Source organism: uncultured Tateyamaria sp. (assembly GCF_947504105.1).
Classification (GTDB): Bacteria; Pseudomonadota; Alphaproteobacteria; order Rhodobacterales; family Rhodobacteraceae; genus Tateyamaria.
The window spans coordinates 1-55,210 of the sequence record NZ_CANNGP010000021.1 but is presented as its reverse complement, the minus strand read 5'-3'; the positions used below and the strand labels follow the sequence as shown (position 1 = coordinate 55,210).

The 55,210-nt window shown below is 59.8% G+C and carries 58 protein-coding genes and 1 pseudogene (1 of these 59 cut by a window edge); 22 read left to right on the top strand and 37 right to left on the bottom strand.

Features of this window, described 5'->3' with window-relative positions; translation table 11 throughout:
• The 4 genes in view from Q1A75_RS13690 to Q1A75_RS13680 are tightly spaced (at most 24 nt apart) and all read left to right on the top strand, a layout consistent with a single transcriptional unit that may run on beyond the window.
• A protein-coding gene (locus Q1A75_RS13690; RefSeq protein ID WP_299556046.1) for a carbohydrate ABC transporter permease crosses the window boundary here: on the top strand, positions 1 to 699 show its 3' portion. Its footprint begins 516 nt before the window's first position; the window shows 699 of its 1,215 coding nt (coding positions 517-1,215); its start codon lies off the left edge, out of view; it ends in the stop codon at positions 697 to 699.
• 8 nt (positions 700 to 707) lie between these two features.
• Positions 708 to 1,613 carry a hypothetical protein gene (locus Q1A75_RS13685; RefSeq protein WP_366142206.1) on the top strand — a complete coding sequence of 302 codons (906 nt, stop codon included), beginning with the start codon at positions 708 to 710 and terminating at the stop codon, positions 1,611 to 1,613.
• 24 nt (positions 1,614 to 1,637) lie between these two features.
• Positions 1,638 to 1,961: a hypothetical protein gene (locus Q1A75_RS24275; protein WP_366142205.1), complete on the top strand. Its 324-nt coding sequence runs from the start codon at positions 1,638 to 1,640 to the stop codon at positions 1,959 to 1,961.
• Positions 1,962 to 1,963: 2 nt separating this feature from the next.
• The gene (locus tag Q1A75_RS13680) at positions 1,964 to 3,016 is read left to right on the top strand and encodes an ABC transporter ATP-binding protein (protein WP_299556044.1); all 1,053 of its coding nucleotides are present in this window, start codon (positions 1,964 to 1,966) and stop codon (positions 3,014 to 3,016) included.
• A 19-nt stretch (positions 3,017 to 3,035) separates the two neighbouring features.
• Here the strand turns inward: Q1A75_RS13680 and Q1A75_RS13675 are convergent, their stop codons facing one another.
• Positions 3,036 to 3,686, bottom strand: coding sequence for an aldolase (locus Q1A75_RS13675; protein ID WP_299556042.1), 651 nt, complete (start codon positions 3,684 to 3,686; stop codon positions 3,036 to 3,038).
• Entirely contained in the window at positions 3,683 to 4,915 is a 1,233-nt protein-coding gene (otnK, locus tag Q1A75_RS13670; protein ID WP_299556040.1) for a 3-oxo-tetronate kinase, read from the bottom strand. The genes Q1A75_RS13675 and otnK overlap by 4 nt, the downstream gene beginning before the upstream one ends.
• Before the next feature lie 173 nt (positions 4,916 to 5,088).
• On the opposite strand from otnK, the gene Q1A75_RS13665 reads away from it, so the two are divergent.
• On the top strand, positions 5,089 to 6,216 hold the full coding sequence (locus tag Q1A75_RS13665; RefSeq protein ID WP_299556038.1) for a beta-ketoacyl-ACP synthase III: 1,128 nt from the start codon (positions 5,089 to 5,091) through the stop codon (positions 6,214 to 6,216).
• Between the two features lie 157 nt (positions 6,217 to 6,373).
• On the opposite strand, the gene arsH is transcribed toward Q1A75_RS13665, so the two are convergent.
• Both arsH and Q1A75_RS13655 read right to left on the bottom strand, forming a co-directional pair.
• Positions 6,374 to 7,093 (bottom strand): arsenical resistance protein ArsH, encoded by a 720-nt coding sequence (gene arsH / locus Q1A75_RS13660; RefSeq protein ID WP_299556036.1) that lies wholly within the window; start codon positions 7,091 to 7,093, stop codon positions 6,374 to 6,376.
• Positions 7,080 to 7,535, bottom strand: coding sequence for a hypothetical protein (locus tag Q1A75_RS13655; protein WP_299556034.1), 456 nt, complete (start codon positions 7,533 to 7,535; stop codon positions 7,080 to 7,082). Before Q1A75_RS13655 ends, arsH begins: the two co-directional genes overlap by 14 nt.
• Positions 7,536 to 7,966: 431 nt before the next feature.
• On the opposite strand from Q1A75_RS13655, the gene Q1A75_RS13650 reads away from it, so the two are divergent.
• Positions 7,967 to 8,548: a thymidine kinase gene (locus tag Q1A75_RS13650; RefSeq protein WP_299556032.1), complete on the top strand. Its 582-nt coding sequence runs from the start codon at positions 7,967 to 7,969 to the stop codon at positions 8,546 to 8,548.
• A gap of 258 nt (positions 8,549 to 8,806) precedes the next feature.
• On the opposite strand, the gene Q1A75_RS13645 is transcribed toward Q1A75_RS13650, so the two are convergent.
• From Q1A75_RS13645 to Q1A75_RS13620, 6 genes are all read right to left on the bottom strand, one after another.
• On the bottom strand, positions 8,807 to 10,609 hold the full coding sequence (locus Q1A75_RS13645; RefSeq protein WP_299556030.1) for an NAD(P)/FAD-dependent oxidoreductase: 1,803 nt from the start codon (positions 10,607 to 10,609) through the stop codon (positions 8,807 to 8,809).
• Positions 10,610 to 10,751: 142 nt separating this feature from the next.
• Positions 10,752 to 12,578, bottom strand: coding sequence for a sigma-54-dependent Fis family transcriptional regulator (locus Q1A75_RS13640; RefSeq protein WP_299592364.1), 1,827 nt, complete (start codon positions 12,576 to 12,578; stop codon positions 10,752 to 10,754).
• Between the two features lie 710 nt (positions 12,579 to 13,288).
• Positions 13,289 to 14,239, bottom strand: a complete 951-nt coding sequence (locus tag Q1A75_RS13635; protein ID WP_299556027.1) for a D-glycerate dehydrogenase — start codon at positions 14,237 to 14,239, stop codon at positions 13,289 to 13,291.
• Positions 14,239 to 14,577 (bottom strand): tRNA-binding protein, encoded by a 339-nt coding sequence (locus tag Q1A75_RS13630; RefSeq protein WP_299556026.1) that lies wholly within the window; start codon positions 14,575 to 14,577, stop codon positions 14,239 to 14,241. Before Q1A75_RS13630 ends, Q1A75_RS13635 begins: the two co-directional genes overlap by 1 nt.
• A complete protein-coding gene (proC, locus tag Q1A75_RS13625; protein WP_299556024.1) occupies positions 14,570 to 15,382 on the bottom strand; it encodes a pyrroline-5-carboxylate reductase in 813 nt (270 codons plus the stop codon). The genes Q1A75_RS13630 and proC overlap by 8 nt, the downstream gene beginning before the upstream one ends.
• A gap of 30 nt (positions 15,383 to 15,412) precedes the next feature.
• On the bottom strand, positions 15,413 to 15,913 hold the full coding sequence (locus tag Q1A75_RS13620) for a YbjN domain-containing protein (protein ID WP_299556022.1): 501 nt from the start codon (positions 15,911 to 15,913) through the stop codon (positions 15,413 to 15,415).
• 429 nt (positions 15,914 to 16,342) lie between these two features.
• On the opposite strand from Q1A75_RS13620, the gene Q1A75_RS13615 reads away from it, so the two are divergent.
• Positions 16,343 to 17,239: a hypothetical protein gene (locus Q1A75_RS13615; RefSeq protein ID WP_299556020.1), complete on the top strand. Its 897-nt coding sequence runs from the start codon at positions 16,343 to 16,345 to the stop codon at positions 17,237 to 17,239.
• A gap of 88 nt (positions 17,240 to 17,327) precedes the next feature.
• On the opposite strand, the gene Q1A75_RS13610 is transcribed toward Q1A75_RS13615, so the two are convergent.
• A complete protein-coding gene (locus tag Q1A75_RS13610; protein WP_189369483.1) occupies positions 17,328 to 17,567 on the bottom strand; it encodes an accessory factor UbiK family protein in 240 nt (79 codons plus the stop codon).
• Positions 17,568 to 17,663: 96 nt separating this feature from the next.
• On the opposite strand from Q1A75_RS13610, the gene lgt reads away from it, so the two are divergent.
• The 5 genes from lgt to Q1A75_RS13585 all read left to right on the top strand — a co-directional run bounded on the left by lgt (position 17,664) and on the right by Q1A75_RS13585 (position 21,720).
• On the top strand, positions 17,664 to 18,560 hold the full coding sequence (gene lgt / locus Q1A75_RS13605) for a prolipoprotein diacylglyceryl transferase (RefSeq protein WP_299556019.1): 897 nt from the start codon (positions 17,664 to 17,666) through the stop codon (positions 18,558 to 18,560).
• Complete coding sequence (locus Q1A75_RS13600) at positions 18,557 to 19,618, top strand: SAM-dependent methyltransferase (protein WP_299556018.1); 1,062 nt, start codon at positions 18,557 to 18,559, stop codon at positions 19,616 to 19,618. Before lgt ends, Q1A75_RS13600 begins: the two co-directional genes overlap by 4 nt.
• A complete protein-coding gene (gene pgeF, locus Q1A75_RS13595; protein WP_299556016.1) occupies positions 19,615 to 20,370 on the top strand; it encodes a peptidoglycan editing factor PgeF in 756 nt (251 codons plus the stop codon). Before Q1A75_RS13600 ends, pgeF begins: the two co-directional genes overlap by 4 nt.
• Before the next feature lie 235 nt (positions 20,371 to 20,605).
• Positions 20,606 to 20,746, top strand: coding sequence for a hypothetical protein (locus tag Q1A75_RS13590; RefSeq protein WP_299556014.1), 141 nt, complete (start codon positions 20,606 to 20,608; stop codon positions 20,744 to 20,746).
• Positions 20,747 to 21,030: 284 nt separating this feature from the next.
• Entirely contained in the window at positions 21,031 to 21,720 is a 690-nt protein-coding gene (locus Q1A75_RS13585; RefSeq protein WP_299556012.1) for a Hint domain-containing protein, read from the top strand.
• A gap of 18 nt (positions 21,721 to 21,738) precedes the next feature.
• Here the strand turns inward: Q1A75_RS13585 and Q1A75_RS13580 are convergent, their stop codons facing one another.
• Positions 21,739 to 22,239, bottom strand: coding sequence for an Lrp/AsnC family transcriptional regulator (locus Q1A75_RS13580; protein ID WP_299556010.1), 501 nt, complete (start codon positions 22,237 to 22,239; stop codon positions 21,739 to 21,741).
• Positions 22,240 to 22,427: 188 nt separating this feature from the next.
• Between Q1A75_RS13580 and trxB the strand changes: the two genes are divergently transcribed.
• The 3 genes from trxB to Q1A75_RS13565 all read left to right on the top strand — a co-directional run bounded on the left by trxB (position 22,428) and on the right by Q1A75_RS13565 (position 27,452).
• Entirely contained in the window at positions 22,428 to 23,396 is a 969-nt protein-coding gene (gene trxB, locus Q1A75_RS13575; protein WP_299556008.1) for a thioredoxin-disulfide reductase, read from the top strand.
• A 156-nt stretch (positions 23,397 to 23,552) separates the two neighbouring features.
• Positions 23,553 to 25,241, top strand: a complete 1,689-nt coding sequence (locus Q1A75_RS13570) for an adenylate/guanylate cyclase domain-containing protein (RefSeq protein ID WP_299556006.1) — start codon at positions 23,553 to 23,555, stop codon at positions 25,239 to 25,241.
• A gap of 135 nt (positions 25,242 to 25,376) precedes the next feature.
• A complete protein-coding gene (locus Q1A75_RS13565) occupies positions 25,377 to 27,452 on the top strand; it encodes a bifunctional sulfate adenylyltransferase/adenylylsulfate kinase (RefSeq protein WP_299556004.1) in 2,076 nt (691 codons plus the stop codon).
• Between the two features lie 246 nt (positions 27,453 to 27,698).
• Here Q1A75_RS13565 and Q1A75_RS13560 read toward each other — a convergent pair whose 3' ends face one another.
• The 14 genes from Q1A75_RS13560 to Q1A75_RS13495 form a co-directional block, all read right to left on the bottom strand.
• Positions 27,699 to 28,568, bottom strand: coding sequence for a PhzF family phenazine biosynthesis protein (locus Q1A75_RS13560; protein WP_299556002.1), 870 nt, complete (start codon positions 28,566 to 28,568; stop codon positions 27,699 to 27,701).
• Positions 28,569 to 28,761: 193 nt separating this feature from the next.
• Positions 28,762 to 30,063, bottom strand: coding sequence for a xylose isomerase (gene xylA, locus Q1A75_RS13555; RefSeq protein ID WP_299556000.1), 1,302 nt, complete (start codon positions 30,061 to 30,063; stop codon positions 28,762 to 28,764).
• A gap of 31 nt (positions 30,064 to 30,094) precedes the next feature.
• Positions 30,095 to 31,303 (bottom strand): FAD-dependent oxidoreductase, encoded by a 1,209-nt coding sequence (locus Q1A75_RS13550; protein ID WP_299555998.1) that lies wholly within the window; start codon positions 31,301 to 31,303, stop codon positions 30,095 to 30,097.
• Positions 31,303 to 32,478 carry an aldose 1-epimerase family protein gene (locus Q1A75_RS13545; protein WP_299555996.1) on the bottom strand — a complete coding sequence of 392 codons (1,176 nt, stop codon included), beginning with the start codon at positions 32,476 to 32,478 and terminating at the stop codon, positions 31,303 to 31,305. The genes Q1A75_RS13550 and Q1A75_RS13545 overlap by 1 nt, the downstream gene beginning before the upstream one ends.
• On the bottom strand, positions 32,475 to 33,278 hold the full coding sequence (locus Q1A75_RS13540) for a 3-methyl-2-oxobutanoate hydroxymethyltransferase (protein ID WP_299555994.1): 804 nt from the start codon (positions 33,276 to 33,278) through the stop codon (positions 32,475 to 32,477). The genes Q1A75_RS13545 and Q1A75_RS13540 overlap by 4 nt, the downstream gene beginning before the upstream one ends.
• Before the next feature lie 5 nt (positions 33,279 to 33,283).
• Complete coding sequence (locus Q1A75_RS13535) at positions 33,284 to 33,601, bottom strand: MocE family 2Fe-2S type ferredoxin (protein WP_299555992.1); 318 nt, start codon at positions 33,599 to 33,601, stop codon at positions 33,284 to 33,286.
• Positions 33,602 to 33,610: 9 nt separating this feature from the next.
• A complete protein-coding gene (locus Q1A75_RS13530) occupies positions 33,611 to 34,681 on the bottom strand; it encodes a fatty acid desaturase family protein (protein ID WP_299592365.1) in 1,071 nt (356 codons plus the stop codon).
• A 72-nt stretch (positions 34,682 to 34,753) separates the two neighbouring features.
• A complete protein-coding gene (locus Q1A75_RS13525) occupies positions 34,754 to 35,668 on the bottom strand; it encodes a sugar phosphate isomerase/epimerase (RefSeq protein WP_299551591.1) in 915 nt (304 codons plus the stop codon).
• 17 nt (positions 35,669 to 35,685) lie between these two features.
• Positions 35,686 to 36,771, bottom strand: a complete 1,086-nt coding sequence (locus Q1A75_RS13520) for a Gfo/Idh/MocA family oxidoreductase (protein WP_299551594.1) — start codon at positions 36,769 to 36,771, stop codon at positions 35,686 to 35,688.
• A 16-nt stretch (positions 36,772 to 36,787) separates the two neighbouring features.
• Positions 36,788 to 37,813: an ABC transporter ATP-binding protein gene (locus tag Q1A75_RS13515; protein WP_299551597.1), complete on the bottom strand. Its 1,026-nt coding sequence runs from the start codon at positions 37,811 to 37,813 to the stop codon at positions 36,788 to 36,790.
• Positions 37,813 to 38,907: an ABC transporter ATP-binding protein gene (locus Q1A75_RS13510; protein WP_299551600.1), complete on the bottom strand. Its 1,095-nt coding sequence runs from the start codon at positions 38,905 to 38,907 to the stop codon at positions 37,813 to 37,815. The genes Q1A75_RS13515 and Q1A75_RS13510 overlap by 1 nt, the downstream gene beginning before the upstream one ends.
• A complete protein-coding gene (locus Q1A75_RS13505) occupies positions 38,904 to 39,842 on the bottom strand; it encodes a sugar ABC transporter permease (protein ID WP_299551603.1) in 939 nt (312 codons plus the stop codon). The genes Q1A75_RS13510 and Q1A75_RS13505 overlap by 4 nt, the downstream gene beginning before the upstream one ends.
• The gene (locus Q1A75_RS13500; RefSeq protein WP_299551606.1) at positions 39,839 to 40,699 is read right to left on the bottom strand and encodes a carbohydrate ABC transporter permease; all 861 of its coding nucleotides are present in this window, start codon (positions 40,697 to 40,699) and stop codon (positions 39,839 to 39,841) included. The genes Q1A75_RS13505 and Q1A75_RS13500 overlap by 4 nt, the downstream gene beginning before the upstream one ends.
• A 74-nt stretch (positions 40,700 to 40,773) precedes the next feature.
• Positions 40,774 to 42,255 (bottom strand): extracellular solute-binding protein, encoded by a 1,482-nt coding sequence (locus Q1A75_RS13495; protein WP_299551609.1) that lies wholly within the window; start codon positions 42,253 to 42,255, stop codon positions 40,774 to 40,776.
• Between the two features lie 323 nt (positions 42,256 to 42,578).
• Between Q1A75_RS13495 and Q1A75_RS13490 the strand changes: the two genes are divergently transcribed.
• Positions 42,579 to 43,580, top strand: a complete 1,002-nt coding sequence (locus Q1A75_RS13490) for a LacI family DNA-binding transcriptional regulator (RefSeq protein WP_299551612.1) — start codon at positions 42,579 to 42,581, stop codon at positions 43,578 to 43,580.
• Positions 43,581 to 43,891: 311 nt separating this feature from the next.
• Here Q1A75_RS13490 and Q1A75_RS13485 read toward each other — a convergent pair whose 3' ends face one another.
• Both Q1A75_RS13485 and Q1A75_RS13480 read right to left on the bottom strand, forming a co-directional pair.
• Positions 43,892 to 44,116: a DUF1150 family protein gene (locus Q1A75_RS13485; RefSeq protein ID WP_299551615.1), complete on the bottom strand. Its 225-nt coding sequence runs from the start codon at positions 44,114 to 44,116 to the stop codon at positions 43,892 to 43,894.
• A 3-nt stretch (positions 44,117 to 44,119) separates the two neighbouring features.
• The gene (locus tag Q1A75_RS13480; RefSeq protein ID WP_299551618.1) at positions 44,120 to 44,530 is read right to left on the bottom strand and encodes an Hsp20 family protein; all 411 of its coding nucleotides are present in this window, start codon (positions 44,528 to 44,530) and stop codon (positions 44,120 to 44,122) included.
• 157 nt (positions 44,531 to 44,687) lie between these two features.
• On the opposite strand from Q1A75_RS13480, the gene Q1A75_RS13475 reads away from it, so the two are divergent.
• Entirely contained in the window at positions 44,688 to 44,912 is a 225-nt protein-coding gene (locus tag Q1A75_RS13475) for a DUF465 domain-containing protein (protein WP_299210241.1), read from the top strand.
• A gap of 3 nt (positions 44,913 to 44,915) precedes the next feature.
• On the opposite strand, the gene Q1A75_RS13470 is transcribed toward Q1A75_RS13475, so the two are convergent.
• A complete protein-coding gene (locus Q1A75_RS13470; RefSeq protein WP_299551621.1) occupies positions 44,916 to 45,275 on the bottom strand; it encodes a hypothetical protein in 360 nt (119 codons plus the stop codon).
• A gap of 136 nt (positions 45,276 to 45,411) precedes the next feature.
• Here Q1A75_RS13470 and purE point away from each other — a divergent pair, with 136 nt between their 5' ends.
• The gene (purE, locus tag Q1A75_RS13465) at positions 45,412 to 45,906 is read left to right on the top strand and encodes a 5-(carboxyamino)imidazole ribonucleotide mutase (RefSeq protein ID WP_299551624.1); all 495 of its coding nucleotides are present in this window, start codon (positions 45,412 to 45,414) and stop codon (positions 45,904 to 45,906) included.
• Entirely contained in the window at positions 45,899 to 46,966 is a 1,068-nt protein-coding gene (locus Q1A75_RS13460) for a 5-(carboxyamino)imidazole ribonucleotide synthase (RefSeq protein ID WP_299551627.1), read from the top strand. Before purE ends, Q1A75_RS13460 begins: the two co-directional genes overlap by 8 nt.
• On the opposite strand, the gene Q1A75_RS13455 is transcribed toward Q1A75_RS13460, so the two are convergent.
• Together Q1A75_RS13455 and Q1A75_RS13450 are read right to left on the bottom strand one after the other, a co-directional pair.
• Positions 46,963 to 48,111 (bottom strand): alpha-D-ribose 1-methylphosphonate 5-triphosphate diphosphatase, encoded by a 1,149-nt coding sequence (locus tag Q1A75_RS13455; RefSeq protein WP_299551629.1) that lies wholly within the window; start codon positions 48,109 to 48,111, stop codon positions 46,963 to 46,965. The genes Q1A75_RS13460 and Q1A75_RS13455 overlap by 4 nt on opposite strands.
• Complete coding sequence (locus tag Q1A75_RS13450; RefSeq protein WP_299551652.1) at positions 48,095 to 48,865, bottom strand: alpha/beta fold hydrolase; 771 nt, start codon at positions 48,863 to 48,865, stop codon at positions 48,095 to 48,097. Before Q1A75_RS13450 ends, Q1A75_RS13455 begins: the two co-directional genes overlap by 17 nt.
• Positions 48,866 to 48,935: 70 nt before the next feature.
• Between Q1A75_RS13450 and Q1A75_RS13445 the strand changes: the two genes are divergently transcribed.
• Positions 48,936 to 49,379 carry an NUDIX hydrolase gene (locus tag Q1A75_RS13445; protein ID WP_299551631.1) on the top strand — a complete coding sequence of 148 codons (444 nt, stop codon included), beginning with the start codon at positions 48,936 to 48,938 and terminating at the stop codon, positions 49,377 to 49,379.
• Here the strand turns inward: Q1A75_RS13445 and Q1A75_RS13440 are convergent.
• On the bottom strand, positions 49,345 to 50,193 hold the full coding sequence (locus Q1A75_RS13440; RefSeq protein WP_299551634.1) for a DMT family transporter: 849 nt from the start codon (positions 50,191 to 50,193) through the stop codon (positions 49,345 to 49,347). The genes Q1A75_RS13445 and Q1A75_RS13440 overlap by 35 nt on opposite strands.
• A 4-nt stretch (positions 50,194 to 50,197) precedes the next feature.
• Positions 50,198 to 50,743 (bottom strand): AAA family ATPase, encoded by a 546-nt coding sequence (locus Q1A75_RS13435; protein WP_299551637.1) that lies wholly within the window; start codon positions 50,741 to 50,743, stop codon positions 50,198 to 50,200.
• A gap of 175 nt (positions 50,744 to 50,918) precedes the next feature.
• Between Q1A75_RS13435 and Q1A75_RS13430 the strand changes: the two genes are divergently transcribed.
• Together Q1A75_RS13430 and Q1A75_RS13425 are read left to right on the top strand one after the other, a co-directional pair.
• Positions 50,919 to 51,212, top strand: a complete 294-nt coding sequence (locus tag Q1A75_RS13430) for a putative quinol monooxygenase (protein WP_299551640.1) — start codon at positions 50,919 to 50,921, stop codon at positions 51,210 to 51,212.
• On the top strand, positions 51,212 to 51,646 hold the full coding sequence (locus Q1A75_RS13425; protein ID WP_299551643.1) for a MarR family transcriptional regulator: 435 nt from the start codon (positions 51,212 to 51,214) through the stop codon (positions 51,644 to 51,646). Before Q1A75_RS13430 ends, Q1A75_RS13425 begins: the two co-directional genes overlap by 1 nt.
• Positions 51,647 to 52,122: 476 nt before the next feature.
• Here the strand turns inward: Q1A75_RS13425 and Q1A75_RS13420 are convergent, their stop codons facing one another.
• From Q1A75_RS13420 to Q1A75_RS13405, 4 genes and pseudogenes are all read right to left on the bottom strand, one after another.
• Positions 52,123 to 52,737, bottom strand: a complete 615-nt coding sequence (locus Q1A75_RS13420; RefSeq protein WP_299551646.1) for a hypothetical protein — start codon at positions 52,735 to 52,737, stop codon at positions 52,123 to 52,125.
• A gap of 591 nt (positions 52,738 to 53,328) precedes the next feature.
• Positions 53,329 to 54,403 (bottom strand): annotated as a pseudogene (locus Q1A75_RS13415) (IS110 family transposase).
• 98 nt (positions 54,404 to 54,501) lie between these two features.
• A complete protein-coding gene (locus tag Q1A75_RS13410) occupies positions 54,502 to 54,852 on the bottom strand; it encodes a hypothetical protein (RefSeq protein WP_299551655.1) in 351 nt (116 codons plus the stop codon).
• Positions 54,786 to 55,082, bottom strand: coding sequence for a pyridoxamine 5'-phosphate oxidase family protein (locus Q1A75_RS13405; protein ID WP_299551658.1), 297 nt, complete (start codon positions 55,080 to 55,082; stop codon positions 54,786 to 54,788). The genes Q1A75_RS13410 and Q1A75_RS13405 overlap by 67 nt, the downstream gene beginning before the upstream one ends.
• Positions 55,083 to 55,210: the final 128 nt, after the last annotated feature.

Below are 55,210 nucleotides of genomic sequence, written 5' to 3'. Positions count from 1 at the left end.
TCCATCGAACTCAGCCGCGGCTGGGACCTGTTTCGCAGCTACATCGAGCTGTTTGGCCAGTTCAATTTCGGCAGTTACCTCTGGACCAGCTTCTATGTGTCGGTTCTGACGGTCCTGATCACGCTGCTGTTCTCCGTCCCCGGCGCCTATGCCGTGGCACGGCTGCGGTTCAAGGGGCGGGCCGCGTTTTTGCGCTCGATCCTGCTGATCTACATGGTGCCGATGATCGTGCTGGCGCTGCCGATCTATATCACCTTTTCCATGACCGGCCTGCGCAACACCATTCCCGGGCTGCTGATGATCTATCCGGTCACCACGATCCCCGTTGCCCTCTACATGCTGCAGGGATACTTCCGCGGCCTGCCGGGCGAGGTCGAGGAGGCGGGACTGATGGACGGCCTGTCCCGCCTGCAAGTGATCTGGAAGATCACCCTGCCCCTGTCGCTGCCCGCGATGGTGTCGGTGTCGCTTTATGTCTTCATGATCGCCTGGAACGAATTCCTGCTGGCCTTCATGCTGCTGGACGATCCATCGAAATTCACGCTGACCCGTGGGGTCGCGATGTTGAACTCCTCTGAAATTCCGCGCCAGCACCTGATGGCGGGCGCTGTGATTGCAACGATCCCGATCATGGCCCTGTTCCTGGGGCTGGAACGGTTCATGACGAAAGGGCTGACCGCGGGGTCGGTAAAAGGATGATGCGAGACATGACATCCACGGACATGCGCGACGAGGAAGCGCGCGCAATCCTGAAACGCAACGACAAGGGTGGGTACACGATCCCAACCTCGGGCCTGTATCCCTACCAATGGAACTGGGACAGTGCCTTTGCCGCGGTAGGTTTTGCCGAATTCGACATCGACCGCGCCTGGGCCGAGATCGAGACCCTCTTCTCGGGCCAGTGGGACAACGGGATGGTGCCGCATATCCTGTTCCATGTACCCGATGACGGGTATTTCCCGAACCACGACGTGTGGCAGGGCACGGGTCCGATCCCATCGTCAGGTATCAGCCAACCGCCCGTGGCGGCGACCATGGCGCGGATGGTGCTGGAAAAGGATACCGATTTTGGTCGGGATCGTGTGGCCGAACTTTATCCCAAGATGGTCGCCTGGCATCGCTGGTTCATGGATTGGCGGCTGGATCACGGCGCCGTCTGCGTCACGCATCCATGGGAAGCGGGTCGCGACAACGCCCCCGATTGGGATGCCGCGATGGCAGCCATTACACCCGATGGTGTAGGCGAGTACACGCGCCGCGACACGACCCATGTCGACAGTTCAATGCGGCCCACGAAATACGACTACGACCGCTATATCTGGCTGGTGCAACGGGGCGCGCGGTTGGGCTGGGATGAGGCAGCAATGCTTGAGGACACCCCTTTCCGTGTGGCCGACCCGACCATGACCTTCATCCTGCTGCGCGCCACGCGCGACCTGATCACCATAGGCGAGATATTGGGCGAAGACGTGAACGAGTTGCGCAGATGGGTCACCACGCTGGCAGCAGGGGCGAAGACACTTTGGAACCCCACGTTGGCCTGTTTTGACGGACGTGATGTTGTGGGCGGCAGCTGGGCCGGATCCATATCCAACGCGTCGTTCCTCTGCTGATATGCTGGTGTCGACCACCCCGACATGCGCACCCGTCTGGATGAAGTGATGGCGCTTTCGAAATATGGTGTGCCGTCGCTCACCCCGGATGACGCACGCTTCGACGGCAAGCGCTACTGGCGTGGGCCTGTTTGGGCGATCATGAACTTGATGATCAGCGAGGGGCTTATGGACTTCGGCCTGCCCCAGGGCACGGCGCTCCGCGCCAATACCGCAGACCTGATTGCTGAGCACGGATTTGCCGAATACTTCGACCCCCGCGACGGGGCCCCCGCGGGCGGCAGCACGTTTACATGGACCGCCGCCGTCTGGCTGGCCTGGGCCTCTCCCAACACTGAAGGAGCGTAAAGATGGGCGCGATCACTCTGAATGCCGTCGAAAAGTGGTACGGCGAGGTGCAGGTCATAAAAGGTGTTGATCTGGAGATCAACGATGGCGAGTTCATCGTCTTTGTAGGCCCCTCGGGCTGCGGCAAGTCCACGCTGTTGCGCATGATCGGGGGGCTTGAGGACATAAGCCGCGGCTCGCTCGACATCGATGGTCAGGACGTGACCGATCAGCCGCCCAGCAAGCGCGGTCTGTCGATGGTGTTTCAGTCCTACGCGCTCTACCCCCACATGTCCGTGCGCGACAACATGGGGTTCTCGCTGAAAACGGCGGGTGCGCCAAAAACCGAGATCACCGAAAAGGTGGACGCCGCCGCCGAGACCCTGAAACTCGATCAGTATCTTGATCGCCGCCCCAAGGACCTGTCGGGCGGGCAGCGCCAGCGTGTTGCCATTGGCCGATCCATCGTGCGCGAACCGACGGCGTTCCTGTTCGACGAGCCACTGTCGAACCTCGACGCGGCCCTGCGGGTCGAGATGCGCTACGAGATTTCCAAGCTGCACCAGGCGCTGTCAGCCACGATGATCTATGTCACCCACGATCAGGTCGAGGCGATGACGCTGGCCGACCGCATCGTGGTGCTGGACGCGGGCCGTATCATCCAGGTCGGCACCCCGCGCGAGCTTTACAATCACCCCGGCAACGTCTTTGTGGCGCAATTCATCGGCAGCCCGAAGATGAATGTTTTTGACTGCGAGGCATCAGGCGACAGCTACACCGTGTCGGGCGGCCGGACGGGTCCGTACCCTGTGGCCGCAGGTGCTGTGCAGATGGGGATGCGGCCCGAGCACATTGTCGTGGGGACCTCGGGCACGGGGCAGTGCGATGGCACCGTGGACGTGGCCGAGTATCTGGGGGCCGACACATTCGTTCTGCTGGACTGTGGCGCAGCGGGTCAGATCAACGTGCGGATTTCGGGGGATGCACAACTGAAGGTGGGCGATTTGGTGGGGCTCAGCTTCGATCCCGAGCGCACGCATTTCTTTGATGCGGATGGGAACACGATCACCGCATAAGCTGGGCCAGATACGTCACTCAGTCGTCCCACGCGACGTCATACGTCATGACGACCGACCGCACCTGATCCTCGGTCAACCCCTGCGCGCCCATGCCTCGCGTCATCAACGCCAGCCGTGCCGTATCCTCAAGCTCTTCGATGGCGTTACACGCCGCTTCCACATCCTTGCCTGCGACCACGGGCCCATGGTTCGCAAGCATCACCGCCGACCGCTTGCCGGCAAGGCCGCGCACCGCCTCACCCATCGCCGGATCGCCCGGCAGGAAGAAGGGGAGCAACTGAACCTTGCCAAGTTTCATGATGCCGTAGGGTGTCAGGGGCGGCAGGAAATTGTCTTCATCCGCACCGGGCAGCATGGACAACGCAACTGAGTGGCAGGAATGCAGATGCACTACGGCACCCGCCACACTGCGCGTGTCGTAAAACGCGGTGTGCAGCGGCATCTCCTTGGTGGGCTTATCTCCGGCCACATGCCGCCCACCCGGATCGAAACGGCTCAGCCGCCCCGGGTCCAACCGTCCAAAACTCGTGCCGGTGGGTGACACCAGCAGCCCGCCATCCTCGGTCCGGGCCGAAATGTTGCCCGTCGAGCCATGGGTCAGCCCCCGGTCGAACAGGGACTTCGCCAGCACGCAAATCTGTTCGCGCAACGCGCTGTCCGCACTCATGCCCGCAACACCTGATCCGCTTTTTCAAAGAAATCCTCGGTCCCGAAGTTCCCCGACTTCAAGGCAACAACCAGATCAGGCCCCGCGCGCAAAGCAGGCACACCCGGATCGATCTCCGGTCCGATGTCCAACGTATCAAGGCCCAAACCTTCGACCACCGCGCCCGACGTCTCGCCTCCGGCAGTAATGATGCGGGTCGCCCCACCGTCGCGGACCGCGCGGGCCACATCGGCAAAAAAACCTTCGAGTGCCACGGCCGACTGCTCACGGCCAAACTGATCCTGTACGTGTCGCACCACTTCCGGATCGGCAGAGGAATAGAGCAATGGCACCCCATCCTGCGCCAAGGCCCACAGCGCTGCATCACCAGCGGTCAATCGCCCTTCGATCACATCAGCTGCCAGAACCTCGCGCGCCGGATGCCGGACCGCGTGATAGGCCACCTGCGCCCGTGTCGCGATGGAACAGGAACCAGACAACGCCACGGCGCGACCGCCCTGCCCCATCCAAGGCACATCCCCGGCGACACATCCGAAGTTCGCGGGCAAACCCAACGCCACGCCCGATCCACCCGTGATCAAGGGCAGATCCCGGGCCGCTGCACCGATGGCGCGCAAATCCTCATCCCGGATCGCGTCCACCACGATGTGCCGCTTGCCCGCCGCATGCTCGGTGGCCAAGCCCGTACGGATCGCATCCGCCCCGGCAAACACGGACCCAGCGGCCACATGCCCCACCGCATATTGGGTCTGCTGCGCCAACCACCGACGAAGATCAGGGTCAGTCATGGGGGTCAGCGGATGGTTCTGCATCCCGCTTTCGCTCAACAGCACATCATTCACGAACAGGTGGCCCTGATAGACCGACCGGCCCGTACCGGGAAAAGCAGGGCAAACAATCACCTGATGGGCGTCCAATGCCTCAGCCAGCGCATCAGCCACGGGGCCAATATTGCCCTCCGGCGCGCTGTCAAAGGTCGAACAATACTTAAAGAAGAACTGCGTGCATCCCTGCGCTCTTAGCCAGCCCAAAGCCTCCAGCGACTTTGCCACTGCATCGGCTGGATCAATCGAGCGCGACTTGAGCGCAACGACGCCAGCTTCAACCGACGGGTCTGCATCCGTGCCAGGCACACCAGTGTACTGCGTCGTGCGCATCCCCCCCTTGGCGAGCGTATTGGCCAGATCACTTGATCCGGTGAAATCGTCCCCGATACATCCCAGTTTCATCTTGGCCCTCCTGCCCGTCGCGCGCACGAAAGCACCCTCACGCCCGCATTGGCAAGCCCACCACCACCCCGCCCTGTAATTTCGGGATTTCCGCAGCGGCGCACCCCCTTGCGAATAAGGGCGCGGCACCTATAAGTTCGCCCGAAACGCGACAAGCCTGAAAGGGGCGCACCTTGGCTTTCACACCAGCGATCACCGGCACGGGCCTGTTCACACCAGAGCAATCCATTTCTAACGCGGAATTGGTCGAGGCATTCAACGCCTATGCCGATCTTTACAACGCCGAACACGCCGACGCGATCGCGACGGGCGAGGTCGAGGCCAAAGACCATTCGTCCGAAGAGTTCATCTTCAAGGCCTCGGGGATCGAAAGCCGGTTCGTGATGGACAAGTCGGGCATTCTGGATCCCAAAGTCATGCACCCGCTTTTGCGTCAGCGCAGCGATGACGAACCGTCGATCATGGCCGAAATGGCACTGGATGCGGCCCAAAAGGCGCTCGCGCATGCGGGCAAGACGGCAGCGGATGTGGATGCGGTGATCTGTGCGGCATCGAACCTTGAACGCGCCTACCCGGCTGTGGCCATCGAAATCCAGCAGCTTCTGGGCATTCAGGGCTTCGCCTTTGACATGAACGTCGCCTGCTCGTCGGCCACGTTCGGCATTCAGGCGGCCGCGGACATGGTGCGCTCGGGATCGATCCGCTCGGCCCTTGTCGTGAATCCCGAGATTTGCTCGACCCATTTGGAATGGCGCGACCGCGATTGCCACTTCATCTTTGGCGACGTGGCAACGGCCACCCTGATTGAACGGGCCGAAGACGCCAAAGGCCCCTATTTCGAGATCAAGTCAACGCGCTGCGCCACCGAGTTCTCGAACAACATCCGCAACAACAATGGCTACTTGCGCCGGTCCCGCCCGGATGGAGTGAAAGACCGCCGCGACATGCAGTTCATGCAGAACGGGCGCAAGGTGTTCAAGGAAGTGCTGCCCATGGTCAGCCAGCACATTGCCGGTCACATGGCCGACGAGGGTGTCGAGGCATCGGACCTGAAACGGCTCTGGCTGCACCAGGCCAACAAAACCATGAACGACTTCATCGGAAAGAAAGTGCTGGGGCGCACGCCGGAGCCCGGAGAACAACCCAACATCCTGCAGGACTACGCCAACACGTCCTCGGCCGGGTCGATCATCGCGTTTTCCAAATACTCAGACGATCTGGCGGACGGCGATACCGGCATCATCTGTTCCTTTGGGGCGGGCTATTCCGTTGGGTCCGTGCTGGTGGAACGGCACGGCTAACCTTCGTCCTTGCAGCACGCGGACCAGGCAGGGCAACCTGACCTCGCTTGCCGGTACTTCTATCTCGGATTGCATTGGGGTGGGTGGGCAGTGATCCACGATCACAATCAGCGAACAGCGCCCAAGCAGGCTAAGGCTCAAACCTAACACCAGTCTGCTACAGCTTCTTCAGAGACACCCGCTTGTGCACGTCCTCGACGCTCTCGCAGCGCTCGGAATAGCGGTCCACAAGATAGTCTTTGCGCCCGCGCACCATCCACGTGAATTTCACCAACTCTTCCATCACGTCCACGACACGGCGGTAAAACGGCCCTTCGGGCAGACGCCCGTCCTCGAACTCCAACCACGCCTTGGCGATGCTGGACTGGTTGGGAATGGTGACCATGCGCATCCATCGGCCCAAGATGCGCATCTGGTTGACAGCATTGAAGCTTTGCGACCCGCCAGAGACCTGCATGACGGCCAGCGTCTTGCCCTGCGTGGGGCGAATGCCACCCTTCATGGACAAGGGGAGCCAGTCGATCTGGGTCTTCATCAGGCCGGTCATCGCGCCGTGGCGCTCGGGGCTGGACCAGACCATGCCTTCGGACCATGTCGCCAGTTCACGCAGTTCGACCACCTTGGGATGATCCCCGTCGGCATCATCGACAAGGGGCAGGCCGGACGGGTCGAATAGCTGTGTTTCGCAGCCCAGGTGGCACAGGATGCGCGCCGCTTCCTCGGCAGCGCGGCGTGAGTAGCTGACATCGCGCAGCGAGCCGTAAAGCAGCAGGATGCGCGGGGGGTGACCCGGATCACCGCGCGCGCGCAAGGCATCTGTATCGATCTGCGGCAACGCTTCGGCCACAAGGGCCGGAAGATCCTCAGGCACTTTCATCCTCGAGATGCAGTTTCATGTCGATCAGGACCTGTTGCAGCAAGGTCGTTTCTTTCAACAACCGCTTGGCTTCGTTGACAGTGATCACGCCATCTTCGATCGATTGCTGGTATTCGGTCATCAGCATGGCAAAGCGCTGGCTCAGGGCAATCACGTCCGAGTTTACCCCGCCCGACCGTTCGTCATTGGGGCGGCGGTCATCGTGGCTGAGCGTAATGCCCTGCAGCTCGGCCAGCGCGCCGGTGACGTGCGGGTAGCTCGCCGCTTGCTCAAGAGCAATCACCGCGTCAATGGGCATGAAACGATCCGCGTGCTCGGCGTTGTCGGAATAGTAGCGGCCAAGGGTCGCCTTGGATTTGCCAGTGAGACCGCACGCCGCCTCGATCCCGACATCCTTGACCAAGGATTCAGTATGTTTCTTCAGATAACTGCCAATGCTCATCGGCCTGCCCCCTGTTACGCGTGGCACCTATTCAACCGCACACGCGGGGAACTTGGCCAGTCTTTTCCCATTAATCATCTAGCTACCAAATGTCATTTTTAAAAGCATCCCAACGGTTTTCGGGATGTAACAAGTGCCCGGCGCCCCCAAGCGTCGGGACCGGGTGGGGTCAGTCACATCCTCTGTCCCGTGGGGGCGACAGGCCGGTCTGACCGGCAGCAGGAATGGCCGATCCGTCGGAGGTTGTGAGTATCGGGGCGGGCACCATCCCCAATCGGGCGCGTAAGCACCCAGGGCCAACCCCATCGTCACCCAGTGCCGAAGCGGCGCAAGGGCATGTAACGCAGGCGACAAGATCATGCGCGCGGCCCTTGCACCCACCTGGCACTCCCCCCTTGCCGTGACGTGTGGGCCGATTTAAGCAGCCGATCATGGCTAAGCTCTACTTCCACTATTCAACCATGAACGCGGGCAAATCGACGGTGCTTTTACAAGCCGCGCACAATTACCGCGAACGAGGGATGGAACCCTATCTTCTTACAGCGTCCTTCGATGACCGGGCAGGCGCCGCGCGGATCGCGTCACGCATAGGGATAGGGGCCGAAGCGGACACATTCACCAACACAGACAACCTTTTTGACAAGCTTACCACGCAGCGGGCAGCAGGCCCTGTCGCTTGCGTCTTCATAGATGAAGCGCAATTCCTGACCGAAGATCAGGTCTGGCAGCTGGCGCGCGCCGTGGACGACCTGAAGCTGCCAGTGATGTGCTATGGCCTGCGCGTGGACTTTCAGGGCAAGCTTTTTCCCGGGTCTGCAACACTGCTGGCCCTCGCAGACGAGATGCGCGAGGTGCGCACGATCTGCCATTGCGGGAAAAAGGCGACCATGGTGATCCGACAGGACGCTGACGGTGATGCGATCACCGATGGTGCCCAGGTGCAGATTGGCGGGAACGAAACTTATGTCTCGCTCTGCCGCAAACACTGGCGCGACGCCGTTGGGGACATCTGAGGCCGCTATCGAATGGCGGGAACGACGCCTGCCCGCTTGCAACATCACACGCGGAAATCAGATATCATACGCGGGCGGGATTCCCACTGTCGCCCGGCAGCGTCTGTTTTCACGACTCCCAAGGTGCTGTCCTGACCGCTGTGCCGGCACCGACCAACGGGGTGATGATATTATGCACACAGCACAACAAAAGCGGCGGCCATTGTTCGGTTTCCCTGGACGGGATCCGGGCCACCAAAGCCACCCGGATCGATCATATTACCGCCCCAGGTGATGGGAGTCCTGAAGCTTGTAGACAGGCGTGTCAATCCCCTCGTACCGCGCCTTGATCTGCAACGACAGGTACTGCGAATAGTGACGCGACTGGTGCAGGTTGCCGCCATGCATCCACAGGTTTTCCTGCTGCGTCGGCTTCCACATGTTGCGCTGCTCGCCTTCCCACGGGCCCGGATCCTTGGGCGTGTCCGACCCAAGGCCCCAGCACTTGCCCACCTTGTCGGCAGTGTCCTGATCGACCAGATCCGCGATCCAGCCATTCATAGAGCCATACCCAGTGGCATAGACGATCAGATCAGCCTCGAGCTTCGTGCCATCGTCCAACACGACACTGTCCTCTATCACCTCTGTCACCTGGCCGTGGGCCAGCTTGATCTTGCCATCGATGATCAACTGGCTCGCGCCCACGTCGATGTAGTAGCCGGACCCACGACGCAGGTACTTCATGAACAGGCCGGACCCATCAGCCCCCCAGTCCAATCGGAAACCAGCCTTTTCGAGACCGGCGTAGAAGTCGGCGTCAACTTCCTTGATCTTGTCATACACGGGGATCTGAAACTCGTGCAGGATCTTGTAGGGCAGTGAGGCAAAGATCATGTCGGCCTTCTGGGTGGTCACACCCGCCTCGACCGCGCGTTCAGAATAAAGATCGCCAAGGCCAATCTCCATCAACGGCTCGGAGCGCACAATATGCGTGGTCGACCGCTGCACCATGGTCACATCCACATCGCTTTCCCAAAGAGCGGCACAGATGTCATGGGCCGAGTTGTTGGACCCGATGACTACAGCCTTCTTGCCCCTGTAGGCATCCGGACCGGGATGTTTCGATGAATGGTGCTGATCGCCCTTGAACGCGTCCATACCCGGGAAATGCGGCACGTTGGCCTTGCCGGACATGCCGGTGGCCATGACCAATTGCTTGGGACGCAGGGTGATGTCCTGGCCATCGCGTTCTACGACAACGGTCCATTCTTTGGCGTCCTCATCGAATTTGGCGGATCTGGCCGTCGTCTGGGTCCAGTAGTTCAGGTCCATGACCTTGGTGTACATTTCCAGCCAGTCACCAATCTTGTCCTTGGGCGAAAAGACGGGCCAATTTGGCGGGAACGGCAGGTATGGCAGGTGGTCGTACCAGACCGGATCATGCAGGCAGAGCGACTTGTAACGGTTGCGCCAGCTGTCACCGGCCCTTTTGTTCTTTTCGATGATGATGGTGGGCACACCCAATTGGCGCAATCGGGCCCCAAGCGCGATACCGCCCTGCCCACCCCCGATAATCACCGTGTAGGGCTGAACAGAATGCCCCAGCTCTGCAATTTCCTGATCCCGCTCTTCGCGCCAGGATTTGCGGCCCTTGCCCGCACCATGCTTGGCGCCAAGAGGACGTTCATAGCCCAGCGGCTCTTCATACCCCTTCAATTCGGTCATTGAAGTAAGAAGGGTCCAGATCAACCCGTCTTTCAGACGGATCAGCCCGTAGCCGCGGGATACCTCGGTTTCGAACGTGATCCAGGCCGTCGTGATGCCACCTTCTTCTGTTGCAACCTCGTCTTTGGCAATTTGCCAGCCGGATGGCTTCGTCTTGCCCAGCTGCGATGTCAGCATGTCACGGATGTCATCGTGGCCTTCCATCGTGCGGATGTTCCATGTGAACGACACAAGGTCACGCCAGTAGCAATCGGCCTGAAACATCGACACAGCCTCATCGACATTGCCCTGGGCCAACGCATCTCCGAAACCGGTCAGCGTCGCTTCCACCAGGTCATTGTGAGTTGTATCCAGCATGTTGGGGTCTCCTCTCTCTGGTCAGAGACAGTTTTCGCGGAATCGATCCCCCCGCATACGGAAAGACCGCTGCTTGCTGCGATGCAGCTACAAAACGCGATCGGGAGTGTCGCAAACTGTTGCAATGCAACAGGGTGTTGCATCACGACCGGCGCAGACCCGCCCGCTTGATCTGGCGGTGTATCGTAGACCTGTCCACGCCGCGCAAACGCGCAACCCGGGAAATGTTCCACCCGCACTCGGTCAAGGTGCGTTCAAGGTCCCCAGTCCGTTCGGCCCCGTTACGGGTCAACGGCTTGATCACCGGATCGGGAAGCTGTTCGACATCGATATGGCCGTCATCACTCATCGCCATGGACACGCGTAACGTGTTCTTCAATTCCCGGATGTTGCCAGACCACTTGCGGTGGTTCAGGTTGGACCGGGCAGCGTCGGAGATCGTGAAAGCACGCGGTGCCGCAATGCCGACCAGCCGCATGATCCTGTCAACAAGACCGTTGAAATCAGCGCGATCACCGAGGTCGGGCAATTCAAGGCATGCACCACCCAATCGGAACATCAGATCTGTCCGCAAATTGCTCTCAGCCAAAGTCCTCGTACTGGCCGATACGATCTTTGTCTTGATGGCAATCGGGTTTGCTCCACCCGCGGGTCGAATTCCATCATCCGTGAGCGCACGGGCAAGCCTCGCTTGCACCGTCACAGGGAGTTCGTTCACGGCATCAAGAAACAAAACGCCATTTCGCGCCTGCGCGATCAGGCCTTCGTTTCCCTGCTGATCGCCGAACAGAATGCCTTCCAGTTCCCACTCCGGGAAATCGGCACACTGAACGACCACAAAGGGTGTCTGTGCATCGCGTTCCTTGTGGATGGCGCGTGCAAGCCGTTCCTTGCCCGTGCCGCTTGAACCCGTGATCCAGATCGGCAAATCGCTGCGCGCCAAACGCGCGGCCATCGCAAGGATCTTCTGCATCTTAGGGTCCCCGAATTCCAATGCTGCGAAGGCCGCTGGCAGCTTTGCCGATCGCGCCGCCTCGGGCTTGCGTGACAAGGGTTGGGGCGCGATTGCATGTGCATAAACGACTTCCCCCGTTTTCATGAACAAGCACCGATCCTGTGCCGAGCGGCCCCTCGAAAATGTCGGGAGATTATCAATCTCGAGGTCAAAGAACGCATTCACAGGCTGGCCAACGACAGGCGCTTCACACGCACCAGACAGCATCCGAAGCGCCTGATGTGTTGCGCCGACGATCCTGCCGGAACTGTCGACCGCAAGTGCGCCGTCAGGGTCCACATCGACAAATTCGGACCGTGCCGAGAATCGCAGAACCCAATTGGTGCGCATCTCGGCCATCAGGTTTGCAAGCTCGATCCGGCGTGCCGCACTTTTAACCATGTGCAAAGCCAGCGCTTGCGTCGCCTTCGGCTGCGGCGAACGTAACAGCGACACGTCCAGCACCGCCGCCAGACCACCATCAAGATCATAGATGGGGGCCGCACTGCAGCTGAGCGGTACGTGGTGCAGATCGAAATGGTCTTCTTGATGAACGGTGACGGCGTTGCCGGTCGCAAGACACGCGCCGATACCGTTTGTACCTGATTGCGCCTCTGACCAGGCGGCCCCCAGGAACAGGCCCGACTTGCGTAGATCGTCTTCGAATTTCCTATCTCCGAAATAGTCCACGGTAACGCCCTGCGCATCGGTCAGCAAAAGCACGTAATTCTGGCTCGCCACTTGGCGAAACAGGTCTTCGACACCAGACCGGGCGATCGACGTCAGCCTTTCGGCCTGTTGTTGGTGATGCCGAAGTTGTTGTTCCGGAAGAATATAAGCTGGCGAAGGTTTGGTCGGGTCCAGCCCATGCTGTTCGATACATCTGCGCCACGATGCGACGATGAAGTCGTCGCGTTCAACCGGGTATTCCGAAAGAGCGGCTTCAATTTCCTTGATGTGATCTGCTGCAGACATCGTTTCCTCCAAAACGGTTCTGCTCGTCCTCGGGGCGAAGGTATTGCCTGCCGCGCGGTTTTCCACCGCAGCTGGCTGATCGGGCATCTCGCCAACCTTGCGCCGCACTCCTCCTCTGTCACGCCGCAGGATGTTTCAGCCACAAATACTGACCGTACGGCATGAAATGTCTAGATGTATTCAACTTTGAAAAGAGGTGGCCCATGGGTTGGGACAAGGATTTCGATACTGACGTCGCTCTTATCGGATTACCGTGCTGGCACATAAGGTGTTCACGCATGAATGCTCGACATGCATGCAGTATCGGGGCCACTTGGAAAGCTCGGGCAAGAGCAACCAAGGCGACCACGCCCCGGCCTTGTAGTCCGACTTTCAGGTGTTGGTGACCTCCAAGCTGGCAAACGCCGCAAGAACGGCTGAAGAACCGCCTTTAGAACACCGCGAAAAACGAGTGTGACCTGGTTGGCTGGGCGGACCACTCAACACCACCGCTGCCCAATTCCACGCATCATCGAAAGAGGAACTTGTTCACCGGAATGGATGGCACGCGACCTGCCTGCCGCTGCCGGTCAGCAGTATGCCTCTTACGTGGTTAACATCTGCTATCTCAACCGCACGGTGGACAACTCGCTGATTTACAAGCAGGAATCGAACAAGGTGAATTCCAGCCAAACGCACCGGACACCCTGTCCCCGCGGGGACAGATTGCCTCAGACCGCGTTTGGCAGTGGTTTTCCGTCCAGAAACGCTGCGATATTCTCCACCGCGATCAGTCCCATCGCCTCCCGCACTTCAAGCGCGGCAGTTCCCAGATGCGGTAGCAACGTGACGTTATCCAACGCACGCAATGCGTCCGGCACCGCCGGTTCACGCTCGTACACATCCAGTCCCGCGCCGCCGATGGACCCGGCTTCAAGTGCCGCGACCAACGCCGCCTCTTCCACAACATCCCCTCGTGCAATGTTGATCAGATGGGCATGATCCGGCATCGCCCTCAACACGTGTGCATCGATTAGATGTCTGGTCTCTGCCCCCCCGGGGACCGCAACAACCAGCACATCGACAGAAGCGGCCAGATCGTCCAGGTCGGCGACCCGTTCCGCCGGGAAACCCAGATCTTTCTCTGACCGGTTGAAGTATGACACCTGCATGTCAAACCCGAAATGACACCGTCGCGCGATGGCTTGGCCTATCCGCCCCATTCCGACGATGCCCACTCGTTTGCCCGTCAAGTGCAGGCCCAGCATCTGCGTTGGATGCCAGCCCGGCCACGCTCCTGTCCGCACCAAACGCTCCCCCTCTGCTGCGCGGCGGGCCGACATCAGGATCAGCAGCATACCGATATCCGCGGTTGCGTCCGTAACAGCCCCGGGCGTATTTGTGACTGTGATCCCTGTGGCCTGCGCTGCACCCACGTCGATATGATTGTAGCCCACACCAAAATTCGCAAGCAGCCGACAGCGCGGCGCGTCCACATCAGCAAACACATCCGCCGAGAACACGTCTCCCAACGTCGGCAGTACCACGTCAAATTCGGTCAACGCCCGCCGCAACTCAGGGGGCGTCAACGGCAACGTCTCGCTGCGCACCTCAACCTCGCACAGCGCGCGTGCCGCCTCGATAACCGTGTCGGGCAAGGGCCGTGTGATCCACAGACGCATCAATGCATCCGTCCACCGACCGGCACATCCTTGTCCGGCGTCGCCAGCACGATATCACCCTTGTCATCAGGAAAGCCCAGCACCAGAACCTCGGACATGAAGGGCCCGATCTGGCGGGGCGGGAAGTTCACGACCGCCATCACCTGGCGGCCCACCAGCACGTCGGGATCGTAGTGCACCGTCACTTGGGCCGAGGTCTTGCGCTCACCCAGATCACCGCCGAAATCGACCCACATCTTGATGGCGGGCTTGCGCGCCTCGGGGAACGGTTCGGCCCGCACCACGCGCCCCACTCGAATATCAACTTTCTGAAAATCATCGAACGAAATCTCAGCCACGGGCCAACTCCCTGGATCGTTTGGTTGCAGCTTCAACTGCGCGGGGCAACAGGCTGGGAAAGCCAGACTTTTCGTCCATCAACACTTCCAGCGCTGCCTGTGTTGTCCCGTTGGGGCTGGTGACGTTAACACGCAATTGGGAGGGGGCCTCGTCCGCTTCCATCGCCAGATGCCCGGCGCCCGCAACGGTCGCCTTTGCCAGTTGCATTGCCAAATCCTCTGGCAGCCCTTGCGCCACACCACCGGCGGCCAAAGTTTCAATAAGATGAAAGACATAGGCCGGGCCAGACCCGCTGACGCCGGTGACAGCATCCATCTGGTCTTCGCCGTCCAGACGCACCACGTCCCCCACGGCGGAGAGCAGCATTTCGGCTTCGTCCAAGGCGTCCAGCCCGGCCCTGTTCGCACAGATCGCGGTGATCCCACGGCCGACCGCGGCGGGAGTATTTGGCATGGCACGGACGATGGGGGTAGCGGTGCCGAACGCGTCCTCGAATGCCGACAAAGGCGTACCGGCGGCAACCGAAACAAACACGGTGTCACTGCCTCCAAAGGCCGCGATGCCGGGTAAGGCGTTGCCCATCATTTGTGGTTTCACAGCGACCAGAATGACGGCGGGATGGGGGGGCAAATCGGTGTTCACATGGACGCCGGTTGATTGCACCCATGGCGACGGAGCTGGGTCTTGCACCCAGACCGATGTAGCGAGCAGGCCCCGTTCGAGCCATCCGGCGAGCATCGCCGATCCCATTTTACCGCAGCCCAGAAGCACGAGGCCCCGGGCTGCAATTCGACTGTCTTGCATTGAAAACCCCCGTTCGTTCAGGGGCGCAGGTTACGCGCGGCCATAGGCCTCCGCAATGGCGACCTGCATCGCATCCTTGGGTGTCCGGTCGCCCCAAACCAGAAGCTGCAGCGCGGGGTAGTAGCGCTCGGCACTCATGACGGCGGCGCCGATCATGGTATCGATCTGTTCCGCGCTGGCCATCTGGCCGCCGGACAGCACAAGACCGTAGCGATAGACCATCAGCTTCTGCTCTTCCCAGTAGGTGAAGGAGCCCGCCCAGCACTGGTCATTCACATGGTTCAGAAGCTCGTAAAGGCCGCCAAGCTTTTCCTCTGGTGGCTCCATTTCGAACGTGCAGACCATGCGGAGCGTTTCGTCATAGCCGGACCATGCGAGCGTGATGGAATAAGTGCGCCACTGACCTTCGACGGCCATAGCGATCTGGTCGTCTGCGATGCGGTCGAAATCCCACTCGTGGTGTTCGGCCAGATGCTCGACGATGTCGATGGGATGAATGTCGTCTTCCAGGAACTGCTCGGAAAGTGCCATGGTGCCACCTCTTATTCGCTGTAGCGCGTGGGGCTGGCAGCGCCCCAAGCGCTAGGTGCCTGCTCTAGAAACCGGGGCGATCCCCCGTGCCTCTACAAGATATGGTGACGAGGGTGCAGCCATCTGGCAACCCTTTATTTGGGGATAACCGCAATAAGTTGGGGAGAGGTCGGTTTGATAGGCAAGATCGAGGGGGCGAAGAACCAGTCACCGAAACAGCCATCGTACGCGCCGCACCCGCTGGGCATGTATCCCGTTGACCAGGAAGGCGGGCTTTCGCCACTTTGTGGCAGGCGGGAGTGTCCGGCACTTTGCACCCTTCTGCACCTCACCTACGATCAAACGGCAGGCGAGGGCCTGTTGCAAACCGGGGTAGAGCCAGCAGTGCCAGCGCGCTTGCCTTCCGCTCTGTGACTGGCAGAGGGAGCCATGACCAAGGTCCAGCAGTTTTTTCAAGAATGCGTGGATGAGCTGCGACCGCATGGTTGGTTTGCTGCTTCAACATTCGACACAATTGAGGGTGTGATGAAGGCCTATAGGGCCGACATCCTTTATGGTGAAGAATTTGAAGCCATCGACGACCTGTTCGAAGACATGCGCAGTTACTACTTCGCAGGTTTGCTGGCACTTGATCGGAAGTGCTGTACCCATTTCAATATGAATAAGGCCGGTGCGGAAGGCGGCAAAGGCTACTACCAAGGGCTGGTCCAACACCTTGTCAGCTGCTTTGCGGACGATGTTGTCGCCGTCGAAGACTGGACGCTTGCGGAGCAGGGTTTCGCAAACATCGTTCCGGTGCATGTGTCGGCGACCCTGCGATCCCAATGGGTTGCCGATGGCGACGACGCAAAGCGAGTGGAGATAGACCAGAGTTTTGCACCGATGCGATCATGGTCAGACTACGAGTTCGTCGCACAGCTTGTACAGCGTCCTTTGGGAGACAAACGCCATCAAATGCTGTCACGGCCCGGAATAGATGAAGAATGGGCAATTTTCATTTTCCCACCGAACAAAGCCGCCGCTGACGCCCTGGTGCGATTGGAAAAGAAGCTGTTCAGCAAAAACGAGCGCAGCGAGTTTTGGACGCATCCTGTCCAAGATCTTCCACAACCGACGGAAGCCAATATCGAAGACATCATGCGCACGGCCGGTCACGATGTCGAACTGGTCGAAGACAGCTTTGGTGGACAGACCGTTCAGGTCAAATCGAAACAGTTCTTGGGCATCCCTTTCCGCGTCTGGATGATCATCGTGCTGCTATTTATTGCGGTTATCATCAATATCGAAGGGATCGCCCAGCTGTTTGGGATTCCGATCTCTGTCTGAGGCAACCCTCTGTTCTCAGACAGCCAACGCCGCACCAACAAAAAAAGCCCGGCGTGGACCGGGCTTCCTGTTCGGACGGTGGTCGCGCCTATTTCCCTTCAAGCGCCTCGATCCGGGCCTTCAGCGCTTCGTTCTCTTCCCGCGCCTTCTGTGCCATCGCACGCACCGCGTCGAACTCTTCGCGGGTGACGAAATCACGATCCGCCAGCCAGCGGTCCATCATGGATTTCATCGCCGTCTCGGCCTCGTCCTTCGCGCCCTGGGCCACGCCCATCGCATTGGTCATCAATTGCGAGATGTCGTCGAAAATCTTGCCGCGTGCCTGCATGATGTCGTGATCCTTTGAAACCTGATGCCTATATGGGCACACACGCGGGGCGAGGCAAGGTTGACCTGCCCCCCAAGCAGAGGCATTGAGACGCAGATGACAGGCGCACTCCCCTTCCCCGACATTTCGCCCGAGATCTTCTCGATCTCGCTTTTCGGCATGGAACTGGCCCTGCGCTGGTATGCCTTGGCCTATATCGTGGGCATCATCATCGGCTGGCGGCTGGTGGTGATGGCGCTGAAGGCCCCGCGCCTGTGGCCGAACCAGACACCACCCCTGAGCCCCAGCCAGACCGAGGACATGCTGACGTGGATCATTCTGGGTGTCCTGTTGGGTGGGCGGATTGGTTACGTGCTCTTCTATCAACCCGGCACCTATCTGAGCGATCCCCTGTCCATTATCGCGATCTGGGAGGGCGGGATGTCCTTTCATGGCGGTATGTTGGGCGTGATCCTGGCCTTCTGGCTGTATACCCGCCGCCACAGGCTGCCCCTGCTGACCACCGCCGATGCGGTCGCGATTGGCACGCCACCCGGTCTGCTCTTGGGTCGGATGGCGAATTTCATCAATGCCGAGCTGTGGGGGCGACCGACCGAGTTGCCCTGGGGTGTGGTCTTTCCCGGTCAGGCGGCGCAGTACTGTCCTGACATCGTGGGGGCCTGTGCGCGGCATCCGTCGCAGCTCTACGAGGCATTCTTGGAAGGGTTTGTCCTGCTGGTTGTCCTGTTGTGGATGGCGTGGCGACGGGACGGGTTCAAGAAACCCGGCCTGCTGACGGGCGTGTTCCTGGCAGGCTACGGCGTCAGCCGGTTCCTTGTTGAATTTGTACGCCAGCCCGATGCGCAGTTCATTTCTGACGGCAATCCGTTGGGCCTTGCCTGGCACATGGGTGGCTATGGTCTGACTATGGGCCAGATTCTGTCCCTGCCGATGATCCTTCTGGGCCTGTGGCTGATCACCCGCGCCCGCCGGCGGGTTGCAGCACCGGCATGAGCCTGAAGGACGGACTGATCGCGCGCGTTGCGACGCATGGGCCGATCACCGTTGCGGACTACATGGCCGAGGCGTTGCTGCATCCGGTGCATGGCTACTACACCACCCGTAATCCGCTGGGGGCTGCAGGTGATTTCACCACCGCGCCCGAGATCAGCCAGATGTTTGGAGAGCTTGTCGGCCTGTCGCTGGCCCAAAGCTGGCTGGACCAGGGGGCGCCCGCGCCTTTTACCCTGGCCGAGTTGGGGCCGGGACGTGGCACGTTGATGGCTGATATCCTGCGCGCCACGGCGCGGGTGCCGGGGTTTCACGCGGCCGCACGGATCACCCTGATCGAGGTGTCGCCAGCGTTGCGGAATGTGCAGCGCCGCACCCTTGAAGGGTTTGACATCGCCTACGTTGACGGGGCCGATCATTTGCCCGACGTGCCGCTCTGGCTGATCGCAAACGAATTTTTTGACGCTCTGCCGGTGCGACAGTTCCAGCGCGACGGCGCGGGCTGGCGTGAACGGTGCGTCGGCCTGAGCAACGACGTTCTGTCCTTTGGCCTCTCGCCCGCCGGGCCGCAGGCCATGCTGGCCCATCGGCTGGAGGACACCGAGGACGGCCAACTTGTCGAGATCTGCCCATCCGCCGCACCGATCATTTCGGCCATCGGCACTCGGATCGAAGCGCATGGCGGGGCCGCGTTGATCATCGACTATGGCGACTGGCGGTCACTTGGCGAAACGTTGCAAGCAGTGCAAAACCATGCGTCCGCCGATCCGTTAGCCCAGCCCGGGCAAGCAGATCTGACGGCACATGTGGATTTCGAGACGTTGACGCAGGCCGCCACGCCTGCCGTCTTTTCTAGGGTCACGCCCCAGGGCGTGTTCCTAGAACGGCTGGGCATCACGGCGCGCGCGCAAGCATTGGCCGCAAAACTGGACGGTTCCGCACTGGATGCTCACATTGCGGCACATCGACGGTTGACGCATCCCGATGAAATGGGAAACCTGTTCAAGGTTCTGGGACTTTTCCCAACCACTGCTGCACCACCGCCCGGACTGGAACGATGACTCTGGAAATTCTGACTGCCGACAGCCTGGCACCGATCCGGCATGGTTTTTTCACCCGCAAGGGGGGCGCGTCCTCGGGCATCTTTGCCGGTCTCAATTGCGGAACGGGCAGCTCGGACCAGACAGAGATCGTGGCGATCAACCGCAGCCGGGTGGCAGAGGCCATTGGCGTCAACGCAGAAAAGCTTGCCAGCGTGCATCAGGTCCATTCCAGTGACGCGGTGCATGTCACGACAGCGCCCGATCCGAAACCCAAGGCGGATGGGCTGGTCACGGCAACCCCCGGCCTTGCCCTGTCGGTACTGACCGCCGACTGCCAGCCCGTGCTGTTTGCAGATGCAGACGCCAAGGTGATCGGGGCCGCTCATGCGGGCTGGAAAGGCGCACAGACAGGTATCATGGAGGCGACGGTCAACGCCATGGTGGACCTGGGCGCCGCACGCGAACGCATACACGCGGTTATTGGCCCCACGATCAGCCAACGCGCCTACGAGGTGGGACCAGAGTTCTTTGACATCTTCCTGGATGAGGATCCGGAAAACACCCGCTTTTTTGCTGGTGGCGACGGTGATCGGATGCATTTCGACCTGCCGGGATACGGGCTGATGCGCTTGCGGGCCACAGGCATCGCGTCGGCCGAGTGGACACGGCATTGCACCTACTTCGATCCCGACCGGTTCTATTCCTATCGGCGATCGGTGCATCAAAAGGATCCGGACTACGGGCGTCTGATTTCGACCATCGTTCTTTGATTGGGGCACAATTCGGGCGGGCCGTGCCACCTCACGGTCCCATTGTTTCCGGATTGGGACCAATCGGGCGTAAAGCTGTCAACAAACACAGGCGATCCGACCACGCCACAATTGCGCTGATGCGCCTGCAAATTTTTCCAAAAATTGTGTGCACTGGCCCAAAACCTGCCCAATTGCGCAGCCATTCTGTTTCTCAACGGGCAACAGACCCAGAACATTGAGCAGAGGACAAATCATGACAAACGCACGCTTCATCAAATCCGTGACCGACGCCGCCAAGCAGGACGCACCACAGATGCCTTGGGCTCGTGGTGAACGGCGCGCGATGTTTATCTCCAAGCGCAAGGCTGCGCTGGAGTTGCGCAAGTCCGCCTGAGCGGCGAATCGAATTGTGGCAAACCTGCCCGTTTGTTTATGAACAATGCCATGAACGGCGCGCCATTGGTGCGCCGTTCATGGTTTATATACCCGTTTCTTTGACAATTTGCGGCAATTTTAAGAATTAGGCTTCATAAACTTGACACATGGACGCGTTCCGTCTGACGTCGTCGGTGGGGGCCGACACAGATGTGACCGGTATTGCGAGGTTACATATTACATATGACGTCCCCTGCTGCCCTGCGCACGCCGCGCGCACTAGAAGAACGATTTGCGACGCCCATGGCTCGGCCTGAATATATTCCTCTCCGCACATTCGAAGTTGCGGCACTGCGCGCAGATGGGTCGCGCAGCATAGCCACATTCAAGGCCCCGGCCCTTCCGCTGTTTGAAGCCGCATTCTCCGCTTTTGCACGCGGCGTGGTGCTGTCCAGCCCGAATGGCGGCATCGCGATCGAGGATCTTCAGCCCGGCGACTGGCTGAACACATCATCAGGCGACCCCGCGCAGGTCATTTGGATCGGATCATCAAGCTTCGTGCCATCGGACACCGGGCGCCGTATACCCTTGATCCGGATCATGGCGGACAGTTTTGGCCAGCACCGCCCCAGTTCCTTCATTACCGTGGGACCGGGCGCGCGCTTGCTTCAAACGCCGCCGCATCTGCGCGGCACAACCGGCGGCGGCGCGCTGCTGACGCCCGCCTCGGAATTCGTGGACAATGTGAACGTGATCGAGGTGGTCCCGCCCACGCCCATTCGCCTGTTCCACATCTGCCTGACGCGCCATGCGGCTGTGGATGTTGGCGGGATCGAAGCCGAAACCTTCCATCCCGGCATGAACGCGGCGCGGCAGGCGACCTTTGCCCAGCGCGATCTGTTCCTGTCGATGTTCCCGCACATTGCCCATGTGACGGATTTCGGCCCGCTGGCACATCCGCGTGCTCCGGAACGGGACAGTGTGAGCAACTAGGAGGGGGAGTTGGGCGGCTCAGGCCGACTTGGCCAACCGCGCTTCCAACACGTCGAACGGCACGCCGGGGGAATCCTTGGCCTGCCGGATCACCAGCGAGGTCTTGACCGAAGCCACGTTCGGCGTCGTCAGCAACTCGCCCGTCAGAAAGCTTTGGAAGCTGGACAGGTCGGGCGCCACGCATTTCAGGATGAAATCGACCTCGCCATTCAGCATGTGGCATTCCCGGACCAGCGGCCACGCACGGCACTTGTCCTCGAACGCGCTCAGGTCCGCCTCGGCCTGGCTGGCAAGCCCCACATTGGCAAAGACCTGCACCTCGAACCCCAGTTCGTGGCTGTCCACGTCCGCATGGTAGCCTTTGATGTAACCGCTTTCCTCTAACGTCCGCACCCGGCGCAGGCAGGGCGGCGCGGAAATGCCGACTCGCTTCGCAAGCTCCACATTGGTCATGCGACCGTCCGCCTGCAGTTCTGCCAGAATTTTCCGGTCAATCGGATCGAGTCGCGTGCTCGCCATCAAAGCCCCCATGATTTTGCGGTTGTTATAACACGCCCGCAGGTGCGCGCAATAATATTTCACAATTGCGCAATTTTCCGAAATGACGCATTGCGTATGCTGCAACCCGGCTGCCCATTTCCTGGGTTCAATCCATCCGCCTGCGCGTCTATATCAGACAGGATTTCATACACCAGACGGGGGTCAAAATGGCTGACACGAAACGCACCAAGGTTCTGATCATCGGCTCGGGTCCTGCCGGCTATACTGCGGGCGTGTATGCCAGCCGCGCCATGCTGAACCCGATCCTGGTGCAAGGGATTGAGCCCGGTGGCCAGCTGACCACCACCACCGAGGTCGAGAACTGGCCCGGCGACACCGAGGTTCAGGGCCCCGACCTGATGATCCGCATGCAGGAACACGCCAAGGCGATGGGCACCGAGATCATCGGTGACATCATCACATCCGTTGACTGGTCCAAACGCCCCTTCGTGGCCCAATCCGACAGCGGCACCGAATACGTGGCCGATTCCGTCATCCTCGCCACCGGCGCCCGCGCCAAATGGTTGGGCATGCCATCCGAAGAGAAATTCAAAGGCTTTGGCGTATCCGCCTGTGCCACCTGCGACGGGTTCTTCTACCGGGGTCAGGAGATCGTCGTGATCGGAGGCGGCAACACCGCCGTGGAAGAGGCGCTGTTCCTGACCAACTTCGCCTCCAAAGTCACGCTGATCCACCGCCGGGACGAACTGCGCGCCGAGAAAATCCTGCAGGACCGCCTGTTCAAGAACCCCAAGATCGAACCCCTTTGGTTCCATCAGCTGGAAGAGGTCTATGGTACCGACAACCCGTTGGGGGTTGAGGGTGTAAAGGTCAAGAACGTCCAGACGGGTGAAATCACAGACATCCCGGCCAAGGGCGTTTTTGTCGCCATCGGCCACGCCCCAGCCAACGAGCTGGTCAAAGACACGCTCGAAACCCATATGGGCGGCTATGTCGTGACCAAGCCTGACAGCACCGAAACATCCATCCCGGGTGTGTTCGCCGCTGGTGACATCACCGATTGGCAGTACCGCCAGGCCATCACATCCGCTGGCATGGGGTGCCAGGCGGCACTTGAGGCCGAACGGTTCATCGCCGAAACCGAAAACAGCGCCGAAGAACTGGCAGCCGAGTAACGCCCGCTTCTTCTTCTGACCGAAAATACGACGGGGGAGCGGCGCAGCCGCGGGGGCAGAGCCCCCCTCCCCCGACGCGTCCATGCATTGCCGCGCTTGACCAGACGCATCGCCACGGCCACGCTGTACCGAAGTAATAATACGCAAAGGGCAGTCATGGCGCACGCGATCTGGCGCGGCAGTTTGGCAACGAAGATCAGGATCGTCAGCGGTCTGATCCTTATGATCTATCTGACCCTGCACGTTCTGAACCTTGCCGCGATCCTGATCTCCCCAACGGCCTTTGACATAATCCAGACTGCGCGGCTTTGGGTGATCCGGTCGGACATCGGGACGGTCATCATCGGCACGGCCTTGCTGTCACATATGGTGCTGTCGCTAACCAAGGTCGTGATGGCCCGTACGCTGCGTATGCCACTGCGCGACTGGGTTCAGATCACGTTTGGCCTCTTGATCCCGATCATGCTGGTCGATCATCTGGTCTACACCCGCGGCGCGCACGAGATGTTGGGCGTCACCACCATGTTCGGCTACGTCAATCGCCTGATCTGGGGCACCAACGACGGGTGGGGTCAGGCCGCCCTTTTGATCATCGCTTGGGTCCATGGGGCTATCGGGCTGCACATGTGGTTGCGGCTAACAGAGTGGTGGCAGCGTTGGGTGCCTTGGCTGATCGGTCTGGCCGTTACATTGCCGACACTGGCCCTTGTGGGCTTTGTCACTTTTGCCCGGACCATCGACGGATTGCTGAGCAATCCGCGCGCTGAACAAGTGGCCCATGCCGCTTGGAACTGGCCCGACGCTGCAGGGTTCGCCCAACTCGCCGCTGCCGCCAATAACACGACACTTGTGGTTTGGGGCATCCTGGGCGCCGCCATTGCCGCGTTCCTGTTGCGACGTGGCATCGCGGCGATCGCCAGACCCATCCGCATCCACTATGTCGACGGGCCAAGCGTAAGGGCCCCGCGTGGCCAAACAATCCTGGAAACCTCGCGCGTTAGTGGCGTAACCCATACGGCCCTGTGTGGCGGTCGCGGTCGGTGCACGACATGCCGCATCATCGTTGAAGAGGGGCTGGAAGACTTGCCAGCCCCGTCCGACGCAGAGCAGCGCAGCCTCGCTGCGGTGAATGCGCCCCCCAACGCGCGGCTGGCCTGCCAGGTGCGACCAACCAGCTCGGTTCGGGTGTTCCGCGTCTTTGACCGCGATGGAAAACGCAGCCGCGCCCATGCAAGCCAAGGCAAAGAGGCACAATTGGCCGTTCTGTTTCTGGACATGCGCGGGTTCACCGCGCGCACCGATGGGCAACTGCCCTATGATGTCGTGCATCTGCTGAACCGCTTCTTTGACGAGATCGTGCCCCCGATCAACGCTGCCGGTGGAACCGTCGACAAGTATATGGGAGATGGCCTAATGGCCGTGTTCGAAAGTGACACGGCAGAACAATCGGCCCGTGCAGCCATTCAGGCCGTGCAGGGCATCGGCTCTGCCTTGACAGGCTTCAATAAAAAGCTGGATGGCGAGGGCAGCGCGCCGGTGGCCATCGGTATCGGTGTGCATCTTGGAAACGTTGTATTGGGCGAGATTGGCGCCGCGGGCCAGGCCCCCCGCACGCTGATCGGTGATACAGTAAACATCGCATCGCGGCTGGAAAGCGAAACCAAAGTGCGTGGCGCCCAAGCGCTCGTGTCCATGGACACGCTACAGGCCGCCGGGATGCGCGCGCCCGAGCATGTCGTGGTGTCCCTGTCCCTGCGCGGGCGCGAGGCACCGTTGGAGGCGGTCCCGATGGCAGATGCTTCGGATATCAGCGTTTTAACGCCACACGCGACCGCACCTGCCTGACCCCCTTGACGCGGCCTGTATGGCCGTTACGCATTTGCCACAACTGCGGAAATCCGCGCATGAAGAAAGTTTGTTCTTTCGTGAACAAACTTTCTGTGAAATGTGTTCACTTGCGAACGCAACTGAATGCATGTGATGTCAGCCACGCCCAAATCGACACCTGAAAGCGACGACCAGTTGTTCCGCCTGTTGCGGCAGCTGGATCAAGCCCAAGGTGCCACTCAACGCGCCATGGCGCAGGGTATCGGCGTGTCTCTGGGACGGCTCAACACGCTTTTGCGGCAAGCTACCGAAGCGGGATTTGTCCAGGTGAACGACATGGACGCCCCCGACAAGCGGCAACGCTTTTCCTATGCGCTCACCTCACGAGGAGCAGCCGAGAAGAACCGGCTCACTGACCAGTTCCTCGCCCGTAAATTCGCGGAATACGACGCCCTCTTTGCCGAACTGACCGGCACCACATCCGGGTTAAACCCCTTGAAACACAGGAACAAATTGATGGAAAACAACCTTGCTCCGATCCCAGAGCTGTATGTGTCTTATGACAGCGCGCAGAAACTGAAGAGTGACGCCGCTGACCTGGTGAGCTGGGATCTTACTCCGCGCCAGATCTGTGATCTTGAGTTGTTGATGAACGGTGGGTTCAATCCTCTCAAGGGCTTCCTGTCCGAAGCCGATTACATCAGTGTCGTTGACACAATGCGCACCACTGACGGCGCGCTTTGGCCGATGCCAATCAACCTGGACGTGAACGAAAAATTCGCGGATGGCCTCGAGATCGGTCAGGACATCGCCCTGCGCGACCAGGAAGGTGTCATCCTTGCCACCATGACTGTTACGGACCGCTGGACCCCCAACAAGAGCCACGAGGCCGAAATGGTTTTTGGCGCTGATGACAGCGCCCACCCCGCCGTCAACTACCTGCACAACACCGCCGGTGATATCTACCTTGGTGGGCCAGTGACCGGCATCCAGCAGCCCGTGCACTATGACTTTCGCGGTCGTCGCGACACGCCCAACGAATTACGCGCCTATTTCCGCAAGATGGGCTGGCGCAAGGTTGTCGCCTTCCAGACCCGCAACCCACTGCACCGCGCCCACCAGGAACTCACATTCCGCGCGGCCCGCGAGGCGCAGGCCAACCTGTTGATCCACCCGGTCGTCGGCCTGACCAAGCCCGGTGACGTTGATCACTTCACCCGCGTGCGCTGCTACGAAGCCGTTCTGGACAAATACCCGGCGTCCACCACGTCCATGTCGCTGCTGAACCTGGCGATGCGTATGGCGGGCCCGCGCGAGGCGGTGTGGCACGGCCTGATCCGCAAGAACCACGGTTGCACACACTTCATCGTGGGTCGCGATCATGCGGGTCCCGGCAGCAACTCGGCCGGAGAGGATTTCTATGGCCCTTATGATGCGCAGGACCTGTTCCGCGAGCATCAGGAGGAGATGGGCATCGAAATGGTCGACTTTAAGCACATGGTGTATGTGCAGGAGCGCGCCCAGTATGAGCCCAACGATGAGATCGAGGATCGTGACAACGTGACCATCCTGAACATCTCGGGCACCGAGCTGCGCCGTCGTCTGGCCGAGGGCCTGGAGATCCCCGAGTGGTTCTCGTTCCCTGAAGTCGTCAAGGAACTGCGCCGCACCAAGCCACCGCGTTCGCAGCAGGGTTTCACCGTGTTCTTCACGGGCTTCTCAGGGTCCGGCAAGTCGACCATTGCCAACGCTTTGATGGTCAAGCTGATGGAGATGGGCGGACGTCCCGTGACGCTGCTGGATGGCGACATCGTGCGGAAAAATCTGTCGAGCGAGCTGGGCTTTTCAAAAGAACACCGCGATCTGAACATCCGCCGCATCGGCTATGTCGCGTCCGAGATCACCAAGAACGGTGGCATCGCGATCTGTGCACCTATCGCGCCCTATGCGACCACCCGTCGGGCCGTGCGCGAGGATATCGAGGCGTTCGGTGCCTTCGTCGAAGTGCACGTTGCCACCTCGATCGAGGAGTGCGAACGCCGGGACCGCAAAGGCCTCTACAAGCTGGCGCGTGAAGGCAAGATCAAAGAGTTCACGGGCATCTCCGACCCCTATGACGTGCCCGCAAACCCTGAACTGAGCGTAGAGACCGAGAATGTGGACGTGGACAACTGCGCCCATCAGGTTCTGTTGAAGCTGGAAAGCATGGGTCTGATCGCAGCCGAATAAACAAGGTCGGGCGGAGGACACCTCCACCTTACTGCGAGGCGCACCTTTGGGTGCGCCTTTTTCGTTTTGTCCCCGCGGGGACAACGTGTTCGGTGGCTTTTGGGTATGTTAGTGCCCGTATGATTCACGCGAGATATCAGTTACTTGCGCGGCGCGCGGTTGACTTAGTTAATTTTAACCACGCGAACGGCACACTGCCAAACGAAGGCAGGCGGCGGCGCATCAGGATGCGCCTTACCGTTCTTGCTAAAGGCGCAACTGGCCGCTCATCAGGACATGTGCCTGTCCTTCGACCACCACGCCCGTGATTGCATCCCGTGGACCTTGCACCGACACACGCGCCTGCCCCGGTCGACCCAGACCGTGGCCTTGTTCGGCCGTGAAGTGCGGCATTTCTATCAATCCTTCGGACCAGAGATAGGCAGCCATTGCCCCGGTGGCGGAGCCGGTGAACGGGTCCTCTGCCGGGCTGGGCGGGGCCATCAGCAAGCGGGCGAATGTGTCGCCCTTATGCGTCGCACCCTCGCGCGTGCACCAGAATGGCTCCATCACGTCTGTGCCGTGGACGCCCAGCGCAGCGAGATAGGTCTCAAAAGCATCCAAGTTGAACCGAACACGATCGAGCGTCGCGCGGTCTTTCAGAACCGTGATGGCGAACGGCAAACCAGTAGATGTGACGCGGGGCGGGTGGACGATGTCATCGGCAGTCAGGCCGCCGACCGCAGCCACCAGGGCCGGATCGGGGCGCGCGCCGAAGTTGGGCGCCACTTGGGTCATGCGGATTGACATACCATCGGCCTCGACCGGGACGACGCCTGCACCGGTTTCGAGAGTCAGCGAACCATCCTCGATCAGATTGCGGTGCCGGAGTGCGGCGACCGTAGCCACCGTCGGATGACCAGCGAACGGGATTTCGCGGCTGGCGAGGAAGTAGCGTACCCTGATATCGGCCACATCGGACGGGCCCGTGAAGGTGCATTCAACCAGCGATGTCTCGCGTACGAAGGCCATGCAGATATCATCGTCGAGACCCGCACCGTCGTGCACAACGGCACAACCATTGCCACCAAAGGCACGGTCGGTGAACGCATCCACCCAATCGACATTGAATGTCATCGCCTGTTCCCTTCTCTACCCAACCACTGCGCAGCGCCATAGTCACGTGCCGTCCATTGGAACAGCGCACCGTTAGCCGATGAGGTCAAGCCGACACATTTTTTGGTGCGTTTGCGGTCAATCGTGAGACTGAACCCAAATAGATCCAAGCGGCAGCAGTTCAGTTGGCTATCATTTCCCAGTCAACAGCAATTCAGGCATAGCGACTAACCAAGTTTTCGAGGCGTTCCTGCCTGCCAGAACGTGGCTTCGGATTGATGCCTTTTTGTCTGGTCAGAGCCTCAATTTCTGACAAGTCCGACGTCATTAACGTCTTGCCAAAATCAGTATCCCAACCAGCATATCGCGCGTTTCGCATCTCCTCCAACGCGCCGTTTTCTAGAAGCGCCGCTGCCGCCTTGAACCCGGCAGCACAGGTGTCCATCCCGCCAATATGGGCAAGGATCAGATCTTTGGCATCCAGGGATTGCCGCCGTAACTTCGCATCGAAATTGGTGCCGCCCGACGTAAATCCACCGGCTTTCAGAACCTCGTAATAAGCCAATGCCACCTCGGGGACGTTGTTTGGAAATTGGTCCGTATCCCAGCCCGACTGGTAGTCGTTGCGGTTCATGTCGATAGAACCCAAAATGCCCAGTTCGCGCGCCATTGCCAATTCATGCTCGAAACTGTGCCCTGCAAGGATCGCGTGGCCCTGTTCGAGGTTCACCTGCACCTCACCTTCCAGACCAAACTCCTTAAGGAAGCCATAGACCGTGGCGACATCATAATCGTATTGGTGCTTGGTCGGTTCCTGCGGCTTTGGTTCAATCAGGATCGCGCCCTTGAAACCGGTCTTGTGCTTATAGTCCACAACCATCTGAAGCATCCGGCCTGTCTGCTGGCGTTCACGCCCCAAGTCGGTGTTCAAAAGGGTCTCATAACCTTCACGCCCGCCCCACAGTACGTAGTTTTCACCACCCAGTTTGATCGTTGCATCCATGCAGGTTTTGATGGTGGCGGCGGAAAAGGCAAACACCTCGGGGTCCGGATTGGTTGCTGCCCCGGCCATGAACCGGCGGTGCGAAAACAGGTTGGCCGTGCCCCAGAGCAGTTTGACCCCGGTCGCCTCCATCTTTTCGGCGAAGTATTCTACCATCTCTTCCAGATTGCGTGCGTTTTCAGCAAAATCCCGGCCTTCCGGGCGCATATCGGCGTCATGAAAACAAAAGAACGGCATGCCCAGTCTTTGAAACATGTCAAAAGCCACATCCGCTTTCCGCTTGGCCAGCGCCATCGTGTCCCCGAACCAGGGCCGCTCAAAGGTTTGCCCACCAAACGGATCGCCGCCCGGCCAGGCAAAGGAATGCCAGTATGCCGCGGAAAAGCGCAGATGATCCTTGAGCGTCTTACCCATCACCACCTGATCCGGGTTGTAGTGACGAAAGGCGAATTCGTTACCTGTTTCCGGTCCTTCAAAGGTAATGGGCGGGATGTCCTTAAAAAAATCTGGCACGTGCGGCTCCTTTTGTCTGTCCGACAGCGGCTCAGCGCTGCCTGAGTATGGTTTTCAGGGGAGTGCCCGGGTCGGCCAGTACCGCAGGATCGCCTGCGATCCCGGCTTCCATGAGTTTTTGCAGGACCTTGATATCGCGACCTGCTGCATTGCCCGGGGCGAAGCCTGCGGCAAAAGTGATTTGCCCACCGGCACGCGTTTCGATTGCAATGATCCCGCCATCGGGTAAGGGACGCAGGGTGTTTTGCGTCCCTGCCGATTGCAGGCCAACAACTTGCAGACAGTGGTCGAACTGATCCGACCAGAACCAGGGTGGCTGGGCTGGTTCAGGTGCGACACCGGCCATTGCTTGCCCAGCGCGACGACCCTGTTCCCCGGCCACTTGCCACGATTCAAACCGCGCTCGCCCCCCGTCCGCAACCGGCACGTTGCAACAGTCACCGGCAGCAAAGATGTTGGGGGCTTGCGTGGCAAAGCGGTCGTTGACAGCGATGCCATTGTCCACGCTCAGACCGGCATCTGTGGCAAGATCTGTATTGGGAACAGACCCAATGCCAATGATCACATGTTCAGCCCGCACACTTTGCCCGTTAGACAGGCGCGCGACATTGTCCTTGACCGCCGTGATGGTGGTGGCCGTATGGATCGTGACGCCGCGTTCGACGTGCAGATCGTGTACGCGCCGCGAGATTTCGGGCGGCACTGCGCGGGCCAAGATCCGATCCTGCGCCTCGATCACGTGAACAAAAGCCTTTCGCGCGGCAAGGCTTGCCGCAAGCTCCAATCCAACAAAGCCGCCGCCCACGATCAGCACATCCGCCCCGTCGCCGATGCGCCTTGCCAGATCACGCGCATCGGAATGCGTGCGCAGATAATGTGGCTTTACAAAGAGCAACGCCTCGGGCGGCAACCGTCGTGGGGCGGCTCCGGTGGCAAGCAACAGTTTCGCGTAAGACAGTGTTTCGCCCGCGCTGAGGGTCACGGTTTGCGTGGCGCGGTCGATGGCGGTGACGCGCTTGCCCCGCCTGAGGTCGATGTCGTTTGCAGCGTACCAGTCATTCGCAAATATCGGCTGCAAGCGCGGCTCCGCCCCCTCCCACTTTGACAAGGGCGGACGTTCATAGGGCAATTCCGGGTCATCTCCGATCAGGGTGATCTGACCCTCAAAGCCAGCCTCGCGCGCACCATGGGCCGCGCTGACCCCGCAGTACCCGGCCCCGACGATGACAATCCCTGCCATCATCCCCGGCCCGAAAGTGCCCGAAAATCACCAGACGGCATTGGAAAAGGCTCGTCCGGTTGCATTTGCGTGGCCACGATGGCGGCTTCACTGCGTGCGATGTCATCCGTGTCCGTCAGAACCTTGAGCCTGACGGTGTAGAGTCGGCTGTCGCCATGCTCCAGCCAGATCATCTCGCCCCGTTCGCGGGCAAACCCATTGCCCAACACGTGATGGGTCGAGGGTTCGATACCAAAGGCATAGCCGCCCGATTGCAGGTGCTGCCATTCGTATGTGCAGGGCAGTTCGGACTTGCGCGTTGTCACCTCAAGGCCCAGCGGCAAAGCGTCGTTGATAAGGGCGATGGCGACATTGCCGTCCGCATCGGCCTTCATCTCGTGCTGCCAGACCTGTTCGCGAAATGTGTCCGCAGGGCCGGATGGTCGGGCATAGCCGACTCCCTGATCCTGATAAGTGTCGGCATGGGCGGCCCACACCACGTCTTCGATAGGGGCCACATAGCGTGCGCCTTCGGCCAGGATCGGATGGCCGACATTGATGTGATAGCACAGCATGTGCGGGGTGCGGTTGAAGCCGCGGTTGCGTACTTCATCGATGAGCTGAATGTCGTTGGTGCCGACCTCGACCTCGATGCGGCGGGTCAGTTCCAGGTCTTCGGCAAAGACAGCGGACTGGCGGACAACCCCTTCGGCCCAGAGAAAACAGCGGTTGCCGTCCCAGCGTTCGCCATAGCCCGTCAGGCGTGCAGGCAGCATGCTGACGCGCCCGTGGATTCCGTGAGTGGCAGTAGGCCGTCCGGGGTAATTGTATTCCGGCACGTCCGCCTCGTATCCGCCAAGGATATGATCCAGCCCGCAGGTCATCAGAAGGCCGGAGAACGACCGCATGAACCCCAGACCATTTTCACCCTCGGCATCGTGCAAAGTCGGGTTGCGAAAACCGGGAGCAGAATGCCACCCAATCGCCATGCCGTTGTACTCACAGCTGCCGATATCAAGGCACCGGTCCACCATCAGGGTAAAGCGCAAGCCGGTACCGGTTCGAAACTCCAACACCCGTTGGCCTGCTTCTGCGCCGTCACAGAGCGTCATCTGCCGCACACCTGCGAATTGGGACAGATCGCCGGACAAGGCGGCGACCTCGCGCCGGGTCAGTTCCTGGCCATAAAGCCTCATGAGGCGGCATCCAGTTGCGACATGAACCTGTCCAGCTCGGCCGGGTCCATCTTCACGATGTGGCGGTCTTCCGGATAGGCGAGGCTGTCCACATCGGCCTTGAATTCGCCAAATGCCGCAATCCTTTCATCCTGAAGTCGCGCGTATTCGGCATTGAAGTCGCGATAGACCTTGCCGTGACGCGGCATCTTTCCTTGCGTCTGGCCCAGAATGTCATCGGCAAAGAGGTATTGCGCGTCACACCCCGTGCCCGCGCCCATCGAGATCAGAAACAAAGAGGTGCGTTTGCAAATCTCCTCTGCCACCTCAACCGGGACAACCTCGATCTCGGCGCCAAAGGCCCCAGCGGCCTCGTATTTGCGCACGGCCTCCATGATTTCCATCGCCGATTGGGCGGTCTTGCCGACAGCCTTGAACCCCCCGGTCCACGTGGCGCGCGACGGGATCAGCCCCACATGTCCGATCACCGGAATTGCCTCGTCCGTCATCTTCTTGACCGTGCCGAAACCCGCGCTGCAATAGACCGCATCCGCACCCGCGCGGTACATCTTGAATGACCAGCGCAGGAAATCATCCGGCCCGCCGATCTCGTAGAAATTGTCGCCGGGCATGGAAAACAGGCTGGGTGCTGCATCGCGATATTCGGGGTCTAGCATCAGGTCCGGCGGGATCGAGACGATGTCGATGCCCGCCTTTTCCGCCGCCTCTGCCTCTTGCAGGGTCAGCACGCGCAGCATGGACAGTTGGCGCGTGCCGCGGATCGCGCGCAGGTCGGCAATGGTGGGTCTGGTACGGGGCATCAAGGTCACTCGCTCAGTTGGATTTGGACCTGACCACCCGCAACGCGCACCGGGTAGGTGCCCAGATGATCGCAGGCAGGCAGGCGCGTGGCCTTGCCGGTGGTGTAGTTGAATTGGCCATTGTGTTTGGGGCACTCGATTGTGTGATCCATCACCAGCCCATCGGCCAGATGCACCTGTTCGTGGGTGCAAAGGCCATCGGTGGCAAAGAATTCGCCCTCGGGCGAATGGTAGATCGCAAAACTGCGTATGCCGTGATCGAAGCGGATGACATCCTCTTCTTCGATGTCATCGGTGGCGCATACATCAATCCAGTCAGACATCGGGGCCTCTCAAATTTCGCGAAGGTCTTCGCGGTAGGGTTTTGCGGTGGGCGGCAGTTCGCGGCGGACATAGTAGTCTTCGTTGCGCAACTGGCGCAGGAAGGCCGGGATCATCTCGGCATAACCATCCCAGATGGACGGATTGGCGGCAGGCAGATCGTGTTTGATCAACGCGTGTAGTTGCGGCAACGCGTGGAACGGCACCATGGGGAACATGTGATGTTCGACGTGGTAGTTCATGTTCCAGTAGATGAAACGGCTGACCGGGTTCATCAGGACCGTGCGCGAATTCAGACGGTGGTCGGTGACGTTGTCGGCCAGCCCGCCATGCTGCAACAGGCCGGTCATCAGCATGTGCCAACAGCCATACGCGCGCGGCCCGCCAATCAGGATCAGCGGCAGCCAGGAGCCCAGGACGATGGCCGCTACAATCGTTGCGGCATAGATCACGACATGCACGCGCGCGGCGGCGACCGCCTTGCCCTGCTCCGGCTCAGGCACAAAACTTAACTCGTGTTCCTGCAGCACACCGCCTACATTCAGCAACAGCGCCTTCATCGAGTACCAAACGTCAAAAACACCGACGAAATTCAACACGACCTTGAGCAGATCCGGCGGACGCATCACTGCGATTTCCGCATCCCGGCCCACGATCACCGTATCCGTATGGTGGCGTGCATGGCTCCACCGCCACGTCACCGGATTGCGCATCACAAGGAAGCTGGCGAACTGGTAAACAGCGTCATTCATCCACGCCGTCTTGAACGCGGTGCCGTGGCCACATTCGTGCCAGCGCGCATCACAAGCAGAACCATAGAGCACGCCGTAGATCAACACGAAGGGCAAGACCCACCACGACCCCCACAAGACGATCACCCCTGCACCTGACGCGACCAAAAGGCAAAGCCAGATCAGCGTGTCCCGGATCGCAGGCCCATCGCTGCGCTTCATCAGCGCCTTCATCACCTTGCGGTCCACATCCGTGTGATACCACTCGGCCGATGCAAGGCCGCGGTCAAAGGCCTGCTGCGCGTTCTTGTCAGACAGTTGATAATCACGTGGCGGAATGTCGGTTGTCACTGTGGTCAAGTTCGGCTCCCGTGCTGAAGGGTTGAAAGGTGCCCGGACCCGCCAAGATCCGGGCGAAAGGGGTTACAGGCCGTTCTCGGACAGCTTCTGATCCAGGAACGCCTTGGCGCGCGGCACGTCGCTTTCGTCCAGATGCTCGATGATCATGGAGATGTTGGGATGTTTCTTGGCCAGCCGCTGCAGGTACAGGTCGTAATTCAGCACACCCAGACCGGGGGCAGGCAATTCGATGGCCCCCACGCCGCGGAACGTGTGGCTTTCGGCAGCATCGTCATCTCCGATGTCGGCGTGCTTTTCCGCACCGTCGTCTTCGGCCCGCGCGACGTCTTTGGCATGGGCCAGATAGATCTTGTCGGACAAGGCATCAAAGACGTGGTTCAGCGTGGCGTCCATCTTGTCGATGTTGTGATCCTCGAAATAGTTCGTGGGATCCATGATCACGCCCAGGCCGGGGTGATCGACTTCGGCAAACATGCGCAGGGTTTCCTCGACCGAACCGACGACGTTGTTCACATAGGTTTCCAGCAGGAACACCGCGCCATGGTCATAGGCGTATTGCGCCAGTTCCGCGATGACCGCGCGGCAGTCGTCCCAACCTTCTTCGGTTTTGTTCTTGGGGTGATGGACCCAGTCACTCTCGGTATCGAACGTGCCCGTTTCGGAGCAGACAAAGGGCGATCCCAGATATTGTGCGTGCCGCAGGATTTCCTTGAACCGGTCCAGCAGAACCTTTCGCTTGTCGGGGTCTGGATTGATGATGTTGGTATAGCACGAGATGGCCGAGACCGGCAGGTGGTGGCGGCGAAACGTCTCGCGCACCTGAATGCACTTGTCCTTGGTGATCTGACCGTCGGAGACGTCCAAATCCTTGAAATGCATGTCGAGTTGCACACAATTGAAGTTGTGCGACCGGATCACCTTGGCGGTTTCTTCCAGCGTGTAGGGGAAGTACCCCGAGAATATCCCTGTTTGCATCATTGTTCCGTTCCTCCCGTTCAGTGTTTGATGTCGTTCATGTGCACGGTTTTTCCGTGTTCGATGGATTGATAGGCAGCCTCGACCAGCGCCATGGTCCGCACGTTGTCCGCCACGTTCAGGGCCGGTTCCGTCCCGGTCTCCACCGCGTATTGCAACTGTTCCATCACGCCGATGAAGGCATGCGGGAACCACATCGTGTCCCATTTCGGCGTGACCCATTTCCCGCCTGTGTGGCTGGTGCTGGCATAGCGGAGGGTCGATGGTGCGCCCGTGGGCCAGCCGATGCTGCCCTTGGCGACGCCCTTGGTGCCTTCCACCCGCCAAGTGATGAGCTGATCATCTTCGAACCCCTCTTCGCGCGGTCCGGCCCAGACGTCTTCGAGCGACAACGCCAAGACGCCGGAAGCAAAGCGCAAGGTGGTGGCGACAATGCCATCGTCATGGGCAAAACTGGTGCGCGGGTCTTGGCGGGTAACGGACGTGACCTCGACCGGTTCACCAAACAAGAACCGCAAGGCGTCCAGATGGTGGACGCTCATATTGGCGAGCGTCAGGCGGTCATATTGTTCCAGAAACCCCTGCCAGTGGGGGATGGCATTCATGTTGATCTGGGCAAAGACCGGATCGCCAAGCGCGCCCTGATCCAAGAGCTGCTTGAGCACCTGCATGGATTGGTCAAACCGCATGTTCTGATTGACGGAGAGCACCTTTCCGGCGGCAGCGGCTTCGTCGCGCAGGGCGATCGCTTCGTCCAATGTCAACGCCAGCGGCTTTTGAGCCAGGATCGCCTTGACGTTCGGGGCAGCGAGGGCGGCCCGGATCAGCGCGGGCTGTTTATCGGGCGGATAGGCGATGTCGACAATCTCGACATCAGGATCCGCAATCAGGGCTTCGGGCGTGTCATGCACCGCCGGGATCGCCCAGCGCTTGGCGACCTCGTCGGCGCGGGACTTGGTGCGGGACGCGATGGCGACAACGTCAAACCCGGCTTCCGCATAAGCGGCCAGATGGCATTCGGCCATGATCATCCCGGCCCCGATGCAGCCGATCTTGAACTTTTTCACCCGAATATCCGGGTCTGGTTTCAGGTCCAGTTGTGTCATCTTCATTCGCCGTTCTTCATGCCGCCGACAACGCATTGCCGTGCGCATCGAAACAATGCAGCCCACCGGCATCGACGCTCAATTCCACGGGCGCGCCGATCTCGTGATCGGGCTGACCGCGCAGCGCCGCTTTCCACGTGATCCCTGCGGCTTCCACGGATAGCACAGTCGTGGCTCCCAACGGCTCAATCGCCGTGACCCGGCCCGGCCCGTTCTTGCGCGCCACCTTCAAATGCTCGGGGCGGATGCCTATCGTCTGAGTGCCACGGCCAATGTCCGGCGCTGTGGACAGCGCCCCAATCGCATCCGAGGTGTCAGCCATGTTCATCGCAGGCGCGCCCAGCATTGACGCCACATAGGCGCTATTGGGCGCGTCATAGAGGTCATGCGGCGCGCCGATCTGGCGCACGCGGCCCGCTTCCAAAATCAGCATCTGATCCGAGACGGACATCGCCTCTTCCTGATCGTGGGTCACGTAAATCAGGGTCTTGGCCATATCCTGCTGCATCCGGCGCAACTCGACCCGCGTTTCCTCGCGCAGCCGCGCATCCAGGGCCGAGATGGGATCGTCCATCAGATAGGCCACCGGATCGCGCACCAGCGCGCGGGCAATCGCAACGCGCTGCCGTTCGCCACCCGACAGCTGCGCGGGTGGTTTGTGCAGGATATGGGCCATGTGCAGCTTGTCTGTCACCTGCGCCACACGAGCCTTGATCGTGGCCCCGTCAATTTTGCGCTCCACCAGTGGGAAGCGTACGTTTTCCAGCGCCGTCATGTGCGGGAACAGGGCGAGGTTCTGGAACACCATCGCCACGTTCCGATCCGGCGGGCTGATGTCACGCATGGGGCGCCCATCAAAGAATATTTCGCCGCTGTCCGGTGTCTCCAGCCCGAGGATCAGCTTCAGGATCGTGGACTTGCCCGACAAGGGCGGACCGAAGAAGCAGAAGAAGGCGTTGTCCGGCACCTCAAAGTTGACCTGATCCACCGCCAGCACGTCGCCATAGGACTTCGAGACGTTTTCAAACCGGATTGAGGCCATTAGTGCGCCCTCGCTTTCAGCGCCTGACCGGTGACCGGATCAAACAGGCGAACGCCGTCTTCGGGCACCGTGAACGTCCAGTCCTTGCGCGCAACCGGGGGCGCAACATCTGCGGGCAGAACCGCTTTTGCCGCGATCCCCTCGTGTTCCAGATGAACGATTGTGCGCGCGCCGATACGTTCCACCAGACCCACCCGCATGGTCAGGCCCGAGCCTGTGGCACTCACCTGTTCCGGGCGAAACCCGATCTGGACGTCGGAGCCGTTCAAATCCCGCGCGGCGAATTGCAGTGCGGGCGGCAGATCAACGGACCCGATGCCCGGCACCTCGACGGACACGGCATCGTCCTTCTGGATCAGACGCCCATCGAGAATGTTCATCCCCGGCGCTCCGATGAACCGCGCAACAAAGGTGTCGGCAGGGTTGTTGTAGATGTCGAGCGGCGTGCCGACCTGCAAAAGCTTGCCATGATCCATCACCGCAATCCGGTCGGCCATTGTCATCGCCTCCAACTGGTCGTGGGTCACATAGACCATGGTCTGCCCGAACTGGCCCTGCAGGCTTTTCAACTCGGATCGCATGACAGCACGAAAGGCCGCGTCGACATTGGACAGCGGCTCATCCAGCAGAAAGATCGCAGGTTTCAGAATGGCCGAACGGCCAATGGCAAGTCGCTGCAGGATGTTGACTGACAGGCCCGCAGCTGGGCGGTCCAACATCGTCTCGAGCTGCAGCAACTCGGCAAAGGCCTTTACCCGCTTGGTGATCTCTGCCCCCGGGGCACCCTGCGCGCGCAGACCATAGGCCAGGTTCTCGCGCACCGACATATGGGTGAATATCGCGTAATTCTGAAAGACGAACCCGACGCCACGCTTGGCCATGGGCACGTCCACCACATCCTGCCCGTTGAACCGGATGGCACCGTGGGACGGGCGCAACATGCCTGCAATGATGTTCATCGTCGTGGATTTGCCACAACCCGACGGACCCAACAACGCCATGAATTCCCCGTTGGCAATGGTCAGGTTCATGTCCGCCAGAGCGGTGAAATCGCCAAAAGTCTTGCCAAGGTTTTCCAGTGCAATCTCGCTCATGTGCCCTGTCCCCGCTGCATCCGTTTGATGGCAAAGACAGACACCACTGACAGCACGATCAGGATGGCTAGCGCGATCGCCGCGACATAGCTCCAGATCAGCTCCTGCTGTGTGACCTTGTAGATGTAGACCGAGATCGTTTCCGTCGCGACACCTGGACCGCCGCCGGTCATAATGAACAGCGTGTCGAATATCTTGAAAATCTCGATGACGCGGATCGCGAGTGCGATGATGATGATCGACTTCATCCGGGGCAGCACTATGGTAAAGAACCGCCGCCACCAGGACGCCCCCAGCAGGATCGCGGCCATCTGCTGATCCTGGGGCACGCTGATCATACCGGCCAGCAGGATCAGGAACATCAGGGGCGTCCATTGCCAGATGTCGGCCAACATGACCGCAATCAGGGCAAGGTCGGGGTCAGACAGCCACGCAATGCGCACGGGGTCGCTGGTGAACAGCGAGAGCAGGTCATTCACCGGGCCGCCAGACTGGAACAGCATGAAAAACATGTACCCAGCCACCGCAGGGACCACCATCATCGGTACCAGCAGCGTGGAATAGAGCACCCGCTTGCCCCGAAAATCGTCGACAAACAGAACCGCCAGACCAAGGCCCAAGAGGAATTGAACAGGCACGCAGACCGCCATCACGAAAAACGTCCGCCACAAGGCACCCCAGAACCGACTGTCCGCCATCAGGTCCGCGTAGTTCAGCAGGCCAGTCCAAAGCTCGTGCGCCCGCCACCAGGGAATACCGTCCAGCGGCGACCAATCGGTGAGCGAGATATAAACCTGCATCAGGATGGGAAACAGCGCGATGAACAGCACCAGAAGCTGCGCAGGCAGCGTCAGCCACAGGCCAAGGCGCGCACCGGTCTTTACGGGGGCATCCGTCAGCTCGGCCACGGGCTCGATGGTCGAAACCTTGGTCATTCTTTCAGCGCTCCGAATGTCAGGCCACGCACAAGGTGCTTCTGAATGGCGATGCCCATGATGATCGGCGGAACGGCGGCTATCACGCCCAATGCAGCCTTGGCCCCATAAAGCTGCCCGGTCATCGAGGATGAAAGCGAGGCCATGTAGACAGGGATCGTCGCCCAGTCGCGCGTCGTCAGCAGCAGCGCGATCAGGTAGTCCGACCAATTCAGGATAAAGACAAAGAGCGCGGAAGACGCCAGCGCAGGGCGCATCATCGGCAACGTGATCCGCACGAAAACGCGCCAGCGCGTGCAGCCCTCGACCAGTGCTGCATCCTCAATCTCGCGCGGCATGTCGTCGAAAAACGTCTTCATCAGCCAGAAGGCAAAGGGCAGCGTTACGATGCCGTAGATCAGCGACAGCCCGAACCAGTTGTCGATCAGACCGAGAAACGACCACATGATCATCACCGGGATCATCACCGCCATCGGTGGAAACAGGCGCAACTGGATCAGCGCCAGGGGAAGGTTGCCGCCCTGACCGAACCGCGACAGGCCATAAGCGGCCGCCGTTCCGGCTGTCATTGCAATCAGCGTTCCGAATGTCGCGGTCAGCAGAGAGGCAAAGATCGGGCGCCCCGCCGTGCGCTCCAGCGCCACGATCAGATCGGTCGAGGATTGACCAAAGATGAACCGGAAATTGTCCAGCGTCGGGTTGCGCGGCCACCATGTCAGATCGGCGCCAGCGGCGGACCATTCGGCAATCGGTTTGAACGCCATCGAGATCATCCAAAGCGTCGGTACGAGCGAAATCGCAACAAGGCTCAGGATTACGACGTATCGGAAAATCTCGAAGGGGATCGCGCGTTGCATCTGTCATCCATCGTCAAAAGGTCAAGTGGGAAGAGGCAGTTGGGAGGCGTCCGCCTCTTCCCTCAAGCGGGCGGTCAGACCGGATCAACCAGATCCGGCCACGCCGCCTTGTTGGCGCGGATGGCTTCAACAAGCTTGTCTTCTCCGACCCGCCGCGCGATGCGCTTCCATTGCCGTTCGGTATTGGCCATCGCGTCCTCGGCGGACATCGAACCAGTCAACGCCGCCGTCAGGTTTTCATCCAGCGCGTTGTGGAATGCCGTCGCACCCGGATAGTTGATGGTCGGCACTGTCCGGCGCACGGATTCCCGCACGATGTCCATGTGGTAGTCGTGATAGGTCTGCCGCACCAATGGGTCCGAGAAGTTGGCGAGTTGGAACGGGTCAAAGAAGCCGCCCGGGTTGGCCGTCATCCACGAATAGATGCGTGATGAGCCCAACCATTGCAGGAACAAATAACACAACTCGGGGTGTTCTGATTGGGTTGAGACCGAAGCAGACAGGTTGAACCACAGCACGGTTCGACTGACGCGCCCGTCCGCATGGTCCCGTCCGGGCGGCAGGTGCGACCCGATCTTGCCCGTCACGGTCGAGCCGTCATTGCCCGAATTGTCGAGAAATTTCGGTAAGTTGGAGAACGCACATGTCATCGCGGCACCGCCCGTCGCGAAGTTTCCATACTGCTCGGGCCACCCCCACGAAATCGCATCCGCCGAGTGATGCGCCAGCGATGCGACATATTCCATGGTTGCCTGCACACCCTGTTCCGAATTGATCAGTGCGGTGCCGTCATCGGCAAACAGGAACTGGTTGGGCGACGCCATCGTGACATAGCGTTGATACCAGTTGGTATATCCCCACCCCTGATTGCGCAAATCGGTGCTGCCGATCAGGCCATCATCAGGGCGGTGGAAAAACGCGGCGATCTCATCATGCTCTTTCCACGTCTTCGGCGGTGCCAGTTCATAGCCATGCTTGTCCGCAAACGCGGCCTGCTCAGCCGGATCGCCAAACAAATCCGTCCGGTGGTTCCAGGTCTGGAAATCGCCATCAAGGCAAACACCATAAATCGACCCGCGATACCCGTTCAGAAGACTGACGCCTTGTTCGCCCCCGACATAACCACGCTCAGGCATGTCCCATTCGGGCTTATGCATTTCGACATATTCGTCCAGATTAACGATGCCGCCGGACTCCGCCAGATCGCCCAGACGGTTCCATTCGACAGCATAGATATCGAACCCGCCGCCCTTGGTGGAAATGTCCTGCATGACCTTGGTGAATTCCTGGCCATTGGGTACGCCTACGATGTCCAGCGTGATACCGGTTTCCTGTTCCCACAACTCCTTGATCGACGGCGCACCTGCCGGGAAAGGCTGTGTGATCTGACCGATGGAGCCATCCGAGAGGCCCAGAACGATACGTTCGGGCGCAGATCCAGCATCTTTCATCGCACGCACCGCATCGATAGCGCGGCCTTCGGGAGTGTCGGGCCCGTATTGATAACGTTCAGCGCCATCGAAACCCGTCGGCCCGCCAATCATACCGTCGGCCAACCCGGAAGCCGCCCGGGCGCGATCTGGCCGGAGGTAAAGTGGCGTTGCGACCGCTAATGCGGCGGCACCTGATGTTGATGTTAAAAAAGACCTTCGCGATAGCTTGGACAAGTTTGGCATTTTTCCTCCCAAGGGATCTGAGTGTCCCTGCTGGGAGTAAGCCTTGATTGGAAATGGGCTTATCGCAAACATCATTGACCATCATTTTCAACCATTTTCCTTCAATTAGACTCGATGAGCTCCACAGTGACGGGAAAGCCCTTTCCTTTCTCGAAAATGATGCTTTTTGATGGGGCAATGAAGGACCCTAGCGAGGCACCCCTATGAAAGTCACCCTGGCCGAGATTGCACAGGAAGCCGGCGTATCGGTCACCACGGTCGACCGTGTCTTGAACGACCGCACAGGGGTGCGGGCGCGCACACGCGACATCGTGCTGGAAATCGCACGGCGACGGGGTTGGTTTGGTCCCGTAGAAGAAGAAGCCGCCATTCGAATGGATTTCGTTCTACCCGCAGGCAGCAACTCGTTCATTGCGCTGTTGCATCAATACCTGCTGGAAGAGGCGTGCAACTACGGCGGTATCCAACCCATGGTGCATGTCGTTGATGGCCTTGATCCCGACCATATGGCCCTGCGCCTGAACTCACTGGCCGACAAAACGGACGCAGTTGGGCTTGTCACCCTCGATCACCCCTCGGTGCGCGCGGCCATTGAAAACCTGTCCGACAATGGGGTGCCGGTGGCCTCGCTGGTGTCCGACCTGCCGTCCTTGCAGAAGGCAGGATACATCGGGATCGACAACCGGTCCGCCGGTCGGCTCGCGGGGTTGCTGATGGGGCGGTTCCTGCATCCGGACAAAACCCACAACGTGGTGATCGTGATCGGTTCGCTCAGCTACCGTGGCCATGAAGAACGTGAGATGGGGTTCAAATCCATCCTCGCACAGGACTTCCGCAATCTCACGATCTCGGAAATCGTCGAGGTCAGCGATGACCGTGATCGCGCCTATACCGAAATGCGCCGCATCCTAGCCAACAATCCACCTTCTGCAATCTACAGCGTGGGTTCAGGGAACCAGGGGATCGGACAGGCTCTGAACGAAGCAGGCATTTATCGCGACACCGTTTTCATCGCACATGATTTGACGGGTGCGACGAAACGGATGCTGCTGGACGGTACAGTGGATGCGGTGATCGATCAAAACCCCCGGGTCGAAGCGCGAGAGGTCGTCAAATTGCTCGCTTCTGCCGTGCGCGGGGCAGCCGAACCTCAATACCTGCCACGGCTGCAAGTGGTTTTTGCGGAGAATATTCCTGCGCTCTGAACCAATTGTAATCAGAACCGCAAAGAAGCAGCCAAGGGTCTTTATATAAGGAAAGACTACACGGCTGTTTGGTTGACTTGCGATACGCAAAAACCGGCCGTCGAAAGCGAGTTGGCGGACGCGCGTTCGTCCCGCATAGCCGCTATTGGATCAAATATGCTCACGACTTTTTCCATCGCCGTTTGGCATGCCTGAACGCTGCATCAAGGCGTCGGCGCAGAGAAGCTCCAAATTGGTGATTCAACGGATCACCTCTGACCATCTCGTGCTTCTGCATGTCCGGCCCAAAGCATCACGCCCAAGGCCAGACATCAGTGCAGAGGTTGGGGCGCGTAGTCGTGCTGACGCGCCAGCGCAAAGGCCAGTTTGCGGTCAGCGACCAAGGCCAATTGCTGCCCCTCTGCGTCGTGCACGGCGAAGAGCTGGTCCAGCCCTTCGGCCTGATCCTGTACCTCTTGCGACAGGGCATCGACGGCGATGGGTTTCACATACACCATCCGGCCCACATCGGCGTTCAAATCATAGGGTGTATTCATGACTTATCCTTTCCTGATGTTGATCGTTTGGACGATTGTTTCGGGTTTGGAGCGGGTCAGGTCGACGTGCAGCAGGCCGTTTTCGATGATGGCTTCACCCACTTCGACGCCATCAGCGAGCACGAAGCTGCGCTGAAATTGCCGTGCGGCGATGCCGCGGTGCAGGAAAACGCGATCTTCGGTGTCTTCGGCCTGGCGGCCCCGGATGACCAGTTGGCGGTCTTCCACGGTGATTGACAGGTCACCTTCCGCAAACCCGGCCACGGCCAGTGTGATGCGGTAAGAATAGTCAGAGGTCTGCTCGATATTGAACGGCGGGTAGCCTTCGGAACTTTTGGCAGTCCGCTCCAACAGCCGTTCAAGTTGCTCGAATCCCAACATATGCGGGTACGAGGCAAGGGTCATCTTCGTCATGCGACACGTCCTTTTGGTCAAGCGACAGTCTGTGGTCCGCCCCTGATGCGGCAACGGATAAGGTAAATATGGGCAGAAACCATGTTGGGAACAAGGTCTAGGCGCATCGCAGGGTTGTGATTATATTAAAGGTTCTGCAATTGCTTGGAATCGCATCATGAATGCTCCTTCTGATATCTCGATGAAGACCGACGAGGTATTGCGCGTTGAACTGGAAGTGTTCAAACGCGAGCATCGTGATTTGGACGAAGCCATTCATGCATTGCAGGAAAAGGCCACGGGCGATCAGCTGACCATTCAGCGCCTGAAAAAGAAAAAACTTAGGCTGAAGGACCAGATCGCGATTATCGAGGATCGCTTGACCCCTGATATCATCGCCTGATCCCTATTCGCTGCGCGTGAGGGTGCGCCAGCCTTCCTTGTCCACCGCCTTGAGCCGTGCCAGAGCGCGTTCGACGTCCGCGCGGATGGCGTCCTTGCTTTGATCCTTTACGCCTTCGATCTGAGTGACCAGTTTGTCGATTTCGGGCAGGTCTGTCTTGGTCGCCGCCGCAAGGGTTTGCTGTGCTTCAAATACCTTGCCCAGTTGCGTGCCATAGCTTGCCACATCGGTTTGGCTCCTGACCTCAATCTCGGCGCTGCCTGCGATGTCCGGGGAAAAGACGCGCGGCACGATTTCCTGTGTCACATCGCCGAAAAACGGGGCGCGGAACATGGGCGCCCAGACGTCAAAAGGGGTCATCATTTTGCAATCTCCTTGTCTCAATGCTGCCAGCCTTGCCGCAGCGCAGCATTGTGTCAAATGAAACCCGCTGTGCCGCCATTGCCCCGCGCCGTGATCTGGCTATAGTGCGCGCTTTCTGACCGCAGGGCGATTTGAGATGACAGACACCCCTTCCCCCGTTGGCATCATCATGGGCAGCCAGTCGGACTGGCCCACCATGCGCGAGGCCGCCGAAATGCTGGACGCGCTGGAGGTGCCGTATGAGGCGCGCATCGTGTCGGCCCACCGCACGCCGGATCGGCTGTGGGATTACGGCAAGACGGCTGTGGACCGGGGATTGAAGGTCATCATTGCAGGTGCGGGCGGTGCGGCGCATTTGCCGGGCATGATGGCGTCGAAGACCCGTGTGCCTGTCATTGGGGTGCCCGTGCAGACCAAGGCGCTGAGCGGGGTCGATAGCCTGTATTCCATTCTGCAGATGCCGCGCGGTTTTCCCGTGGCGACGATGGCAATCGGTGCGGCAGGTGCCGCCAATGCGGGTCTGATGGCGGCTGGCATTCTGGCCATGTCGGACCCGGCCTTGGCCGAGAGGCTGGAGGCATGGCGCGACGCCCTGTCCGCTTCGATCCCAGAAGTGCCAAGCGATGACTGAGCCACTGGCGCCGGGATCAACCATTGGAATTCTGGGCGGTGGCCAGTTGGGTCGCATGCTGTCAGTTGCCGCAAGCCGTTTAGGCTTTCGCACGCATATCTTTGACCCGTCCGCCCAGCCTCCAGCGGGTGATGTCGCCCATATGGTGACCACGGCGCCTTATGAAGACAACGACGCCCTTTATTCCTTTGCCACGACAGTTGACGCTGTCACCTACGAGTTCGAAAACATCCCCACATTGACGCTGGATGCCCTTGAGGATCACGTGCCGATCCGTCCGGGCCGCCAGGCGCTCCGGGTGAGCCAGGACCGGTTGGTTGAAAAGGAATTCCTGACCAATCTGGGTCTGAAGACAGCGCCTTTTGCCGACGTGCCGGATATGGCGGCCCTTGCTGCGGCCCTGCCCGACATTGGCACGCCCGCGATCCTGAAGACCCGTCGCTTTGGCTATGACGGCAAGGGGCAGGCCCGCATCATGGATTCTGACGGGGCCGGGGCCGCCCTGGCCGGGATGAACGGCGCGCCTGCGGTCTTGGAAGGTTTTGTTGATTTCAGCCACGAGGTGTCCGTCATCGCGGCCCGTGGGTTGGACGGGGCCGTTGCCTGTTTCGATCCGGGCGAGAACGTGCACAAGGATGGCATCCTGCATACCACCATCGTCCCTGCCCGTCTGAGCGCCAGCCAGCGCACTGATGCGGTCTTACTCGCCGCCAATATCCTCAATGCTCTCGATTATGTGGGAGTGCTGGGTGTTGAGTTGTTTGTCACGCCACAGGGGTTGATCGTGAATGAGATCGCGCCGCGCGTGCACAACTCGGGTCACTGGACCCAGAACGGGTGCGTTGTGGACCAGTTCGAGCAGCATATCCGCGCCATTGCGGGCTGGCCGCTTGGCGACGGACAGCGTCATTCAGATGTGGTTATGGAAAACCTGATCGGTGATGATGTTGACCGTGTTCCGGCACTGGCTGCCGAGGCGGGCACCGCCGTGCACCTTTATGGCAAGGCCGAGGCCCGTCCGGGCCGCAAGATGGGCCATGTAAACCGGGTGGTCGGCTAGGCCGCTGCCACGAAGCGTTGCGCGATATCACCGGACATGTAGCTGACCCGCCCGCCTGAGAGTGTGGCGGCCACCCGGTCCGTTTCATCCAGGATCACGATATCCGCCCGTTTGCCCGGCGCGAGCGTGCCGCGATCCGTCAGGCCCAACACTTTCGCAGGGCCGGATGACACAAGCGCCCATGCAGCGGCCAAATCCATCAGCCCGCTTTTGGCCAGCATGAGTGCTGCGCGGCGCGGCGATGGGTAGTGGTAGTCGGATGCGATCGCGTCACAAAGCCCCATGGTGATCAGGTCCAGAGCGGAGGCGTTACCTTTGTGCGACCCGCCCCGAACGACATTGGGTGATCCCAGCACGACGAGGTCGCCTGCCGTGTGTGCGGCCTCTGCCGCCTCTGCTGTTTCAGGGAACTCGGCAACGGTTGCCCCACGCGCGCGCCATTCGGCGCGCTGACCACCGGTAGTGTCGTCGTGACTGCCGATTTGCACGCCTTGTTGTCGAAGCTGCGTGCACAGCGCATCAAGCGCCTCGGGCACCTCGTCCCCGCGCGCATGCAGGTCCAACAGCATCTGGAAATGGACATCCGGGTTCCGCCCCGCCTTGAGCGCCTGCCCGGTCAGGCGCGGTGGTTTGCGCCCTTCCGCCAAACGGTCATGCGGCAGATGGTCGTTGAACACGACATAGCCCACCTGCCAGTCTGAAATGCGCTGAGGCAGCTCTGCATAAAGTTCCAGCATATGGGTTTCGAACCGCAATTGCGGGCGCAAGTCTGTTACAATGTCGCCACGTGTGGCGATCATCGCGTTGAACACCTGATCGGCAAAGTCGAGGCTGCGCAGCCCGCCTTCCCAGCTGATGAACTGGGCCATGACGGCGGTGGTTATACCGTTGGCCGCAATCTCGGCCTCGGCGGCCACGATCCCTTCGTTCATCTGTTTCATCGCGCCCCGGCGCGGGGCCATGTGCCGCTCGAACCCGTCTCCATGCACGTCGACGATACCGGGCAGGATGCGATAACCACTCAGGTCAACGGACCGGCCCGTAGGCGCATCGACCACAACGCCATCAGCCATCGACAGGCGGATGGTTTCCAGTCCGGAAGGCTGCAGAACCGCACCGCCAACCAGATCAATTTTCAGCATCATCGCTTCCTTGCAGGCAACCCCCGTCCGGACATCCCAATTGTTCCAGCACGGCATCAATCCAGCGCAGTTCGCGGTCAAAGGCGCCATTGTCAAGAAAGGTCAGCACCTGCGCGATGACATTCGGGTTGTTCATCATGAAGGTGTGGGTGACAGGCAGCACGATGTGATCGGCCATACCCGCCACCGGGGTGGCCAGCACCGACACCTTGCCATCATCCCGCCCCGGCAGGAGCGACGAGAAATACGGATTAAGGGATTGTTCCCCAGCGATAATGCCCACCGGGTACGTGACGGCGGGCAAGCTGCGCGGCAGGCTGTCATCACCCGTGCCAAGTTGCCGACCTGCGGGGCCGTTGAACCAGCCGAAAGCCTCAAGGTCACCAAGCTCATCCACCACTTCGCTGCCACGGTTGGGCGGGGCCAGCATCACCACACGGCCCAGATTGGCGGGCACGCCATGGTTGGCAAACCAATAGCGCACAAGAATGCCCCCCATGGAGTGCGTGACGAAATGCACCGTTTCGGCACCGCAGCTTTCGATGGCACGGGGCACAACGTCACGTGCCAGCGTCTCAACCGTTTCGTTGGTGGACGGATAGCCTGGGCGTACAACGCGGTAGCCATCCGTAAGCAGCGCCCGTTGCAGCACCAGAAGCGATGCCTCGGTCCGCGCGAGGCCATGCAACAGCACCACGCAGTCGGCGCGGGCGCCGGTCGACAAGAGAGTCAGAACAAGGGCAACGATCCATTTCATACCCTTGAGATAACCCCATGCACGGGCATATGGAATAATAACGCGTCGTTGCCGCTGGAAAGGTTTGTTCATGCGTCCGAAATCACCCCGCATTGCCGTCCGAGCCATTATTGTCGAGGACGGGCGCCTGTTGATCGTCAATGCATGGCATAAGGATCAAAGCCCTCTGATGTGCGCACCGGGTGGCGGGGCCGAATTGCACAGCAGCCTGACCGACAATCTTGCCCGCGAAGTCCATGAAGAAACGGGCCTGCAGGTGACCGTGGGCGCACCCTGTCTGGTGAACGAGTTCCACGACCCTGACGGGCACTATCATCAGGTGGATGTGTATTTCCGATGCGAGGTCGTACCGGGGTCACCCCGTCCAACAACGTGGACGGACACTGACGCACTGGTGACCGAACGGCGCTGGGTGACGAAAGAGGAGCTGGCGCACAAGCCTGACAGCCTTGCCGATGTGGCCTTTGGTTCAGGCGGGATCAGCTATGATCCTCTTGAACCCTTGGTGCGATGACTGCGACGGCTATGCCCCCCACAACCAGAGCCGCTGACATAGCCAACGCCAGTGACAGCGCTTCGCCCAACAGCATTGCGCCACCCGCGATGGCAAGGACCGGTACGCTCAGCTGCACCACCGCCGCCGTCTGCCCCTGAAGTTGCGGCAGAACCGTATACCACAGCGCGGAACCAAGCCCGGACGTGACCGCACCCGACAGAATGGCGAGCGCGATGCCGGATGGGGCCGCGTGCAGGCCCGTTCCCACCAGCAAAACAGCCAGAAGAGGCGCAGCCACAACAAAATTAGCCGCTGTCGCCGACAGTGGGTCCCGCGTGCCCTTGCCCGCGAGCGTGTAAGCCGCCCAGCCCAGTCCCGCGATGACCATCAAAAGGGCACCGATCATGTCCCCGCCCGCACCATCGCTTGGCCAAAGCGCAATTAGCAGCCCGGCAAAGGCAATTCCTGCGCCGGTGACCTGCCGCGTCGTTGGCCGTGCGCCGCGCAATGCCGACCACCCGAACATACTGACCTGCACCGTCCCGAACAGGATCAGCGCGCCAAGGCCCGCGTCCAGCGTCACATAGGCTAGCGAGAACCCGATCATGTAAGCGGCAAGGCTAAGCGCGCCAACGACGCGACCACGTTCGAACAGCGGCAGCCCGCCGCCTCGCACCGTCAGGATCATGCAAAGCGCCACCGCACCCGCCAGCACGCGGATCATGGCAAAGCTGGATGGATCGATCGCGCCGCTGTCGATAGCCATACGGTTCAGGACCGAATTGGCGGCAAAGGCAATCATGGTGAGACAAGTCAGAAGGATCAGGCGCATGGTATCAGCGATGTGGAATACCAAGGTTACCAATGGCAAGCGCCGTTTGAAGGTTTGACAGAAAATTGTGCACGTCGCGCAGCGAGGTGAAATGGTATTTAACCTTGTCAGGGTCAGCACCGTCATAAAGCCCGCGCATCTTTGCGCGCGATGTATGCCGCGTCCGCCAAATATAGGACAGGAATTCGAGATCAATCTGTTCGGGGCAGCCGTCGGGCAGATCGGGACGGGTTCGACCGCGATCACGTAAAGAACGCCGCAAAACGCGGCGCAAGCGCAGAACCACGGGCAGATCGAGCCAGATCAGTGTATCAGCGCGGGCGAGGCGTTCAAGCCAGGTGGCACTGTGCCCGCCTTCAAAAACCCACGCAGGTTGTTCGATCACGTCGAGGGTCATGCGCGTCTTTTCGGCCCAGTCGCGTTCCACCCAGCCCGATTTCCAGTGGATATGGTCGATGTGGAATACGGGCAGAAAAGTCATGTCTCCCAGTTGAAGCGCGAGGGTCGATTTGCCCGATCCGGGCTGTCCGATGATCATCACGCGCTGCATGACGCAACCGTGGCGCAAGGTGGGCGAGCGCGCAATGGCGATATCGGGATGTGAGAACGCGGGCGCTGGATCGCGCTGATAGCTTGATACATTCCAAGACCCCGACAATTGCACCCTTGCGCTCGGGGAGTAAGCCTCCACATAGTTACCATGCTAACTATGTGGGGGCTTCGCCATGCCTGAACTCAGCGTTTTCGCCATCATCCGTCCCAAACCCGAACATAGGGCGGATGCACTTGCTGCCATCGAGGGTATTCTTACAGCCACGCGGGCAGAAGCGGGATGCCACCGCTTTGAACTGAATGTCGACGCGGAAGACGGCAGCGCGCTTTACCTGGTCGAACACTGGGCAGACGATGCGGCCCTCGAGGCGCATTATGAAATGGACTACATAAAAACGGTCTTTGCCGCCTATCAGGAATGGCTGGCCGAACCCATAGACATTGTACGGATGCGGCGACACGCCTGATGTTCTTTCTCAAAGAGCTGCCCAGCAGCGAGATGATCGCCAGCGTAACCGCCGACGTTCCAGACGTTGACCCCGAGCACGTGCAGACTGTGCTGGAGCGGCTGCGCAGTGCAAGTGTTCTGCTGCGTGATATCGAAGCGTTTCTGCGCACCCATGCCCTGTCACAAACGCAGTTTCTGGCGTTGATGATGATCGCGCGGGAGCCAGAGCGTAACAGCCTGTCTGCGGTAGAGATTTCGAAGCGACTGGACGTGTCCAAGCCGGTGCTTAGCAAGACGATTGGCAGCCTGATGGACAAGGGCCTGCTTGCCCCCGCCAAGGAGCAACCGGTTGACCAACGCCAGAAGCAGCTGAGCCTGACAGAAAAAGGTCAGAGCGTTTTTACCAACGTACTACCCGGTTACTTCGCACTTCTGGGCGGTGCAGCAATGTAAGATGCGTCATAGCCCTAGCGTCATTCGGAGAACGTAGCTTCTCATCATCTTTCTTCAAAGGACAACGGCCATCGCCTCATTGTCTTGGTGCAAGTCAGTACCCTCATTGCATCATACGATCCACATCAGGCATTGCAGGCGCGGTCCCAGATGGGCTTTTGGCCACGATATCTTCGGTGAGACCAGCCGCAACGCATCCGTGGCCGCATCTTGCATACGACCAAACATCCTCTGCAAGCCTATTTTGAACTATACTGAGCGTCGCACAAACATCCGAAAAGAGTAAATGCACTACCGCTCTACCATCTATCGTGATCCGCATTCAGACGATATTTATGCCGAACTATGTCCCCGTCCGCGAAGCTCATGATGTTCTGTTTCAGGCTGAACGCATTCTTGTCGTTGGCAGCTCCGGAGGCGGCAAGACAATGCTGTCACTCAGTATCGCGGAAGCGAGGCGCACTGCGCGCCGGGTCTCAGAAAATGGCGCTGTATTCAGTATAAAACGCATCCCAATTGTTGCCACCCCAACCAGACAGACCTCCGCCCCAGGCGCCACCGTTATCCCATGTCTCTTCCCCGGGAGACCACCACGTATCACTGATGGGCAAAACCTCAACGATAGGAGGAGGAGAGGGCGCCCGGTCTGGAGCAGGCCAGTTTGCCGCTTCCAGCAGGAGGTCATCATAGTAGCCTTCATTGCGGCTATCCAATATCTCTCCCGCGATTTCAAGCCGATCAATATAGGTGATTTCATCCTGCTTGATCAGTCTGTCGATGTCATCCTGCACGTTTGGATCATTCGCCACCCGCTCTCCTAGTCTCAGCAAAAAGTTCAGCTCGCCCTCGGTCACGACCAGCGGCGCGAGTTCGTTCAAAGTGGGCAGATCATCGTTTGGCAGCTGTGCCGGGTCCAGACGAAATGTGTTGCCAGAACCAGTGTCCGAAAGCGATGGAGCACTGGAAAGTTCACCGTTGTTTACCGGGAAAACGGGTGATGCGCCGGTGAACATCCACCCCCCCGGAGGTTGAAGATTTGAATCCTCGAAGATAAAGCCGTCTGCTCGGCCTGCATATTCGTTGAGTTCCATGTTGCAATCTCCAAATGTGCTTTGAATGACGAAGGCAGGTCCCGTCCAAAAGTGACATCGCGCCCTGCAGTCAAACGGTAAGGCGCATACTAAATTCAGGTCAAACGAACCCACGTGAGGTGGGTGGAATATGGCCGATACGGTCAGGATTTCTTGCAGAGGGGTGTCAGATTCCACATTTGCGCACGTACTGCGCCCACAGCAAAGCGACCGCTCTCATAAAGCCAAGGGCACCTGTCAGCACCAGAGCAGCAACGCGTGTCAATGCGGCGAATGTCTGAAAGGCCCACCAAATAAATCCTTTGGACATCACAATGCTGCGCATCCTTGCCAATGCTTGCTTCTCTAATTGGGGGTTTTGGTCAAGCTCGTTTTCCTTCTTTGTTTGGGACCGTCGTCGCTCATCCGGGTCACGCTTCTCTCCGCAGTCTGGGTGATGCCTAGTGGGACATCGCTGCATGCATGTGTCGGATTGGCAGTGGAGAGCCTCGCTTTGGGACGCGCTTGATGGCGCAGCAGACATTTTCGGCTTTGTCCACGAACCTCGTCCGGTGAGGACGATCCCGTTCAGATTGGTGCTGGGCGTTTAGATCATACCGTGCCCTCCTCCTTCTCTGAACGGAACTCCGTGCCATCCGCCCACATACGGTGCAGCAGGACGGCCAGCTTGCGCGCAACAGCCACAACGGCGCGGCGACGCCCTTTGGTACGCATCAAGCGCATGCCCCCTCTCGGCAGATTGCTACGCAATCGCCTGTCGGGCAGAGCATGACTTGATCTGAGAGCCCGCCATCGTCCGCATGAGCAAGGCGTTCGCGGCGGCATAGAGCGTCGACCGTACGTCTCGATCCCCGGCTTTCGATATGCGACCTGGGTTGTCCTGTTCACCAGACTGGTATCTTCTAGGTGTAAGGCCAAAGTGGGCTGCCACGGTGCGAGACCTTTTGAACCGCGCGGGATCGTCCACGGCAGCCTTGAAGGTCAAAGCAGCAATCGGGCCCACGCCGGGGACTGTCATCATGCGCATGCAGACATCGTCCTGACGGGCAGCGTGCTTGACCCGCCGATCGAGCTCAAGAAAGTGCTTGTACACAACCAACCGGGCGTCGAGCAGCGGTAGCATGGCATGTGCGAGAACCTCGTCGATCTCAACCATCGGCCGGACGACGTCATCAAAGCTGCCATGCTGCACTGTCTTCGGCAGCCGTATGCCAAATATCTTCAACAGGCCACGCACTTCGTTGGCCAAATCAATGGTTTTGCTCAGCAAAGCCTTCCGTGTGCTCAAAAGAGCTCTGACTCCATGCGCTTCACGGCTCTTCATATGCACCGGGCTGAACCAACCCGTTCGAAGGATCTGCGCAATTCCGCGTGCATCGTTGCGGTCCGTTTTATTGCGCATCGCTGACAAGGCAGCATTGACCTGGCGCGCTTCCATGCAAACCACGTCGAAGCCTTCGGCCTTCAAGCCGTAGAACAAATGCTGGCTTAACGTGCCGGACTCAAAACCAACGCGCTCAATCGGAACGCGAAGTGCAATCAGACACCCGGCGATCTCCTCAATCTCACAAGGCAGCTCACGCTCATGCACAACCGCGCCCTTGCTGTCGATAATACAGATCGCGCAGGACCGCAGCGATACATCCAAGCCCGCAAAATACTCCATTCGAAATCTCCCATGCTCACAGATCTCCTGTGATCCTATCGGGAACTCGACCTCTGATCAGGGTCAGCCCAATTACGCATGCTCAGGGCCGACAGTGATCACTCGTCGTACAATCGGTTCTCTTCGTTGTTACTCAAATGGGCGCCCATTTCGTCGCAGCCTACCTCAAGCTTGCAGTGCGCAATCAAAGCTTCTGCATAGGTAGGTAGATTTTTCGACATGGGGTGCTCATCAGACTGCCAAAGCCTCGAGCGGATTATTGACTTCCCGCAGTGATAAAATGCTTCTTCAACATGGGTAAGAATGGCAAAATCGGGCATCCGGCCGTTGATCTCGCAGACCTTGCGCACGGGCGTGTCTCGGATCACTTGAGCGCGCCCATTCACACGAACCACCTCATTGCGGTGCGGCACGAGAAAAACCAACCCGATGCGGCCTGTTTCCTTGATGTTTTGGAACCCATCGTACCGATGGTTGCCCGGCCGGTCGGGGATGGCGAGCGTCTTGTCATCCAGAATTTTTGCAAACCCGCAGGATCACCTTTAGGAGAGACATCCATGTTTCTGTCAGCATCCACCGTGGCCACGGTAAGATAGGTGCTGCGTTCAATCCAAGCGCGGATATGTCGGTCAATTCTATCGATAAACTTCGAAGTTTGACTGACATAGGGACAACGCATATCCCGAAATACATCGTCGATGGAGGTAACCACGTCTGTGGGTTGGTACATTAGGCTCAGGACTCATAACCAGTAAGTAACGATTGCGGCGAGTGCGATTGCTGAGAGGAAGACCTTTGGGCATCTGT

What these genes read in the sequence shown, in the direction of transcription:
- Q1A75_RS13480 (WP_299551618.1), bottom strand. Translation starts at nt 44,530, where the DNA reads ATGACGAAGATGACCCTTGCCTCGTACCCGCATATGTTGGGATTCGAG.
- Q1A75_RS13420 (WP_299551646.1), bottom strand. Translation starts at nt 52,737, where the DNA reads ATGGAACTCAACGAATATGCAGGCCGAGCAGACGGCTTTATCTTCGAG.
- Q1A75_RS13450 (WP_299551652.1), bottom strand. Translation starts at nt 48,865, where the DNA reads ATGAAATGGATCGTTGCCCTTGTTCTGACTCTCTTGTCGACCGGCGCC.
- proC (WP_299556024.1), bottom strand. Translation starts at nt 15,382, where the DNA reads ATGCAAGACAGTCGAATTGCAGCCCGGGGCCTCGTGCTTCTGGGCTGC.
- Q1A75_RS13685 (WP_366142206.1), top strand. Translation starts at nt 708, where the DNA reads ATGACATCCACGGACATGCGCGACGAGGAAGCGCGCGCAATCCTGAAA.
- Q1A75_RS13535 (WP_299555992.1), bottom strand. Translation starts at nt 33,601, where the DNA reads ATGTCTGACTGGATTGATGTATGCGCCACCGATGACATCGAAGAAGAG.
- Q1A75_RS13505 (WP_299551603.1), bottom strand. Translation starts at nt 39,842, where the DNA reads ATGACCAAGGTTTCGACCATCGAGCCCGTGGCCGAGCTGACGGATGCC.
- Q1A75_RS13460 (WP_299551627.1), top strand. Translation starts at nt 45,899, where the DNA reads ATGACTGAGCCACTGGCGCCGGGATCAACCATTGGAATTCTGGGCGGT.
- Q1A75_RS13425 (WP_299551643.1), top strand. Translation starts at nt 51,212, where the DNA reads ATGTTCTTTCTCAAAGAGCTGCCCAGCAGCGAGATGATCGCCAGCGTA.
- purE (WP_299551624.1), top strand. Translation starts at nt 45,412, where the DNA reads ATGACAGACACCCCTTCCCCCGTTGGCATCATCATGGGCAGCCAGTCG.
- Q1A75_RS13540 (WP_299555994.1), bottom strand. Translation starts at nt 33,278, where the DNA reads ATGCCCCGTACCAGACCCACCATTGCCGACCTGCGCGCGATCCGCGGC.
- Q1A75_RS13485 (WP_299551615.1), bottom strand. Translation starts at nt 44,116, where the DNA reads ATGAATACACCCTATGATTTGAACGCCGATGTGGGCCGGATGGTGTAT.
- Q1A75_RS13635 (WP_299556027.1), bottom strand. Translation starts at nt 14,239, where the DNA reads ATGCGTCTGTGGATCACACGGCCCTTGCCCGACACGGTTATCGAGGCG.
- Q1A75_RS13585 (WP_299556012.1), top strand. Translation starts at nt 21,031, where the DNA reads ATGGCTCGGCCTGAATATATTCCTCTCCGCACATTCGAAGTTGCGGCA.
- trxB (WP_299556008.1), top strand. Translation starts at nt 22,428, where the DNA reads ATGGCTGACACGAAACGCACCAAGGTTCTGATCATCGGCTCGGGTCCT.
- Q1A75_RS13580 (WP_299556010.1), bottom strand. Translation starts at nt 22,239, where the DNA reads ATGGCGAGCACGCGACTCGATCCGATTGACCGGAAAATTCTGGCAGAA.
- Q1A75_RS13475 (WP_299210241.1), top strand. Translation starts at nt 44,688, where the DNA reads ATGAATGCTCCTTCTGATATCTCGATGAAGACCGACGAGGTATTGCGC.
- Q1A75_RS13430 (WP_299551640.1), top strand. Translation starts at nt 50,919, where the DNA reads ATGCCTGAACTCAGCGTTTTCGCCATCATCCGTCCCAAACCCGAACAT.
- Q1A75_RS13640 (WP_299592364.1), bottom strand. Translation starts at nt 12,578, where the DNA reads ATGTCTGCAGCAGATCACATCAAGGAAATTGAAGCCGCTCTTTCGGAA.
- Q1A75_RS13445 (WP_299551631.1), top strand. Translation starts at nt 48,936, where the DNA reads ATGCGTCCGAAATCACCCCGCATTGCCGTCCGAGCCATTATTGTCGAG.
- Q1A75_RS13550 (WP_299555998.1), bottom strand. Translation starts at nt 31,303, where the DNA reads ATGGCAGGGATTGTCATCGTCGGGGCCGGGTACTGCGGGGTCAGCGCG.
- Q1A75_RS13510 (WP_299551600.1), bottom strand. Translation starts at nt 38,907, where the DNA reads ATGAGCGAGATTGCACTGGAAAACCTTGGCAAGACTTTTGGCGATTTC.
- Q1A75_RS13610 (WP_189369483.1), bottom strand. Translation starts at nt 17,567, where the DNA reads ATGCAGGCACGCGGCAAGATTTTCGACGACATCTCGCAATTGATGACC.
- Q1A75_RS13435 (WP_299551637.1), bottom strand. Translation starts at nt 50,743, where the DNA reads ATGCAGCGCGTGATGATCATCGGACAGCCCGGATCGGGCAAATCGACC.
- Q1A75_RS13600 (WP_299556018.1), top strand. Translation starts at nt 18,557, where the DNA reads ATGAGCCTGAAGGACGGACTGATCGCGCGCGTTGCGACGCATGGGCCG.
- arsH (WP_299556036.1), bottom strand. Translation starts at nt 7,093, where the DNA reads ATGAAAGTGCCTGAGGATCTTCCGGCCCTTGTGGCCGAAGCGTTGCCG.
- Q1A75_RS13500 (WP_299551606.1), bottom strand. Translation starts at nt 40,699, where the DNA reads ATGCAACGCGCGATCCCCTTCGAGATTTTCCGATACGTCGTAATCCTG.
- Q1A75_RS13565 (WP_299556004.1), top strand. Translation starts at nt 25,377, where the DNA reads ATGTCAGCCACGCCCAAATCGACACCTGAAAGCGACGACCAGTTGTTC.
- Q1A75_RS13470 (WP_299551621.1), bottom strand. Translation starts at nt 45,275, where the DNA reads ATGATGACCCCTTTTGACGTCTGGGCGCCCATGTTCCGCGCCCCGTTT.
- Q1A75_RS13455 (WP_299551629.1), bottom strand. Translation starts at nt 48,111, where the DNA reads ATGATGCTGAAAATTGATCTGGTTGGCGGTGCGGTTCTGCAGCCTTCC.
- Q1A75_RS13615 (WP_299556020.1), top strand. Translation starts at nt 16,343, where the DNA reads ATGACCAAGGTCCAGCAGTTTTTTCAAGAATGCGTGGATGAGCTGCGA.
- Q1A75_RS13570 (WP_299556006.1), top strand. Translation starts at nt 23,553, where the DNA reads ATGGCGCACGCGATCTGGCGCGGCAGTTTGGCAACGAAGATCAGGATC.
- otnK (WP_299556040.1), bottom strand. Translation starts at nt 4,915, where the DNA reads ATGAAACTGGGATGTATCGGGGACGATTTCACCGGATCAAGTGATCTG.
- Q1A75_RS13545 (WP_299555996.1), bottom strand. Translation starts at nt 32,478, where the DNA reads ATGAGGCTTTATGGCCAGGAACTGACCCGGCGCGAGGTCGCCGCCTTG.
- Q1A75_RS13520 (WP_299551594.1), bottom strand. Translation starts at nt 36,771, where the DNA reads ATGACACAACTGGACCTGAAACCAGACCCGGATATTCGGGTGAAAAAG.
- Q1A75_RS24275 (WP_366142205.1), top strand. Translation starts at nt 1,638, where the DNA reads ATGCGCACCCGTCTGGATGAAGTGATGGCGCTTTCGAAATATGGTGTG.
- lgt (WP_299556019.1), top strand. Translation starts at nt 17,664, where the DNA reads ATGACAGGCGCACTCCCCTTCCCCGACATTTCGCCCGAGATCTTCTCG.
- Q1A75_RS13560 (WP_299556002.1), bottom strand. Translation starts at nt 28,568, where the DNA reads ATGACATTCAATGTCGATTGGGTGGATGCGTTCACCGACCGTGCCTTT.
- Q1A75_RS13645 (WP_299556030.1), bottom strand. Translation starts at nt 10,609, where the DNA reads ATGCTGGATACAACTCACAATGACCTGGTGGAAGCGACGCTGACCGGT.
- Q1A75_RS13620 (WP_299556022.1), bottom strand. Translation starts at nt 15,913, where the DNA reads ATGGCACTTTCCGAGCAGTTCCTGGAAGACGACATTCATCCCATCGAC.
- Q1A75_RS13650 (WP_299556032.1), top strand. Translation starts at nt 7,967, where the DNA reads ATGGCTAAGCTCTACTTCCACTATTCAACCATGAACGCGGGCAAATCG.
- Q1A75_RS13525 (WP_299551591.1), bottom strand. Translation starts at nt 35,668, where the DNA reads ATGATGCAAACAGGGATATTCTCGGGGTACTTCCCCTACACGCTGGAA.
- Q1A75_RS13490 (WP_299551612.1), top strand. Translation starts at nt 42,579, where the DNA reads ATGAAAGTCACCCTGGCCGAGATTGCACAGGAAGCCGGCGTATCGGTC.
- Q1A75_RS13405 (WP_299551658.1), bottom strand. Translation starts at nt 55,082, where the DNA reads ATGCGTTGTCCCTATGTCAGTCAAACTTCGAAGTTTATCGATAGAATT.
- Q1A75_RS13680 (WP_299556044.1), top strand. Translation starts at nt 1,964, where the DNA reads ATGGGCGCGATCACTCTGAATGCCGTCGAAAAGTGGTACGGCGAGGTG.
- pgeF (WP_299556016.1), top strand. Translation starts at nt 19,615, where the DNA reads ATGACTCTGGAAATTCTGACTGCCGACAGCCTGGCACCGATCCGGCAT.
- Q1A75_RS13655 (WP_299556034.1), bottom strand. Translation starts at nt 7,535, where the DNA reads ATGAGCATTGGCAGTTATCTGAAGAAACATACTGAATCCTTGGTCAAG.
- Q1A75_RS13590 (WP_299556014.1), top strand. Translation starts at nt 20,606, where the DNA reads ATGACAAACGCACGCTTCATCAAATCCGTGACCGACGCCGCCAAGCAG.
- Q1A75_RS13515 (WP_299551597.1), bottom strand. Translation starts at nt 37,813, where the DNA reads ATGGCCTCAATCCGGTTTGAAAACGTCTCGAAGTCCTATGGCGACGTG.
- Q1A75_RS13440 (WP_299551634.1), bottom strand. Translation starts at nt 50,193, where the DNA reads ATGCGCCTGATCCTTCTGACTTGTCTCACCATGATTGCCTTTGCCGCC.
- Q1A75_RS13675 (WP_299556042.1), bottom strand. Translation starts at nt 3,686, where the DNA reads ATGAGTGCGGACAGCGCGTTGCGCGAACAGATTTGCGTGCTGGCGAAG.